We start from the raw sequence: 54,408 nt of genomic DNA, 5'->3' as shown, positions 1-54,408 counted from the left end.
CTGGATTTTCGTCCTTGGAGGGTTGGCCGACAAGGCGCTGCCGGTTCGGCTTCTGGCAACCATCGTTGCCGGTTATGCCGGCTTCTACCTGCCCAACATCTACATCAAGAACCGGATGCAGAAGCGGCAGCATTCGATCAAGCGTGCCTGGCCGGATGCGCTCGACCTGATGCTGATCTGTGTCGAATCTGGCATATCGATCGAGGCCGCGATGCGCCGCGTCGCCGATGAGATCGCCGCGCAATCGCCGGAACTGGCCGAGGAAATGGTCCTGACGACCGCCGAGCTTTCTTTCCTTCAGGATCGTCGCACCGCGCTCGAAAATCTCGGCAACCGCACCCAGCTCGATGGTGTCAAGAGCGTGACGCAGGCGCTGATCCAGGCCGAGCGCTACGGCACGCCCGTCGCGCAGGCGCTGCGCGTTCTCGCCCAGGAGGGGCGCGACGAGCGCATGAACGAGGCCGAAAAGAAGGCCGCCGCGCTGCCGCCCAAGCTGACGGTTCCGATGATCCTGTTCTTCCTCCCCGTGCTGATGGCCGTCATTCTCGGGCCGGCCGGCATCCAGGTCTCCGACAAGTTCTGAGTCTAAAAACGGAGATTGACCGGCCGCGATGGGGTCCGTTCTGGCGCGAACGGACGCGCTTTTTGCTATCCGGATATTGATTGCGCTGGCTTCTCGCCCACTACGCCGAACCAGTCCGAAATCAGTTCGTGCCGCTGTCGCTCGCCTTGTCGGCCGAGGCGAGCTTCTTCCAGGAATTCTGTTGCGAGAGCATCGCGCGCAGATAGGCGAGGTTTGCGTCCGCCTGTTCCTTGGTCAGCTCGGCGGACGCGATCGTCTCCGCCTCGTTGAAGCGTCCCTGCAATCCGACCACGAGGGCGAGGTTCTGCCGTACCCGGCTGTCCGCCGCCGGCTGCTGTGAAGCCTTGCGCAGATATGTCTCCGCCGTCTTCAGATCGCCGCTCAGCACGTAGGACATGCCGAGATTCGAAAGAATGGAGGGCTCGTTCGGCTGGATGTCGAGGGCCATCCGGTAGCGGTTGCGCGCCTCCTGTGCCCGTCCCAGCTGGTCGAGAACCGCGCCTTCGGCCGAATAGAGCTTCCAGTCGGGGCGATCCGGAGTCTGAGCCCGGGTGATGGTCGTCAGCGCCTGTTCGAGCTGGCCTGCGGCGGCCTGGGCCTTGCCGTAGGCGCCGAGCACCTCTCGGTCGGTGGGATGGGCTATCGCCACCTGTTGCATCACCGCCAGCGCCTGGTCGGAACGACCGGTCATCATCAGCACATTGGCATAGGCAAGACCGGTATTCCGGTCACGCGGGTTCTTTTCATAGGCACCGCCGATAGACCGCGCAGCCTGCGCCAGTTCGCCGGCATTCATCGAATCGACAGGCTTGCTGAGCTTCGGGATCGAGCCGGTCGTCATCTTGCTTGGTCCGCTCGCACAACCCGACATCGCCAGAAGCGCCAAGGCAACGCAGGCGCTCGCCGTCAGCCTGGTTCTGAGGGAAGAGTGCCGTTGGGCCATGGGATGATCCTTGCAGTCTGGGCGAGCCTTCGCGCATGGCGCGGCAACGCAATCTCCACTCAAGCAATAGTCTGTTAACCCTAATAGAGCGTTAATCCAGATCGGCCCCGATTCCCCAGCAGGCACACAATGGCACCCTTCCAGTACATCGACCGACCGACCCCGTTTTCATCCAAGGCCGGCAAGACCCTCCCCGTCTTCGTGGTCACCCCGGCGCATATCGAAACCGGCACCATCGATCCGCTGGCGCTCGATTGGGCGCGGAAGGCCGGTTTCAAGGCAGAGCCCGGCTCGCTGCTCCTGATTCCCACCGAAGACGGCCATGTCGGCGGCGCCCTCTTCGGCGTCGGCGCCAATCCCTCGGATACGCCCTTCCTCAGCGGACGTCTGGCGCGGTCGTTGCCGGCGGGTGACTGGCACATCGAGACGGCACCGCTGACGGCGAGCCGCCTGCTTCTCGGCTACGGTCTCGGCAGCTATTCCTTCCGCCGCTATCTCTCCGAAAAGCCGCAGGAGCCTAAGCTCCTGATCCCGCAGGATACCGACGCTGGCGACATCCGCCGCCAGGTTGCCGGTGTCTTCCTTGCCCGCGACCTCATCAACACCCCGACCAACCACATGGGCCCGGCTGACCTTGAAAAGGTCGTCCGCGATCTGGCCGCCCACTACAAGGCCGAGGTCTCGGTGATCGAGGGCGATACCCTGATCGAGAAGAATTTCCCGCTCGTCCATGCCGTCGGCCGCGCCAGCACCAGCGCGCCGCGTCTGATCGAGATGCGCTGGGGCAAGCCTGGTCATCGCCGCGTCACGCTGGTCGGCAAGGGAGTCTGTTTCGACACAGGTGGTCTCGACATCAAGCCCGCCTCGTCCATGCTGCTGATGAAGAAGGACATGGGTGGCGCCGCCAACGTCCTCGGTCTTGCGCTGATGATCATGGATGCGAAGCTGAAGATCGATCTGCGCGTGATCATTCCGGCGGTCGAAAATTCCATTGCCGGCAATGCCTTCCGCCCGGGCGACGTTTATCGCAGCCGCAAGGGTCTCACCGTCCAGATCGACAATACAGATGCGGAAGGACGCCTCATTCTCGCCGATGCGCTGGCCTATGCCGACGAGGAGGAGAGCGACCTGTTGATCGACATGGCGACCCTCACAGGCGCCGCCCGTGTCGCTCTCGGCCCCGACCTGCCGCCCTTCTTCACCGATGATGACGATCTCGCGGAATCGCTGGCTGATGCGAGCCTGGAGGTCGATGATCCGCTGTGGCGCATGCCGCTTTACAAGGGCTACGAAAAAGACCTGAAGTCCTCCATCGCCGATCTCACCAACGCCCCGTCCGGCGGCATGGCGGGCGCCATCACGGCAGCGCTTTTCTTGAAGCGCTTCGTCGGTACGTCGCGTCGCTGGGTCCATTTCGACATCTTCGGCTGGTCGCCCTCCGATCGCGGCCACGCCACCGTCGGCGGCGAGGCCCAGGGCATCCGTGCCCTGTTCCGACACCTCTCGTCGGGGGCGAAGTAAAGGCAAACCGTTTGGCGCTGCCCTTGCTTTGACCGTCCGATTGTCTGAAAACAGCGGGACCGGGCACCGTTGGAGTGAGAAATGAGTGTGGAACTGTCAGCTTCCGAGGCCCTCGGGCTTTGGCATCGAGTCAGTCTACTTCAGGTCAAGCAGGACCAGCGCGACCTGACGCAGCGGCAGATGGCAATCCTTCTCCACATCTACCTCGTTCCGCCGCCGCACACGGTCCGCGGCCTGGCAGCGACACTCGGCGTGACAAAAGCCGTCATCACCCGCGCCCTTGATACCATGGGCGAACTTGGCCTCGTCGACCGGGTGCGCGACGAGATCGACCGCCGGAACGTGGTGATCAAGCGCACTGTCGGCGGCGCGCTTTATCTGGAAAAGCTCGGCGATCTCATCATCGAACAGGGCCGCCGGCTCGGAAACTGAAAGCGGACGATATGACGCTGGACAGACGCTTTAACGCTTACCGCGAAGATCTCGCCGACATTGCCCTTGAGGGGCAGGTTGAGGCCGCCCGCTTCACCATGGGCGAGCCCGCCGGCGTTATTGTCCCCGTCACCGGACTGCGCCCGAAACCCGATATGGCGTCTGGTATCGACACCGAACTTCTACTCGGTGAGGAGGTCACGGTATTCGACCGCTCCGCCGGCTGGGCCTGGGTGAAGGCGGCGTCGGACGGCTATGTCGGTTACCTGCCGGAGCATTGTGTTGGCGATCGCCAGCCATCGCCCACCCATCACATCGTCGTTCCCCGGACCTTTCTTTATCCCCGCCCAGACCTGCGCGCGCCGCTTGCGACGCCGCTCTCCATGGGCAGCCGCGTGGCCATCATCGGCGAGGCGGAAACCCGCGGCACGCGCTACCATCTGCTGGCGGATGGCCGGGCAGTCATTGCAGCCCATTGTCTGCCTATCGGAACCTGGCCCCCGGACGACTATGTCTCGCTGGCGGCGCGCTTCATGGAAACGCCCTATCTCTGGGGTGGGCGGTCGGGTTTCGGCCTCGATTGCTCCGGCCTCGTCCAGCTCTGCCTGCAGATGACGGGAGGTTCCGCCCCGCGCGATTCAGATGTGCAGGGAAGGGAACTGGGCACTGCCATCGCGCGCGAGGACCTGCGTCGCGGTGATCTGGTGTTCTGGAAGGGACATGTCGGTATCATGGAAGATGCGGAAACGCTGCTACACGCCAACGGTCATACAATGACGGTTGCCCGGGAGGATTTCCGCAAGGCCGTCGAGCGGATTGCCTGGCTCTACGAGCAGCCGACCGGCTATCGTCGCCCGACGTGACCCTTCTTTTACAGCCATTGATCGCCTATATTGGTGGGAGAAGCCACCTTGGGCCGATGTCGGCAGTGGATTGGAAAAGGCGTTGGCGAGAAGCCCGTTTACTCATCTGGCGGTTATCGCGGCCATGGCGTTTGTCGGGCCGGTCGCGGCCGCACTTGCCGCCCCGCCGGTTCAAGGCGAGATATTCGAGGGCCTTCCCGGCGTGAAGCCGCTTGGGCCGGAGGAACCGAAATATCGTTGCCACACCGTGACAAGGTATTCCGGCAAACGGAACGGTATCCGCTTCTTCGACGACAACATGCCGTATCTGGCTTATCGGTGCGAGAGCAAGAGCAACGGCGCCGTCTATGAAGGCGGCCGCCCGCCGGTGTCACCGCATTGGTTTCCAGGCATCAATCCGCATCACCTTCCGGAGTGAGCCCCGTCACCGCTCGATCGCGAGATGGCGTCCAAGCAGGTCGTCGTCGGTGAGCAGCGCCTGGCTCGGACCGCTGTAGACGGCTGCACCACGGTCCAGAATCACGGCCTCGTCGCACAGTGGCAGGATCTTCCGCGCCTTCTGCTCGATGATGATCGCTGACAGCCCCTTGCCCTTCACGATCGCCTTCAGCGCCGACAGCAGTTCGTCGATGATGATCGGCGCCAGGCCCTCGAGAGGTTCGTCGAGCAGAAGCAGTTTCGGGTTGAGCATCAGAGCCCGCGCGACGGCCAACATTTGTTGCTCGCCGCCGGACAACTGGCTGCCCAGATTGCCGCGCCTTTCTTTCAGGCGTGGGAACATCGCATAGGTGCCCTCAAGCCCCCATGGGCCGGGTCTCGCGATCGCCGTCAGGTTCTCCTCCACGGTCAGCGAACGAAAGATGTTGCGCTCCTGCGGCACCCAGCCGATCCCGGCGCCGGCGCGGCGTTCCGGTCGCATCCCGGTAATGTCCTCGCCATCCAGCCGGATAGTGCCGCTGTGGTGGGTTGTCAGGCCCGCGATCGTGTCGACGAGTGTCGTCTTGCCGGTGCCGTTGCGGCCGAGCAGCGCCATGGTGCGCCCGCGCGCCAGTTTGAGGCTGATGCCGGAGAGCACGCTCGCCTCGCCATAGCCAGCGACCAGGTCCGTGGTTTCAAGCAGCCAGTCGGTCATTCGCCCTCTCCGAGATAGACAGCCTTGACCTTGGGATCGCGGGAAATCTCATCTACTGAGCCCTCGGCGAATACCGCGCCGGCGACCAGAACGGAGATGCGGTCTGCGAAGGAGAAGACGAGGTCCATGTCGTGCTCGATCAGCAGCACTGTGACCTGGGCCGGCAGGCTCGCGACGATGGAAAGCACTTCGTGGCGCTCGTCCTCGGGCACACCGGCCGCCGGCTCATCGAGCAACAGCACCTTCGGCCGGGCGGCCAGCGCCAGCGCGATCTCCAGAAGTCGCTGCTTGCCATAGGGCAGGGTGGATGTGCGGTCCGTCGCCACCGACGAGAGCCCCAGCTGCTCCAGCAGATCCGCCGCCTCGTCGATGGCGTCGTGGTACGATGATAGCGGCTTCCAGAGATTGCCGCCGCCATCGCGCTGGCAGATGGCAAGCGTCGTGGAGTCGAGCGGTGTGAAATCGTTGAACAGTCGGTTGATCTGGAATGTTCGCGAAAGCCCCATTTGAACGCGGCGGTGCGGCTCTGTGCGGGTGATGTTTTCGCCACCCAGCCATACCTCGCCCTCCGAGGGCGGCAGCACCCCGGTAAGCAGGTTGATCAGTGTCGTCTTGCCGGCACCGTTGGGACCGATCAGCGCATGCCGCGCCCCTTCTCGTACTTGAAGACTGACGTCATTGGTCGCCACGAAGGCGCCGAAGCGGCGTTTCAGGCCCTTGGTCTCGAGTGCCCAGCTCATCGCGGCACCTCCGGCGCTTTGGACGCCTTGAGCCTCTCGGCCAACCATGTGAACGGGCTGAATAACCTTTCCCTGCCGACCAGCACCAGGAGCACGAGGATCAGACCGATCCAGAACATCCAGTATTGCGGAGTTGCAATCGAAAGCGCGTCGCGCAACAGCGTGAACGCGATCGCGCCGAAAATGCCGCCATAGAGATAGCCTGTGCCGCCGATAACAAGCACCAGCATCACGTCGGCGGAGCGGTGGAAGGCAAGAACGTCGGGTGAGACGAAGCTCGTGGTTTGTGTCAGCAGAGCGCCAGCCATGCCGGCGATCGCTGCGGAGATCGTGTAGATCACCACGATCCGCTTGTTGGCGGGAATGCCGATCATCCCCGCCCGAACGGTATTGCCCTTGATCGCCTTCAGCGACAGTCCGAATGGCGAATAGGCGATACGGCGGGTCATCAGGATGCAGACGAAGAGCACGATCAGCGAGTACAGATAGCCGGTCTTGCCGAACAGGTCGAATTCGAACTGGCCGAGGATTGGTCCGGTGAAGAAGCCGGACAGGCCATCGGCGCCACCCGTGAGCCACGCCATCTGGTTGGCCGCCTCCGCCATCATCATGCCGATGCCAAGCGTCGTCATCAGCCGCGTAAGGTCGGAGCCCCGCAGCAGCAGGAAGCTCGACAGGAAGCCGGCCACCGCCGCGACGAGGGCCGCAAAGCACAGACCTGTCACGGGTTCCGCGGTGACCTTGAGCGAAAGAAGCCCGGCCGCATAGGCACCGATCCCGAAGAACACCGCATGGCCGAGCGAGACGATACCCGTGAAGCCAAGAATGAGGTCGAGCGACAGCGCGAAGAGACCGAGGATCGCGATCTCCGTCAAAAGCAGCATCTTCGTCGGCAGCAGGAAATAGGCCGCGAAGGCAGCGATCCAGAACATCGGTTCGTAAAGTCGCATTCTGCCGCGCCGGGCCACGGAAAGGCGCGCCGCTCCGGCGGGTTTGGATGGTTTGGTGATGCTCTGCTCCGCCATGGTCATCGACCACCATCCCGCGAGAACAGTCCGTGCGGCCTCAAGACCAACATCACGATCATCAGGGCATAGATCACGAAAGCACCAATCTCGGGCACATAGTATTTGCCGGCGACATCGGCGATTCCAAGCATCAGGGAGGCGAGGAAGGGACCGGTCACGGTCGAGGTGCCGCCGACGGCGACGACGATCAGGAAGTAGATCATGAATTTCAGCGGGAAGTTCGGATCGAGGCCCAAGAGTTCGGTCCCGAGCGCGCCGCCGAGGCCCGCAAGCCCGGAGCCAAAGGCAAACGTGAGTGCGAAGACGAGCGAGACATTGATGCCAAGCCCGAGTGCCGTGCGCCGGTCATCGACAGCTGCTCTTAGCCGGCTACCGAAGCGGGTTTTCGCCAGGATCAACTGCAGTCCGATCGCCAGCATCGCGCAGATGACGATGATGAACAGCCGGTAGCGGCCGATCCCGACGCCGAGGATTTCCATGCGCCCCGAGAGTTCCGGCGGTAGCTGGATCAGTTGCTGCTGACCACCCATGAAATAGTCGGCCGCGGCGACCGCCATGAACACCAGCCCGATCGAAAAAAGCACTTGGTCCAGATGGTCGGCGCCATAGAGGTGTCGGTAGAGCGCGCGTTCGAGTACCGCCCCGACCGCCGCCGCCCCGACAAAGGCCGCGGGCAGGCACCAGTAGAAGGAAATGCCGTAGCGGTTCATCATCACGACGGTGACGTAGCCCCCGGTCATCGCGAAGGCGCCATGCGCGAGATTGATGAAGTTCATCAATCCGAGTGTCACGGTGAGACCGCAGGCAAGGACGAACAGCAGCATGCCGTAAGCAACGCCATCGAACAGGATTGTCAGCATCGGGTCCTTCTCGAATTAGAACCGGTTTCCGGATCATTCTGCTCCGGGCACGGCGGCAGGGAAAGCCCGCCGCCGTCGGCCCCGTGCTGTTACGGCGCCTCGGCCTTTTCCGGATCCTTCAGTGCCTCGAATGTTGCGAATTCCACATTGTGCAGTTCGCCATCGACTTCCTTCACTTCGCGCACATAGATGTTCTGGATAATGTCGCGCGTCTCCGGATCGATCGAGACAGGTCCGCGCGGGCTCGTCCACGAAAGCCCCTTCACGGCCTCCATGAAGGCTGGGCCACTGGCATCGCCGCCGGTCTTCTCCAGCGCTGCGTAGATCAGCGCCATTCCGTCATAGCCACCGACGGACATGAAGTTCGGCCGCATGCCGTCGTTCTCCTTCTTGAACGCCTCGACATAGGCCTTGTTCTCCGGGCTGTCGTGAGACGTCGCGTAGAAGTGTCCCGTGATCGTGCCGATCGCCGATGGGCCCATGCTGTTGAGGATATCGTCGTCGGTCACGTCGCCGGTGGCGATCAGCTTGATACCGGCATCCGCAAGGCCGCGTTCGTTGAACTGCTTCATGAACAGCGAGCCGACACCCGACGGCAGGAACACGAAGACGGCGTCCGGCTTTGCATCGCGCACACGCTGCAGGAACGGCGCGAAATCGGGGTTCTGCAGCGGCACGCGGACGGCTTCCGTGACTGTGCCACCCTTCGAGGTGAACTCCTTGGTAAACCACTTTTCCGCGTCGAGCCCCGGTCCGTAGTCGCTGACCAGCGTCACGACGCTCTTGATGCCGTTCTCGCTCGCCCAGGTTCCGACCGGCAGCGAATATTGCGGCAGCGTGCCCGAAGTGCGGGTAATGAACTCGGACGCCTTGGTGATGGAGGCAGTGCCCGCCGCCATCACGATCGTCGGCACCTTGGCCTGCGTCGAGACCGGCGCCACCGACATCGCGAGCGGCGTCAGTCCGAAACCGGCGAGGATCGCCGCGCCTTCGTTGACGACGAGGTCCTGCGCCACGCGCCGCGTCTGGTCGGCCACACCTCCGTCGTCGCGGATCACCAGTTCGATCGTCTTGCCGCCCACTGTGGCGCCATGCGTTGCCATGAAGGTTTTGGCGCCGGCGGAGACCTGCCGCCCGGTGGAGGCGAAGGGGCCGGTCATCGGCAGGATCAGCCCTACCTTCACCACATCTTCCGCCACCGCCGTCTGCAGGCCGGCGACTGTCATCGTGAGCCCTGCCACGCCTGCCAGAATTGCTCTGATCGTCATAAGTTCCTCCCAAGAACCACCCGGACAAACAGGAAGGGTGCCGCCCTGTCATCCGGGTTGCATGGCACCCGGTCTCCCTTCCCGGGGCTTCATCCATAGTGGCTCGGCCCGGGCAAGGCTCATCAAAAGACCTGCCCCGGGTATAGGATATGGCTATAACACCCGGTCGGGTCACGACCGGGCGATACTGTCGACAGATTGCTTCGCCGTGGCCGGTTAAGGCGCGACGTTCGGATCCCTGACCTTCGGATAGGTGGCGAATTCGACGTTGTAGAGCTCGCCGTCAACCTCCTTCACCTCGCGCATGTAGATATCTTGGATGATGTCTCGCGTCGCCGGATCGATGCTGATGGGCCCGCGCGGGCTCGTCCACTCCATGCCCTTCATCGCTTCGACCAGCTTCGTTCCGTCGGTATCGCCGCCGGTCTTTTCCAGCGCGGCATAAGCCAGATGCATGGCGTCGTATCCGCCGACCGACATGAAGTTCGGCCGCATGCCGTCATTGGCCCTCTTCACCTCCGCCACGAACGCCTGGTTTTCGGGGCTGTCGTGGTTGGCGGAATAGAAGTGGCCGGTGATCACGCCCTTGGCGACCTCGCCGATCCCGTTGAGGAGATCGTCGTCGGTCACATCGCCCGTCGCGATCAGCTTGATGCCCGCCTCGGCAAGGCCCCGTTCGACGAACTGCTTCATGAACAGCGAACCGACGCCCGAGGGAACGAAGACGAACACCGCGTCCGGCTTGGCGTCACGCACCCGTTGCAGGAACGGCGCGAAATCAGGGTTCTGCAAGGGGACGCGCACCGCCTCGACAATCTCGCCACCCTGCTTCTTGAACTGGTCGGTGAAACCCTTCTCGATGTCGTGGCCCGGGCCGTAATCGGTCACCAGCGTAACAACGCGTGTGAGACCGTTCTCCACCGCCCAGGTCGCCACCGGCACCGGCGATTGCGGCCCTGCCATGCTGACCCGGACGAAATAGTCCGACTGCTTCATGATCGCGGACGTCGTCGCCGAGGTGATGATGGCGGGGATCTTCGCCTGGTTCAGTACCGGCGCGACCGACATCGCAAGCGGCGTCAGCCCGAAGCCGGCCAGTATAGAGACACCCTCGTTGACCACCAGCTCCTGCGCGATGCGCCGCGTCTGGTCCGCCACGCCGCCATCGTCGCGCAGCACGATCTCGATTTTCTTGCCCGCCGCCGTGTCGCCGTTAAGCGCGATATAGGCCTTGACGCCCGCCTCGACCTGCCGGCCGGTGGAGGCGAAAGGTCCGGTCATCGGCAGGATCAGCCCGATCTTCACGATATCCTCGGCATAAGCCGGCGTCATAGAAAGGCTCGCAAGCGCAACACCCGCCGCCAGCAGAACGCGTCTGGTAAGCATGTCTGTCTCCTCCGTTGTTTCAGCCGTGCCGCCCTGTCTCCTCCGGGGCGGGGCCGGCTTTATGGTCTTGCCTCTATCCTCATCGTCATACACCCGCGTCACGGACGTTTTCGTCGATCCGCAAAGGGTCGCTATGTATACAGCTTGTTGGTTGATCGGTTTGGGGACACTGCCGAGCGTGGCCTCGTACGGCGCACATTCCGCCCCGCAGCGAAAGTTTTAAATACAGCAGGTGCAGGGCCAGCGGATGTGTTCCGCAGCATGCGTTCTCCTCCATGTCTCCTCATGGTTGATAACATCATGTATACAAAACGCTGTCAATGTTGGGTGCCGCGGCGGCACCCGAGCCTGGCGTCAGTTGAACAGCAGTTGCGGCAGCGAGAGCACGATGGACGGCACGGCAATGATCAGCGCCACCACCAGAAGATCCGCCAGCATGAACGGCGTCACGCCCTTGAAGACATCGACGACGCTGACATAGCGTGAGGCGACGTTCTTGATGACGAACACGTTGAGCCCCACCGGCGGCGTGATCATGCCGATCTCCAAGAGCTTCACCACCAGCACCCCGAACCAGACAAGGCTGATGCCCTCCGCCTTCAGCACCGGCAAGAGCACCGGCAGCGTCACCAGCATGGCGCCGAAGGGTTCCATGAACATGCCAAGCACCAGATAGATGATCACGATGATCACCATCAGCTCGGTATAGCCGAGATCCGCTCCGGCGACGAAGGAGCCGAGGAAGCCTGAAAGCCCGGTAATGCCGAGAAAGCGGGTGAACATCGAGGCGCCGATGCCGATGATGAACAGCGAGGCGCAGGTCGAGAGCGTTTCGAGCAGCGAGACTCGCATCACCCGCATCGAGAGGTTCCCAGTGATTGCCGACAGCAGCACGGCGCCGCCGGCCCCGACCGCGCCTGCTTCGGTCGCCGTGAAGTAGCCGGAGAACAGCCCGCCGAACACCAGCAGCACCAGGAGGGTCAGCGGCCAGATGCGCAGGATCGCGCCGAAGCCGCCGGCTTCCTCGAAGCCGGAGGCGAGCGTGCGCGGCACGATGTCGGGCCTGAGCCACCAGAAGGCCAGCACCACAAGGCAGTAGCTCAGCGCCGTGATCAGCCCGACGCCGATGCCGCCGACGAAGATCTGCGTGATCGACGTCTCGGCGAAGACGCCGTAGACGATCATCAGGATCGAGGGCGGGATCAGCGCCCCGATCGTGCCACCGGCCGCCAGCGCGCCGCTGGCAAAGCTTGCCCGGTATCCAGCCTGCACCATCTCGGGAATTGCGATCCGCCCCATCGCGGCGGCACAGGCGATGGAGGAGCCGCTGACGGCGGCAAAGCCCGTGCAGGCAAAGATCGAGGAAATCGCAAGCCCGCCCGGCACCCGCCAGAGAATGGCCTTTGCGGCCTGGAACAGGCTTCCGGTCAGTCCGGCGTGAAAGGCCACGAAGCCCATCAGCAGGAACATCGGCACCGCGCTCATCGTCCAGCTGGCGACGAAGCTGTAAGGGGTGGACGTAATGATGCCGATCGCCGGCTTGAAGCCGAGCAGATAGGCGATGCCGCCGAACGACACCGTGATCAGCGCCAGCGCCACGGGAATTCGCAGGATCAGCAGCAGGCCGAGGATCGCGATCCCGTAAAGTCCGGTTTCGACGCTCATGCGGGGGTCTCCTGCGCCTCTTCGGCGTGATTGGTGGCGATCTTGATAAATCGGACGGCGGTAATGAAGGCGGCGAGCGCAAAGCCGGCCGTCGGCAGGAAGTAGCCGGGCCAGGTGATGATCTTCGCCTGCAGCGCGATCACGAAGGTCCCCGTGTTGAAATTCTTCACCGCGGTCGCCCAGGTGGCATAGGTCAGGACGCAGTAGAGCGCGCAGGCAATCAGCGCCACCGAGGCATCCGAAATGCGTCTCAGTCGCGGAGACAGAACGAATTCGATCAGCTCAACGGTTACCATTCCGCCTTTCCACTCCACCCAGGCAAGCGGCAGAAAGGCGACCAGGACCATGTAGTAATAGGAAACGATCTCGACGGTCGCCGGCAGCGAGGCGCCTGTGATGATCCGCGCGATGATGTCGGCGCAGACATGGAACATCATCATCACAACGCCGATCGAGGCGACGAAGACCAGCATCCTGGACAGCCTGTCGGCCAGTCCGAACAAGTGCGACATGAAAAGCTCCCGAACCCTAGCGAGGAAGGAAAGCCGGCGAGGCTCGGGCCCCGCCGGCGTTTCGCGTCACATGCCGTAGGTGGCGAAGTCGACCTTGCTCCAGACTTCCTCGTCGAGCCGCTTCGTGATGGCGGCCGGATCGAGGTTGGCTTCCTTGACGATACCGTTCCATTTGTCGACCAGGCTGACGAAACGCGCCACCTTGTCGGAGGCATCGGCGAACCCGAAGCGCTCCTGCGACACCTTCGCGGCGGTTGACTTGTCGGCTTCCGCAAAATCCTCGACCGCCTTGAGGAAAGCTGCATCAGGCTCGATGAACTCGATCCCCGCCTCCTGCGCCGCCTTCTTCGCCTCTTCCGCGATGCCATAGCCCCAGCGCTGGGTGAAATCGACATTGGCCCGGTTGGCGGCCGTTGCCAGCTGCTTGCGCTCTTCCGGCGACAGGCTTTCCCAGGCTGAATTGGCGACGGTGAAGTCGGACGAGGCGTGATAGGTGCCAAGCGGCACGAAGGTCACGCTCTTCACAAGTTCGACGAGGCGGAACGACAGGAGGTCACCGATCGAGGCCATCGAGCCGTCGATCACGCCCTGCGACATGGATTCGAACGTGTCGCCGACGCCGATCGCTGCCGGCACCGCGCCGAAGTTTTCCGCCCAGCGCGAGAACGGCGCGCCGCCGCTGCGGAGCCTGAGGCCCTTGAGGTCGTCTGCCGTACGGACCGGCTTGGTTGTCAGCAGCGCATAGACGTCGGACGAGCCTGAGCCGAGATAGACGACGCCGAATTTCTTCAGCTCCTGCTGGCAGACCTCGCAGGTGACCATGTATTCGGTCATCGCCGCCGCCATCGCATGCGGCTCGCGGCCGGTCAGCGCCAGTTCACCGGCCAGCGACATGCTTGGCAGGTCGGCCGGGAAATAGAGCGGCAGCAGATTGCCAACCTCGACGAGCTGGCTTTGCAGCGCGTCCTTCATCTGGCCGAGGCTGACGACCTCTGGCCCCAGCATCTGGGCGGTGAGATTGCCGCCGGAGACCTCAGGCAGGTATTCGACAAGCTTCTGGTAAAGATGGCTGTTGGACGGGTGGGCCGGCGGGGCGCCGGGGGCGACACGCAGTTCGCGCGCGTCGGCTGTGGTGGCGGCCAGCGCCGCCAGGCCTGCTATGACAGAAAGTATGCGTTTCATGTTCAAATCCTCCCAGTTTGGAACACGTTGGCAGTATGGTCTCTAGAGCTTCAGCAGTCTCCGCGCGTTCTCCTTTAGAATGAGCGGGCGGACATCGTCGCGGATGTCGATATTGGCGAAATCCGCGAGCCATCGGTCCGGCGTGATCGCCGGCCAATCGGACCCGAACAGCATCTTGTGCTTCAGCAGTGTGTTTGCGTACCGCACCAGGATCGTCGGGAAATATTTCGGCGACCAGCCTGAGAGGTCGATGTAGACGTTCGGCTTGTGGGTCGCGACGGACAGCGCCTCCTCCTGCCAGGGGAAGGAGGGATGGGCGATAATGATCGGCATGTCGGGAAAGTCGACGGCCACGTCGTCGAGATGGATGGGGTTGGAATATTTGAGCCGCATGCCCATTCCGCCGCGCATGCCGGCGCCCACGCCGGTCTGGCCGGAATGGAAGAGCGAGATCGCCCCTTCCTCCGCAATTGCCTCGTAGAGCGGATAGGCCATCCGGTCGTTCGGGAAAAAGCCCTGCATCGTCGGATGGAACTTGAAGCCGCGCACGCCGAAATCACGGACCAGCCGCCGCGCCTCCCGCGCACCGGCCTTGCCCTTGGCAGGGTCGATCGAGGCGAAGGGGATCAGCACGTCCGAATTGTCGGCCGCGATCCGTGCGACTTCCTCGTTCTCGTAGCGGCGAAACCCAGTCTCCCGTTCCGCATCGACGGGAAAGATCACGCAGCCGATCTTGCGTTCGCGGTAGTAGGTGGCCGTCTCCTGCACCGTCGGAAGCATTCCCTGGGCACCTGCCGGGTTCTTGAAGTATCGGGCCATGCCGGCCTGAAACTCGTCATAGCCGTCGTCGCGCGTCCCGCCGCACGGTTCTTCCGCATGGGTGTGGATGTCGATCGCGATCAGCTCGTCGATGTTCATGGTCTCTCCTCCTCCTCGATGCCGACGAATTTCCGCAGCAGCGAAACCAGCTGACTGCGTTCCTTCGACGTCAGGGGCGCACCCGACTTCTCCTCGTAGGCAAAGAAACCCGGTGCCGTCCGCGCGATCTCACCTTCGCCCTTTGGCGTCAGCGTCAGCTCGACGGCGCGGCGGTCCTCGTCGGGAATACGGCGCGAAACGAGGCCATTGTCCTCGAAGGCCCGGATCAGCTTGGTCATATGGGCGCGCTTGATCATCAGGCGCTGGCCGAGCACGCTCTGGCGGATGCCGGGGTTCTGGCCGATCACCCAGAGCACCGAAAACTCGCCGGGCTTCACCCCGCGCGGACCGTTGCCCGAAAAGAAGTCGTCGAAGGACTGCAGCTGCGCCAGCCTGAGCAGAAAGCCGAGCGCATTGGTGAGCTCGCCCACCTTCACGTCGCCGGTACTGCGGATTGGCATGTCCATCGTCGGGACCTCAAGTATTGCCGGGGGTCTTCAGCCGCGCCGCACGCTTTTCGAGGAAGGCGCGCAAGCGTTCCTCCGCTTCAGGGCTGGTTGCGGTGAAGGAGGAGATGAAGGATTCGACGAACAGGCCATCCTCCTTGGCCATGTCCTGGATGCGGGGCAGCGCGTTGATCACGGCGTAGTTGGAGAGCGATGCGTTCGCCGCAGCCGCCTTGGCGAGCTCGTGCGCCTTGGCGCGTGCTTCCCCTTTCGGCACGACATACTGCACCATGTTCCAGCGTTCGGCTTCCTCCGCCGAGGCAACGCGTCCCGTCAACATCATGTCCGTCATCCGGGCGACGCCGGTCAGCCGGGCGACACGAACCGAGCCGCCGCCGCCGACGAAAATGCCGCGCTGTCCCTCGGGCAGCGCGAAGAACGCCGACTGGTCGGCGACGCGGATATGCGTCGATGCCGCAAGCTCCAGCCCACCGCCGACGACGGCGCCATGCAGGGCGGAAATCCATGGGATTGTGCCGTGCTCGATGGTGGAGAACACCGCGTGCCAGCGACGCGAGCCGCGAACGCCCTCGATCGGAGTCTTCTTGACGTGTTCGGCGAGATCGAGGCCGGCGCAGAAATGATCGCCATGGCCGAAGACGACGACGGCCTTGGCCTCGTCTTCCGCGCGTTGCACGGCGGTCGCAATCGCTTCGACGAAACGGTCGCTGATGGCGTTGCGCTTTTCCGGACGGTTGAGCCCGATATGGGCGATCTCGTCCTTCAATTCATAGGTGACGAATTCGCTCGTCGTCGCGCCACTCATCGTCTGTCCCTCCCAGCCCTCTCCGGAGCTTGCGATATTGTGTTCTCGTTGATTGTTTACACGGCGATTGTTTCCTTGTAAACAAAAATTAAGGACGACGGAGGTTGGTCCTCTGTCAGTTTTCGTGACGGATCTGGGAGGAGAGTCATGAACCAAAGCCGAGCCGGCGCGATCAAGGTGTGGTCCCCGCAATTGCAGTGGGAAAAGCGCGACGACGGGTGTTACGTCATCTGGCGCGTCGACCCTTTGGGGCCGCATCCGGACAAGATCACCGAACGCATGGTCCATTGGGCGACCGTCGATCCCAACCGCATCTGGATGGCCGAGCGTGATGACGCCGGCGGCTGGCGCAAACTCTCTTACGGCGAAGCGCTCCGGCAGATCCGTGCCCTCGGCCAGCTTTTTCTCGACAACGATCTTTCCGCCGAGCGACCGGTTCTCATCCTGTCCGACAATTCGATCGCCCACGCGCTCGTGGCGCTCGCCGCGCAATATGTCGGCGTGCCCTCGGCCGCCATCGCCCCGGCCTATGCCACCCATGTCGGCGATTTCGGTAAGCTCGCCGACATCGCCGGCCAAGTGACGCCGGGGCTCGTGTTCGCTGACGACGTGACCCCCTTCGCCGCGGCCATCGAGGCGGTATTCGCCCCCTCCGTCCCGCTGCTTTTCTGCCGCAACGCCCCTTCCGCCTCCCGCCCGATGATCGGCTGGGACGAGGCGCTTGCCACCGCGCCGGGCTCCTCCGTCGATGAGGCCTATGCCGCGGTCGGCCCTGATACCGTCGCCAAGTTCCTGTTCACGTCTGGCACCACCGGCTCGCCGAAAGCGGTCATCCAGACCCAGCGAATGCTCTGCTCCAACCAGGAGATGGTTGCCGACTGCTACGCTTTCCTGCGTGACGATCCGCCGATCGTTGTCGACTGGGCGCCGTGGAACCACACCGCGAGCGGCAACAAGGTCTTCAACATGGTGATCTACAATGGTGGCACCTTCTACATCGACAAGGGCCGTCCGACGCCCGCCGCCATCGGCGAGACCATCGCCAATCTGAAAGAGGTTTCGCCGACCTGGTTCTTCAACGTGCCGGCCGGCTACGAGATGCTGATCGCCGCCATGCGCAAGGACGACCAGCTGCGCGAGAGCTTCTTTCGCAATCTGAAATTCATGCTCTATGCCGGCGCCGGCATGGCCCAGCACACCTGGGATGACCTGATGGCGCTGTCGGAGCAGACGCTCGGCTACCGCGTCTTCCTTGGCACGGGCCTCGGCGCCACCGAAACCTCGCCCTTCGCGCTCTTCTGCACCGAGCCCCAGGATGCGCCGGGCAATATCGGCATTCCCTCCCAGGGAATCACACTGAAGCTCGTGCCCTTCGAGGAGAAATTCGAGCTGCGCCTCAAGGGGCCGAACGTCACCCCCGGCTACTGGCGCAACCCGACGCTCACGGCCGCCGCCTTCGACGAAGAGGGCTTCTACCGGATCGGCGACGCCGTCCGTTTCGCCGTCCCCGATGATCCCACCGCCGGCTTTTTCTTCGATGGCCGCACGGCCGAGAACTTCAAGCTGCAGACCGGCACCTGGGTCGCCGTCGGCAAGCTCAGGGCCCAGCTCGTCGACCAGTTCGGCGGCCTGATCCGCGACGCCGTGATCACCGCTCCCGACCGTGAGGACCTCGGCGCGCTCGTCATCCCCTTCCTGCCGGCCCTGAGGCCGCTTGTGCCAGGCGGCGACCAGATGTCCGACGCCGAGCTTCTCGCCCGACCGGAAGTGCGCGCAGCACTTGCCGACAAGCTCAAGGCCCACGCCAAGGCTGCGACCGGTTCGGCGAGCCGCGTGGTGCGCATCATGATCATGACCGAGCCGCCGCGCTTCGACCGTGGCGAGGTGACCGACAAGGGCTCGATCAACCAGCGGGCGGTCCTGTCCCACCGCAAGGACCTGGTGGAGGCCCTCTACGAGGGCGGACCCGACGTAATTGGCGTCAAGTAGGGAGACGACCTGATGAAGATCGAAGGAGTGAGCGCGCTGGTCACCGGCGGTGGTTCCGGCCTTGGCGAGGCGACGGCGCGGCGACTGGCGGAGAAGGGCGCGCTGGTCCATGTGATGGATCTGAACGCCGAGGCCGCCGCCCGCGTCGCCGGGGAGATTGGCGGGGTGGCGATTTCCGGCAATGTCGCGAGCGAAGCGGAGGCGGAACATGCCGTCGGCCGCGCCAATGGGGCCAGGGGTGGCTTGCGCATCCTCGTCAATTGCGCCGGCATCGGTACGGCCGGCCGCGTCATCGGCCGCAATGGCGTGATGCCGCTTGCCGATTTCGAGCGCGTCATCCGCGTCAACCTGATTGGCACGTTCAACATGATGCGGCTTGCCGCCGCCGCGATGGCGGAACTGCCGGAACTCGACGACAAGGCGCGCGGCGCGATCGTCAACACCGCCTCCGTTGCTGCTTTCGACGGCCAGATCGGCCAGGCCGCCTATGCCGCTTCCAAGGGCGGCATCGTCTCGCTGGCCCTGCCGATGGCCCGCGAATTCGCCCGCTTCGGGGTGCGCGTCAACACCATCGCACCCGGGATCTTCCTGACGCCGCTGCTGCACTCCCTGCCGGAGGAGGCGCAGCAGAGCCTTGCCGCTGCCATCCCCTATCCGGCTCGCCTCGGCGATCCCGGCGAGTTCGCATCGACCGTCTGCTTCTGCATCGAGAACCAGTATCTCAATGCCGAGGTCATCCGCCTCGACGGTGCGATCCGAATGCAGCCGAAATAGGGAGGGTTGCCCGTGAGCTATCAGGACCAGGCGGCGCGCACGCTCGCCCTTCTGTCCGCCACGCCCGATTGGCGCCGGGTTCGCGACCTGCGTCCTGACTTGGACGACGCGACGGTGACGGCCATCGTCGAGGAGGCCGCCGCTTTCGCCGAAGGTGTGCTTGCCCCGCTCAACACCGTCGCCGACCGGATCGGCTGCACCGTCTCGAACGGCCGTGTCGTCACGCCGGACGGCTATGGCGAGGCTTTCCGGCAATTCGCCGAAGCCGGCTGGCTCGGCATGGATGTTGCCGAAGAGCACGGCGGAATGGGCCTGCCGCTGGCTGTCCAGTCCGCCTGCGAACCGCTGTTCGACCGGGCCTGCGTCGCGCTGATGATGGCCGCCGGTGCCTCCCGCGCCGCCTGCCACCTTCTCGCCAGCACCGCTGATGCCGCAACGAAAGCCACCTGGATCCCGAAGCTGGTGGCCGGCGACTGGGCCGCGACCATCTGCATTTCCGAGCCGGAGGCGGGCTCGGACGTCGGCCGCATCCGCACGGTCGCTCGCGAGGACGGCGGCATCTGGCGGATCAGCGGCCAGAAGATCTGGATCTCCTTCGGCGACCACGACATGACGGCAAGGATCGGCCACTGCCTGCTTGCCCGCACCAATGCCGCGCCCGGCACCCGTGGCCTCAGCCTCTTCCTCGCTCCCGACCGTCTCGACGACGGCAGCCGCAACGGCGTGGTGCTGGAGCGGATCGAGGAGAAGATGGGCCTCCACGGCTCGCCCACCTGCGCGCTGCGATTCGAGGATGCTGAAGGCATCCTGCTTGGCGCGGAGGGCAGGGGCCTGTCGCAGCTCTTCGCGATGATCGAGCACATGCGCCTGCAGAGCGGCGGCCAGGGCCTGGCGCTTGCGTCCGCCGCCTGCGATATCGCCGAGGCCTATGCGGCCGAGCGGAGGCAGGGCGGCGCGCCCGACAGGCCGGCTCCCCCGATCGCCTCGCATCCGGACGTGATCCGCCAGCTCGCCCTCATGCGGGCCCGCACCGAAGTCGTTCGTGCCGGCGTCACCGAGATCGCCGCCGCCATGGACCGGGCGGCGATCGAGCCCGACGCGGCGGACCGCGAACGCCTTGGCCATTTCACCGGCTTCATGCTGCCGCTCATCAAGAATTTCGGCGCCGAGGCCGGCTTCAATGTGGCGAGCGCCGGCATCCAGGTTCTGGGTGGCGTCGGCTTCACGAAGGACTGGCCGCTCGAGCAGTATCTTCGCGATTCGCGGATCATCTCGATTTACGAGGGCACGACCGGCATCCAGGCCATCGACCTCCTGACCCGCCGCATCTGGCGCGACGGCGGCATCGGCTTCGACATCTGCCTGGAGCGGGCCCGCGCCGAGATCGAGGCGGCGACAGTTCCCGAGGCGGCAAGGGCGAGGGAGGCGCTGGCGACCATCGATGCGCTCCGTGGCGCGATGATGGAGCTCGCCGCGACGCCGGAGAAGGGGCTGGAGCGCGCCGACAGTTTCATGCGCGCCGTCTGGTCCTTCGTCTCCATCTGGCTATCGATCCGGCTTATCGAAGCGGGCTGCGACGAGGATGCGACCCGCCGGGCCTTCCCGGTCTTCCTGGCCGAACTCGAGATGCACGACCGGCTCTGCCGCTGAGCGATTACGCGCAACAAAAAAGCCCGGCGAACCGGGCTTTTTGCAGTGTTTCCGGACTGCGTTGAGCAGTCTGAAACGGGAATTTGGTGCCCAGAAGAGGACTCGAACCTCCACACCCTTTCGAGTACCAGCACCTGAAGCTGGCGCGTCTACCAATTCCGCCATCTGGGCGACGAGGAGCCATGTAAGGGGGGCGCCGGTTGCTGTCAACAGCGTTTTTGAAGTTTTCGTGTCGGGCGTCGGTTTTGCAGGAGAATGCGGTTTTCCGGTTTGCCCGCGCAGCAACCGGACGCCCGTCTCGCGTCTTCGAAAAGACATGATCCCGTTCGACTTCTGAAGATGTTATGATGAGCGGCGCGCGTCGAGCGGGGGACCTCGGTCCGGCAAGGACGAGCCCGCGGGCGCCCGGCGGACATCCGTCCGTTCCGGTTTCGAAGAGAGGGCTTCGATGAGTGGCATTCGCAATTATCTGCTGGGCGCGCTTGTGAGCCTGGCGACCGTCCTGCCGGCGCCGGTTTCGGCCGCGCCGCCGGTTCCGCAAAGGCCGCAGGTTTCCGGCGACGTGGAAAACGCCCGTGTCGTCTGCGACGACTATGGCTGCTACGATACCCGCCGCCCCTATCCGCCGGACCGGCGTCCGGGCTGGCATCCGCCACCCCCGCGCCCCGGTTGGGATCCGCCGCGTCCGGGCTGGCGTCCACCGCCGCCGCCCCCGCCGCCCTATTATCCGCCGCCGGTCTACCGGCCCCTGCCTCCGCCGCCTCCGCCGGTCTACCGCCCGCCACCGGTCTATGCGCCACCAGTCTACGGCGTGCCGCCGGCCGTCTGGAGACGGCACGTCAACTGGTGCCTAAACCGCTACCGCTCGTACAATCCCGAGACCAACCGGTTCCTGAGCACCAGCGGTTATTACAAGGTCTGCCGCTCGCCTTATCTCTGAGGCGCCACGGGAAGACGGCTCGGGCGGCGTCGAAAGATGCCGCCCTTTCCTTATCAGCTGTCGAGGCCGGAACCGCCATGCGCGGTCCGGTCGACATGGCCGAGATCGCGGGCCGGATCGATCGCGTCGCGCACCCGCTGCTTCAGCTCCTTCGGTCCCGGAAAACCGCCGTCGCGCTTGCGCTCCCAGATGAGTTCGCCGTCGATTCGAATCTCGAACCTGCCGCCGGTGGACGGCACCAACGCGATCTCGCCGAGATCCGGCCCGAAGGTCTGCAACAGTTCCTGCGCCATCCAGGCGGAGCGCAGCAGCCAGTTGCACTGGGTGCAGTAGAGAATGCTCACTCTCGGGGGTGATGCCATGTCGTTTTCCCGCCGAAGCGGTCCTCACAGAAAAGTTAAGCGAAACCAGACTCATATAGCGCCTTGTGCTGTACGAATGGACGGTCTCCGGTATTCACCTCGTTTAGCCGCGTCTGCAGGCGGCGATAAGCAATGCCGAAGGCAACCGTAGTCGGCTGGACACAAAATTATATGGGTTCCGCCGGGGGGTCTATGAGATATGGTTGGATAAGTAACGTCTGGGAATTTTTCTGAAGCAAAAGGTTTCAAGGGTGAATGAGAAATAAAAACAATATTCTTGTTTCAATTCTGAAGCCGATATTTGGTGTTCCGACATTTCATCGTCGGGGTACTATTATTTGGGCAATTTTGTCTGCAATAATATATGCTAACTTTCAGATTGTTTCTGTTTATTTCTATATATTTTTCTTTATTTTTTGGGCGCTGCTCTCCGTTTTCATTCGTACGATGCTCTTCCGCAATGTAGACTGAAAATGTTGGGTGTAGCTGTAGCTTGTGGTTCCGCCGAAGCGGTCCTCACAGAAAAGTTAACTGTTGTTATCATGTTTTTAGCCCGCCTGTCTTGAGGCGACGGCGGGTCTGAGTAGAAGGGGGCTTCCTCCCAATTCAGCAAGGACTGCATAGCATGACTCTCCCCCTCGACCGCAACCGCCTGGTCATTCCCCGTCTCGCTCCCCTCTATGCCGGCGGCCACGATGCCGTCGAAACCGTACTGCGCGTCGTCGCGGGCGTGCTGCTCGTAGTGCATGGCTACGGCAAGATCCTCGATCCGTTCGGCGCCGTTGGCATGGTCGAAGGGTTGGGTTTCTATCCCGGCGTCCTGTGGTCGCCGCTGCTGGCCGGCACCGAGTTCTTCGGCGGCATCCTGCTCGCGATCGGCCTCCTGACGCGGCCCGCAGCCGTCGCCGCGACCATCGTGCTGCTGGTCACGGTCTATTTCCACTGGGTCGCGATGGACCAGGGGCTGTCCGGGGCCGAGAAGTCGATCCTCTGGGCTGCGATCACGCTCTACTTCGCCTTCCGGGGCGGCAACCGCCATTCGGTCGATGCAAGGCTTGCCCGCACGTTCTGACCTGATCGCCGGCGGCGGCTCTTGAATGGCGGCCGCCGCCGTGCTGATCTCCCGGAAAACCGAATCCGTCCGGGAGTTTAGATGCGCGTCCTGATCGTCGAGAATACCCGCAACACCGATCACGGCCAGGTGGGCCGCGCACTCGCCGAGGCCGATGCCACCGTCGAGGTGGTCAAGGCCTTCGCCGGCGAAGCCCTGCCGGCGGATCATCGCGACCACGACGCGATCGTCGTGTTCGGCGGTGAGCAGAATGCCCGCGACGACGTCAAACACCCCTACCTGCCCCGTCTCGCCGACCTGATGCGCGGCTTCGGCGAGGCCGACAAGGCCGTACTCGGCATCTGCCTCGGCAGCCAGGTCCTGGCGCGCGCCTATGGCGGTGAGAACATCATCGGCGCCGCGCCCGAATTCGGCTGGCAGGCGATCGCCGCGACCGAGGAGGGACGCCGTGATCCGTTGATCCTTGCCGCGGGCGCAGCCGAGGGCGGCTTCCACTCCTTTCAGTGGCACGACGACACGTTTTCCCTGCCGCCGGGTGCGGCGCACCTTGCCGAAAACGGCACGGCCCGCCACCAGGCCTTCCGCCTCGGCCGCGCCGTCTATGGCACGCAGTTTCATTTCGAGGCCCATCGCGGCGTCGTCGAGCAGTGGAATTCCCTGTTTCCCGAGATCGCCGAGGCCAAGCGCCCCGGCTGGATCGGCGAGCACCATCCGCGCGAGGCGCCGACGCTCGGTGAACGCGCCGATGCCGCCGGGCTTGCGATCGCGCGGGCCTGGGTGGCGCTGGTCTGAGGTTGCACGTCGCATCGGCATCTCAACCCTTGACCGGGTGCCGTTGGCCGCGCCCCTTTGGCCGCAAGGGCGCTTTCACATATCTGCGGCGAAGCCGCTTCCAGCGGGCGGGCGGATCGTCGTCCGTCGTGTGGAGGCCGGACATGATCCGGAGCGCGTCGTCCTGCGCGCGGCGGCGCTGGCCACGCGGCTCCAGGTGGTAGTCGCGCCCCTGCTGCAAGGTAGAGGTCAGGGCGATGCATTCCCGGACGATCTCCGCGATCCGCCGGCGGTCGCGCACCGAGGCAAGGCTCATGCAGAAGGGTTCGTCCTTCACGAAATCCTTCATGCCGCACCGTCGGTCGCGCCTGCAGCCGGCAATCGTGCAGAGCAGCGGGATCCCGGTGAGTTCCGCCGCCTGCATGGTGAAAAGATGGGTCAGTCCTTCGGTCTTCGTCGTCTCGTGATTGTCCATTTGTTCGCTCCTGAAAAAAAATCGCACCCCAAAACACCGGCCAGGTCTTCACCCTCCGGTTCGGCATCACCTGTAATGTCTTCCCCTCAACTCCAGACAAAAGGGGAAGCGGACGGGGTACCGGGGGCACCTCGTTAGTTTAGTATGTGGTACCTTCCGGTACCCCGTTCGGCGGTTTTTATCCGCGACTTCGGCCTCTCTGCGAGAGCGTCGGGTTTCCGGTGGAGGCAAACCTCCACCCCGCATGCGCCGCCGGGACTTGTCAGGTCCGTTGGCCCGCGCCGCATGCATACCCCGCGCTCCCCTCCGTGCCCCACAGACACACCCGGCGCCCGGTTAGGGCTGGATGACGGGCCTGGCTGCAAACCCGTCCTCCCCCATGTCGCCGGAGGGAGACCATTTTCCGCGGACCCCGGTGGCAGGCTCTTGCGTCCTTCCCCTGCCACCAGCGCCGGCCCCGCCTCGCCACAACGCCTTGTGGTGTATCCGCGACGGAACGGGAACAAGGATACGGGCGCCGGGAAAAAGGGGGACGCGGCGGGTGGAGGATTTTTTTGAGGGTGGGAGGATTTTTCTTTTAAGAGGCTGATTTTGTTGGGAGATAATTTTCGAGAAAATGTCGGCCGGCCTTTCGCTAAGGCTCAAGGCGTTCGGCGCTGCAATCGATTCACTGGATCGATTGCTCCGCTGCGCGGACCGCGCTTCACCCCCCTCATCAACAAAATCTACGACTTAGCTTTGCTAAGATCGTGATTTTGTAACCTCTCCCACGAAGGGAGAGGTAGGGCCGCACCGGCGTGGAGAACGCCACCTCTACCCTTGTGGGAGAGGAAGCAATTTCAGCTCTTAGCTGAAAGCTAAGTGCTAGAAATTGCCGGTGAGGGGGTCCGCTATGGGGCACGCCGCCTGCCCATCTCCCCCCTTGCGGGGGAGAAAGCGAAATCGAGGAATTGGCCCGATCAGGGCCAAACCTCAGATTTCGCAAGAGAGGGGCTCGGTAACGATCGTGCCCACGGAACTGTGCCCCTCTCCAGGAAAATCTGAAGTTTAGGCGGCTTGCGCTCGCCTAACCCTTCGATTTTCCGTCCTCCCCCGCAAGGGGGAGGTAGGCGGCGGCCTCTATCGTTGCAGCCCGAACCGGTTGCGCCACCCGCCCGTCCCCGACCGGCCCTTGCTCCAGCGCCTCTCACCAATCCAGACGGTTACAGGCGGCGTAGAGAAGGCGCGGCATGAACCGAAAGGAACTGTCATGACCCTTCTCAACCGCCTGTTCCCCACCCTCACCGTAGCGTCACTGCTGGCGATTTTGTTCATGGTTCCGGCCCAGGCCGCCGATCTGAGGCTGGAGGACTTCTTTCGTGGCAAGACCTATGCCTACGGCACCTTCGGCGCCATCAACGGGCTCCAGCGCTCCTTCAAGGTCGATCTCACCGGCAGCGTGCGCGGCAATGTACTGACGCTGCGGGAGGACTTCCGCTACGACGACGGCGAACGCGACACCAAGACCTGGATCTTTACCCGCACCGGACCGAACACCTATACCGGCACCCGGGAGGACGTTCTCGGCGAGACCACGGTGCATGTCTCCGGCAACACCGCCCGCTTCAGCTACCGGGTGGATCTCAACGCCGGTGCCGGCAAACCCAATATCGTCCGCTTCTTCGACAAGGTGGTGCTTCAGAAAGACGGCACGCTTCGCAACACTGCGCTGGTGACCAAGTTTGCCTTTCCGGTGGCCCGGGTGAAGGTCAATTTCGCCCGCAGCCGCGCCACGGCCGAGGCAATCCGGCCATGACCGGGCGGCGCGGCGTCGGGTTCGGCAAATAACGGACGTTGACCTCGCGCCCCGGGGCCGTTCGCAACAGCACGACGCCACGATACGGTGGACCGGGTTCGCCGGCCTCGTCCGTCGCGTCGATCGAGACGATGCCGCAGCCTTGCCCAACCCACCCTTGCAGCCCGCGCGATGACATGCATTATCCGCAGGCGAACAAATCCCCCGGACGGGGGCACCTCGGGAGGGGGGAGCATGCAGCATTTTCGACGCCGTGTGACGGCAGTGTTTTTTGCCATTGCGGCGATCCTTGTCGTGACGCAGCCGGCATTGGCGGAGCGTCCGGCGACGGAGAGCGTCATTCGCGACTGGTACCGGCTGGTGCTGGAGCTTGTCCGCCATACGCCGACCTATTCCCCGCCGGTCGCCAGCCGCGCCTTCGCCTATCTCGGCGTCACGGGATACGAGGCGCTTGCTTCTGGTAATGACGCTATGGTCTCGCTTGCCGGCCAGCTGAACGCGCTTCAGCCCGTGCCGTCGCGCGAGACAGGCGCCGATTATGACGAGGCGGTGGTGCTGAATGCCGCGCTGCAAGCTTCGGCCACCGAACTCTTCAGCAATACCGGCCCGACCGGGCAGCGCGCACTGAAGCGGCTCGGGGAGAAGATGACCGCCGCCGTGTCGGACGGCCTGGCTCCGGACCTCGTTGCCCGCAGCCAGGAGTATGGTCGTGCGGTCGCCGCCCACATCCTTGCCTGGTCGGCCGACGATGGCGGCGCCACGGTCGAGAACATGGGCTTTCCGCTGGAATTCGCGCTGAAGGAAGGCCCGGCCCACTGGGTGCCGACCAACCTGATCAACCAGCAGCAGAAGCCGCTTCTGCCGCGATGGGGTGAGAACCGCACCTTCGCCATGCCGGATGGCAAGACCTGCAACCTGCCGCCGCCGCCTGACTACAGCGAGGCGGAGGGATCGCAGTTCCGCCAGGAGGCAAAGGAGGTCTATGACGCCGTCAACGGCCTGACCGACGAGCATCGGGCCATCGCCCGCTTCTGGTCCGACGACCCGATGCTGTCGCCGACCCCGCCAGGGCACTGGATCGTCATCGCGCTGAAGGTGCTGGGCGAGGAAAACACCGATGCCGCCGGCCATGCGGAGCTGCTGGCGCGTCTTGGCATCGGGCTTGCCGATGCCTTCATCGGCTGCTGGCATTCGAAGTTCGAATACGATCTCGTTCGCCCCGTCACCTACATCCGCCGCGTCATCGACCCGAAATGGGAGCCGCTGCTGATCACGCCGCCCTTCCCGGAATATCCGAGCGGACACTCCACTCAGTCCGGGGCGGCGGCCGAGGTGCTGACCGCCTTCTTCGGCGACAATCACGCTTTCACCGACAATACCCACGAAAAGGACAACCTGCCGAACCGCTCGTTCGGCAGCTTCTGGGAGGCGGCGGAGGAGGCGGGTATTTCGAGGCTTTACGGCGGCATCCACTTCCGCGCCGCGATCGATCTCGGCCTCGACCAGGGCCGCTGCATCGGCGAATACGCCACGGCCCTGAAGACACGCCGATGAGGATCGACATGTCCTTGTTGCGTGCGCCGCTTCTCGCCCTGCTTCTGGTCTCCCCGGCGGCCGCGGACGAGCCGCTGGTGCCGCGTTTTCTCGAGGAAACGGCTGCCGCCGGCATCGACAGCACCTATGCCGGCGACTGGGAGTTCATGGTCGGCGGCGGCGCGGCGAGCTTCGACTGCAATGCCGACGGCTTTGCCGACCTGCTGCTGGCCGGTGGCGAGAACCCGGCGGGTTTCTATCGCAATGCCAGTACGGCCGGCGGGGCAGTGAAATTCGAGAAGCGAGACTCTGGCCTCGAACTCGACAAGGTGGTCGGCGCCTATCCGCTCGATATCGACGGCGACGGTCTCCAGGATGTGGTGCTGCTGCGCTCCGGCGAGAATGTCGCGATGCGCGGCCTTGGCGAATGCCGGTTCGAGCGCGCCAACGAGGCCTGGGGTTTCGATGGCGGCGATGCCTGGTCGACGGCGTTTTCCGCCACCTGGGAAAAGGGGAGCGACTGGCCGACGCTTGCGATCGGCAACTACATCGACCGGTTCGAGGATTTCGAGCCCTGGGGCTCCTGCACCGACAACTGGCTGCATCGACCGGCGGCGGAGGGAAAAGGTTTCGCGCCGCCGCTGGCGCTTACACCCTCGTTCTGCCCGCTGTCGATCCTGTTCACGGACTGGGACCGCTCCGGCACGCCGTCGCTGCGCGTCTCCAACGACCGCGAGTATTACAAGGGCGGCCAGGAGCAGATGTGGCACGTCGAACCCGGTCAGCCGCCGAAACTCTTCACGCAGGAAGAAGGCTGGAAATACCTGCGCATCTGGGGGATGGGCATTGCCGGCTACGACCTCGATTTCGACGGCTATCCGGAATATTTTCTGACCAGCATGGCCGACAACAAGCTGCAGAAGCTGGCGGAGGTCCCGAAGGAGGGGCGTCCGAAGCCGTCCTACGGCGACGTGGCGCTGGCGAAGGGCGTGACCGCGCACCGGCCCTATACCGGCGGTGAGGTGCGTCCCTCGACCGCCTGGCACACGGAATTCGAGGATGTCAACAATGACGGCCTCGTCGATCTTCTGGTGGTCAAGGGCAATGTCGCCAAGATGCCTGATTTCGCCGACCGCGACCCGAACAATCTGCTGGTCCAGAAGGTCGACGGCCGTTTCGTCGAGATGGGCGACAAGGCCGGCGTTGCCAGCATGGCGACGGGTCGCGGCGGCGTGCTCTCCGACTTCAATCTCGACGGCCGGCTCGATCTCGTCGTCGTCAACCAGGGCTCGCCGGTCGAACTTTGGCGTAATGCCACGGAGGGCGCTGGGCACTTCCTTGAGGTCGCGCTCCGGCAGGACGGGCCGAACCGGGATGCGATCGGTGCCTGGATCGAGGTGAAGCGTGGCGATATCACCATGCGGCGCGAGGTGACGGTGGGCGGCGGCCATGCCGGCGGCAAGACCGGCTGGCATCATGTCGGTCTCGGCGATCTCGGCGCGACCGAGATCCGCGTGCTCTGGCCGGATGGCACCGAGGGCGACTGGCAAAGGGTGGAGGCGGACGGCTTCTACATTGTCGAACGCGACCGGCCGCTCCGCCGCTGGCAGCCCGGCGAGCCGCTTTAGCACCGGTCTCCACAGCCTCTTTCGGCCTGCCGCTTTCCGAGGTCGTGGTCTACGCCTATTCTGGCGCCGACCCGCCGCATCGAAGGAGAGCCCATGGACCGCGCACATGACCCGAGCCAGCTGGAAATGGTGGTGCTGATGACGCCCGACATGGCGAACTTTTCCGGCAAGGTGCATGGCGGCGCGCTTTTGAACCTTCTCGACCGGGTCGCCTATTCCTGTGCCTCGCGCTTCTCGCAACAGTATGCGGTGACGCTGTCGGTCGACCAGGTGGTGTTCCGCCAGCCGATCCATGTCGGCGAGCTCGTCACCTTCCGCGCCTCGGTGAATTTCGCCGGGCGGACTTCGATGGAAATCGGCATCCGCGTCGAGGCGGAAAACATCCGCACCGGCGAGCGCCGGCACACCAACAGCTGCTACTTCACCATGGTCGCTGTAGACGAAGCCGGACGGCCGACGGCGGTGCCCGAACTCGTCCTCGATGGCGACGAGAAACGCCGCCGCGCCCGAGAGGCGGAACTGCGGCGCGAGCTGCGGCGCGAGGTCGAGGCCCGCTTCCGCGAGGTCAAGGAAGCGGCCGACTGAAACCGGTGACGTCAGACAGGGCGGCGGAACCAAAATCCGCGATCCGCATTTTCCCGTCAGTCCAACGGAGGAATGCGAAAATGACCTATGACCCGAACATGACCAACCGTCCCGATCTCCAGCCGACGCCGCAGCCGCCGCGTGGCCCGTCGTGGACCCCCTGGATCGCCGTCGCCGCCGTGCTGCTTCTGGGCGTCGTCGTCTGGTCGCTGATGAGCGCTCCGGGCACCGATCCGGCCACCACGTCCTCGACCACCCCGCCGGCCGTGACCGAAACCGCGCCGAGCGCCGAGCCGGTCGATCCGGTGGCTCCGGCGACCCCGCCGGCAACGGAAACCGCTCCGTCGACCACGACGCCGAGCACGACCACGCCGTAAGGTTCCCTGACGGGAACAAGGCCGTCCGCCCCGTGGCGGGCGGCCTTTTTTTATCGCCGCGGCCCGGCCTTGCCACAATCGGGCGCGACGATGATGGTTGGAGCGAAACAGTCAGGCAGGAGAAGTCCAGGTGACGATCAGAACGGTTGTGTGGGGCGAAAACATTCACGAGCACACGAATGACATCGTCCGGGGTCTCTATCCCGATGGTATGCACGAGACGATCGCCAAGTCGCTGGCCGGTGACGGCGAGATCGAGGTATCGACCGCGACGCTGCAGGAGCCGGAGCACGGACTTTCCGAAGAGCGTCTGGAGCGAACCGACGTGCTGCTCTGGTGGGGCCACAAGGACCACGGTGCCGTCTCGGACGACGTCGTGGAGCGTGTCGCGCGACGTGTTCACGAGGGCATGGGGCTGATCGTCCTGCATTCCGGCCACTTCGCCAAGCCGTTCAAGCGGCTGATGGGCACGCCCTGCGCGCTGAAATGGCGCGAAGCCGGTGAGCGCGAGCGCATCTGGACCGTCAATCCCGGCCATCCGATCGCGGCGGGCATTCCGGAAAACTTCGTTCTCGAGAACGAGGAGATGTACGGCGAGTTCTTCTCTGTGCCGGAGCCGCTGGAGACGGTGTTCATCTCCTGGTTCGCCGGCGGAGAGGTGTTCCGCTCCGGCATGACCTGGAGACGCGGCGCCGGCAACATCTTCTATTTCCGCCCCGGCCACGAGACCTATCCGACCTATCACGACGAGACCGTGCAGAAGGTGCTGCGAAACGCCGTCCGCTGGGCCTACAATCCGGCGCCGGCGCTGAAGAGCGTCCATGATGCGCCGAATGTGCCCGTCGACAAGGCGCTTGAACCGATCACCGAGCGTGGACCCAGACTGCACGCCGACGGCGAGGAAGGATACCGCTGACATGCCCCCCATTCGCCTGCTCGTCGTCGGTACGGGCGGCATGGCCAATACCCATGCCATGAACTTTGGAACCGTTCCCGGCGTCGAAATCGTCGCCGCCGTCGATGTCGACATGGCAAAGGTCCGTGCCTACGCCGCCCGTCACAACATTGCCGACACCTTTACTTCGCTTGACGAGGCGCTTGCCTGGGGCGAGTTCGACGCCGCGACCAATGTGACGCCGGACCGTATCCACCACGCGACCACCATGCCGCTGATTGCCGCCGGCAAGCACGTGATGTGCGAGAAGCCGCTGGCCGAGACCTATGCCAAGGCGGCTGAAATGGCGGATGCGGCCGAAGCCGCCGGCATCGTCAACATGGTCAACCTGAGTTACCGCAATGTCGCCCATGTGCAGAAGGCGCGGGCCATGGTGATGGCGGGGGAGATCGGCAAGGTGCGCCATATCGAGGCCTCTTACCTGCAGAGCTGGCTGGTCTCCAAGGCCTGGGGCGACTGGTCGACGGAATCGCAATGGCTGTGGCGGCTCTCGACCAGCCACGGGTCGAACGGCGTGCTGGGCGATGTCGGCATCCACATCCTCGACTTCGCCTGCTATGGCGCGGCGACGTCGATCGACAGTGTCTTTGCGAGGCTGAAGACCTTCGAAAAGGCGCCGGGCAACCGCATCGGCGAATACGAGCTCGACGCCAATGACAGCTTCAGCATGACGGCGGAGTTCGAGAACGGCGCGATCGGCGTGATCCATGCGAGCCGCTGGGCGACGGGGCACCTGAACGAACTGCGCCTGCGCATCCACGGCGACAAGGGCGGGCTCGAGGTGATCCACCGCGTCGATGGATCAAGCCTGAGGGCCTGCCTGAAGGAGGACGTCGAACTCGCGGTCTGGCGCGAGATCGAGGTCGAGCCTGTCGGCACCAACTACGAGAAGTTCATCAAGGCGATCGGTCGCGGCTCGGTGCAGGAGCCGACCTTCCGCTACGCCGCCAACCTGCAGAAGATCCTCGATCTCGCCATGGTAACGGAGCGGGAACGGCGGGAGATGGAGGTCTGAACCCGCGATGGCGGACTGCTGAAGTCAGTCCACCTCTTCGACCGGCGCCTCGGCCGCCCGCTTCTGGATCGAAGCGATGCAGTTCTTGGCCGTCGATTTCGATTTGTAGGTTTCCGAGCGCACCATGATTTCGCCGTTTCCGGCCCGGAAGCGCACGAAGGTCTCGCCGTTCTTCGCCTTGTCGATCTCGAACCGGTAGCCGCTGCCGGTCTCTTCCTTGGTGAGATCGACGACGGGTGCCCCCGGCGCGTTCTTCTTCAGCGAGTCCACGCAATTCTTCGCGCTGGCTTTCGACGCGTAGTTTTCCGACCACACCATGATCTCGGCATTGTAGACGAACTGGACGCGGTACTCGCCCTTCTCGGTCTTGACGATCTTGAACTTGTGCATGCCCTCTCCCTCTCTTTCTTGTCACCCCATTAGGGAAGGCTACTGAAATTCATTCAAATGTAAATATGCGAGCCGTCGACCTGCCGCCCGGCATTTTCCGCGAATGCGGCGGACAGGCTTAACTCTCTGAAAAGCCTGCCGTTACTCGCAGCGCCGCCGTTAACAACTCGCTTAAGGTTGGCATTCCAATCTCTCCCGCGACATGCAGGCAGGAGAAAATGATCCATGACGACAGGCGCCCCCAGACGGACCCCGATGACGATGCGGACACTGGCCACGGCGGGCCTTGTCGTGGCCATGCTGGCGCCCCTGCCGGCACTTGCCCTGACACAGGCCGAGATCGACGCCGCACTCGCCACCCTCGACACGCCGGAAATGCGCGCCTGCCCGGAAGCGACTGGCTCGAAGCTGGAACTGCCCTACGAGGTCAGGGATATCAACGGCGACGCGATCGATGAGATCATCGTCCATATGCAGGCAAGCGGTGCGGCAAGCTGTTTCGGTCACGCGGGCTCCGAGATCAGCCTGCTGATCTCCGACGGCAAGGGCGGCTGGACCGATGCCTTCGGTTTTCCCGGATCCGAACTCGCCTTCCATCCGCGCGCAGACAGCGACTGGCCCGACGTCGAAATCCTTGGTCCCGGCTTCTGCTTTCCTGTATGGCGGTATCATGAGGGCGAATACGGCATCTGGCGGACCTGCGAAGAGGGCAAGCTCGTCTATGCCGAGGGCCTGCGCGACAACGCGGTGCCGAGCGGCGTCATGAAGGTTGCCGCCCCGGTCGCTTCCGAAGCCCCGGCTCGAGTCCCGGCCGAGGTTCCGTCCGGAAACGGCATTGGCCGCCTGTCGGAGGTGGAGGTGATCGACATCGACACGCTCAATGGCATTCCCTACGACCACAACGGCTCGATCGTCATCGTCGACGGTGCCAAGGGGATCATTGCCTATGAACGGCCGAAGAAGTCGATCGCCGGCACGGTGAAGCGCGGCACGGTGCTGTTCCACGGCAAGCCGTGGATCATGGATAATCCCGATGGCGTGCTGATCGAAGGCTTCGCCCATACCTTCAAGAAGGGCTGCCCGGCGACCGACTACGAGGTGCGCGGCCACTACCACATTACCTACGCCATGGCGCAGTTCACCCTGGAGGGTGCGGCCCCCGTGCGCTCCAAGACCAGTTGCGACATCACCGGCCATTCGCTGACGAGTGGAAACGCGACGCTTAAATTCGACATCGCCTGGGACTGAGCTCAGAAGCCCTGGAACAGGAAATCCGTGGCGGCGGTGATTTCGTCGGCGCGGGGCGAGAGGTCGGCGACGGAGGGGCCGACAGCCGAAACGGGGACGGTGGTCACGAACTGGGTCAGCAGTGCGAACGTCTCGCCGTCGATTGCAAGGCGCGGGTTGAGCCGAGGGATCAACGTCGCGACATCCCCGACAGGGGCGAGCGGTACGATCACGCGGGTGGTCAGGTCACTGAGCAGGTTGGATTGCACGTCGAGAGCAAGGCTTCCATCGTTCCCGATCCGGTGAACGTGGAACCGCGCCATTGTCAGAACAGCCGGTACTTGGCGAGCGGCAGACCGTGTTTGGCGACATAATCGTTGGACGCCTGGATCGCCTCGGCGTTCTCGATCTTCCAGCGCCGCTCCTTCTCCGCCTTGATGGCAAGCGCGATGCCCTTTTCGGCGGCGCCGGTTACATCAAGGCCGAGCTCCACCGCCTCGGCGACGAGCGCTTCGCTGACGGTCACGTCATGGGGCTTTCGGGCATGGATCGACATGGGGCAACTCCGAAGATGTGCCATCATAGCGCGAAACGAGGCTGAAGAGTAGCGTCTTCAGCGCTGCCACGACACGTCAGTCGCCTCATAGTGCCGCATTTCCGCGACCTCGCCGATGAATGGCCGGATGGCGGCGAGGAAGGGCGGGAAATGCGGACCTTTCCGAAAGCCTTGCAGATGGTCGTCCGTCGATGTCCAGAGGATGCGCAGCGTCAGGCTAGCGGGTTCCTCGACGCAGCGCGTCAGCTCGTAGCCGAGGCATTGCGGCGCGGCTTGAAGATGCGGCGCCGCCGTCCGGTAGGCGGCGATGAGGTCGTCAGGCTGATGTTGTTTCAGGTCGTAGCGGATATACTCGATGATCATGCCATGTCCTTTCGAGGGTTTGCCGCATGGTGACCAAATCGAGCGGGCGGGCAAGAGCTTACCCGGAGGTAAGCGGGAGGCGGCGGTGGAGATGGGCAAGATGGAAATCGACAAGATCCGCGACTGTCCGGTGTTCGCGACCATCAAGGTGATCGGCGGCAAATGGAAGCCGCGCATCCTCTGGCACCTGCGCGAAGGCGCCGCCACCTTCGGAGAACTCCGACGCGTCGTCGGCGTCTCGGAAAAGGTGCTGCACGAAAACCTGCTGGCGCTGACCCGCGACGGCATCGTCTCGCGCAATCCGGTGAAGGAGGGCGAGATGGTTTATGTCGAATACAGATATACGGAACTCGGCCTGTCGCTGGTGCCGGTGCTGAATGCCATGGGCGATTGGGGGTTGAGGTATGCTGGGAGGGAAGAGAAGTGCAAAGGCTCTTCAGTGACTTAAATGACGTTATTCGTTGATGAGTTCGAGTAGATGAGGTGGCATTAAGTTACGCTTCGCCATTTGAAGGAGAGGGATCCACACCACGTTGTAACTTATCAAGGAATAGTGGTGCGCTAGCACCCAGGTAAAAGGCAGACAGCTCGTTCGCCGCGTGCAGCATCACAGGTACTGCCCCTGCAACGAGGGCAAAACTGCCGCGGAAAAATAGAAAAGGTATCCTCTTATATCTGGGCGGGAGCGCCCCTCCGAGCTCGGAGCATTCCCTTAGCGCTGCTAACAGCTCAACGCCGATACTTCCGCCAACGCCGATCCAGTAAACCGTGGGGAGATTTACTAGAAAGGAATATATGCTCAAGCGTGATCGCCCATTCTGCGTCGCCCTCTGCCATCGCCTAGCCTAAGGAACGAGACCCTATGTCCCACACTACGGATTACAGCAGCCAATTTGCTATTATGGTGGTTAGACAGACGCAACAATATCAGGGCGACGTTGGCGGCCAATAGAGCGGCTGCAACACCCATGTACGTTGCAAACATCAAAGCAAGAATCGGGTTCTCATCCACCTTAGATATCCCTCTGCTGCCGTCACGCATCATAAGTCGTCCAAGATTAACGTACTATGAAGCGATTTGTTCGAGATAGTGCCAGCAAGATTGGGCCGGCTCCGTATGCCCCACTAGGTATGGCGTACTACCACGAAAATCAACTCAAAGGGAAGTGGAAAGATTTAAAAATCAACCGTCGATAGGCGTATGGGCGACGAACCGAAAAAATTCACTTAGGAGTCGATATCACAATGCTTTCCTACTGTGATCTCCATTACTACTGCTCGGCCTCTCCAATCGCAATGCCCTTTTCGGCGGCTACGTACCGGCTGAGGTTTAGTCTTTAGCTTCCACCATAAGGCATGCGCGGCGCAACAATTCCGTTGTTTTAAAGCATGGGTCACATGTCGTTTCTCTGGCGCTGCACGAAACCACTATGTACAAATTCCGGACGCGTCCCTCACTCGTCGCTCATCTTCAGCGCCGCGATGAACGCTTCCTGCGGAATTTCCACCTTGCCGAACTGACGCATGCGCTTCTTGCCGGCCTTCTGCTTGTCCAAGAGCTTGCGCTTGCGGCTCGCGTCGCCGCCGTAGCACTTGGCGGTCACGTCCTTGCGGAGCGCCGAGATGGTTTCGCGGGCGATCACGTTGCCGCCGATCGCGGCCTGGATCGGGATCTTGAACATGTGCTTCGGGATCAGGTCCTTGAGCTTTTCGCACATATCGCGGCCACGCTTTTCCGCCGCCATGCGGTGAACCATCATCGACAGCGCATCCACCGGCTCGCCATTGACGAGGATCGACATCTTCACGAGGTTGCCCTCGCGATGGCCGTCGAGATGATAGTCGAAGGAGGCGTAGCCCTTGGAGATCGACTTCAGGCGGTCGTAGAAATCGAAGACCACCTCGTTGAGCGGCAGCTCATAGGTGATCATCGCGCGCTTGCCCACGTAAGTGAGTTCGGTCTGGATGCCGCGGCGGTCCTGGCAGAGCTTCAGGATGCCGCCGAGATAGTCGTCGGGGGTCAGGATCGTCGCCTTGATCCACGGCTCGTGAATCTCTTCGATCTTGACCACGTCGGGCATGTCGGCCGGATTGTGCAGCTCGCGCTCGGTGCCATCGGTCATGTAGAGCTTGTAGACCACCGATGGGGCGGTCGCGATCAGGTCGAGATCGAATTCGCGCTCGAGGCGCTCCTGGATGATTTCGAGGTGGAGCAGGCCGAGGAAGCCGCAGCGGAAGCCGAAACCAAGGGCAGCCGACGATTCCATTTCGAAGGAGAAGGAGGCGTCGTTGAGGCGCAGCTTGCCCATGGCGGCGCGCAGGTCTTCGAAGTCCGCGGCGTCGACCGGGAAGAGGCCACAGAACACCACCGGCTGGGCCGGCTTGAAGCCCGGCAGCATCTTTTCGGTGGGGCGCTTGTCCTCGGTGATGGTGTCGCCGACGCGGGTATCGGCCACTTCCTTGATCGAGGCGGTGAAGAAGCCGATTTCGCCGGGGCCGAGGGAATCGACGGCAACCATCTTCGGCGTCAGCACGCCGACGCGCTCGATCGTGTATTTCGCGTCCGTGCCCATCATGCGGATCGTCTGGCCCTTGGTCAGCACGCCGTCGAGCACGCGCACCAGAACCATGACGCCGAGATAGGTGTCGTACCAGCTGTCGACCAGCAGCGCCTTGAGCGGGGCCTTTTCGCCGCCTTCGCTCTTCGGCGCCGGCAGCTTGTGCACGATGGCTTCGAGAACATCGGGAATGCCGAGGCCGGTCTTCGCCGAAATGAGGACGGCTTCGGAGGCATCGATACCGATGACTTCCTCGATCTGTTCCTTGATGCGCTCGGGCTCGGCGGCCGGCAGGTCGACCTTGTTGAGGACCGTCACCAGCTCATGATTGTTGTCGATCGCCTGGTACACGTTTGCGAGCGTCTGAGCCTCGACGCCCTGGGACGCATCGACGACCAGCAGCGAGCCTTCGCAGGCCGAGAGCGAGCGCGAGACTTCGTAGGCGAAGTCCACGTGGCCGGGCGTGTCGATCAGGTTGAGCACGTAGGTCTCGCCATTGTTGGCCTTGTAGTGCAGGCGCACCGTCTGGGCCTTGATGGTGATGCCGCGTTCCCGCTCGATCTCCATGTTGTCGAGAACCTGCTCCGACATCTCGCGATCGGCAAGGCCGCCGGTCGACTGGATCAGGCGGTCGGCCAGCGTCGATTTGCCATGGTCGATATGGGCGACGATGGAAAAGTTGCGGATATGGTCGAGAGGGGTGCGATCGGTGCTCATGGCTCGCGCATATAGCAGTGCGAATCCCTGTCGCAAAGCGGAAAAGAAAGGGCGAAGCCCCGGCGGACGCGGGTTTTCGGCAAGTACCGCCGGTCAGCGCTCACCCTCGCCCGGCTTCTCGACCGAGGGATCGGTGATCACGGTCGCGTTCGGCACCTGCGCGCTGAGAATCTCGAAGCCCTCGCGCGCCTCCGCCGGGACCGGTTTCTGCCGGCCGAGGCGAAGCGTGACGAAGCCGGCATAGGCAAGCGCGACGATCAGCGCGGCGTAGATGAAGGTCGTTTCGCCGAAGACGGGGGTGAGCATGGTGACGAGAAGCGGCACGATGGTTGCCGCCGCCGACCAGGCGACGAGCAGGGTGGAGGAGAGCGAGACGTAATCCTCCGGCTCGGTCCGGTCGTTGGCATGCGCGTTGGCGATCGAGTAAACGGTCTCGACCGCGCCGGCGAAGACCGCGAAGACAACCATCAGGATGAGAATCTGCGAGAACGAAACTGTCAGCGACACGGCGGCCGTGACCGCGATCAGCAGGCAGGTGGCGATCAGCACGATCCGGCGGTCGATCCGGTCGGAGAGCACGCCCATCGGATACTGGATGAAGATCAGACCGAACTGCATGACGAACATCAAAAGCGCCACTTCCTGCTGGCCGACATTGTTGGCGGCGGCATAGATCGGCGTGAAGCCCTGGACGACCATCGAGAGCCCGCCGGCGGCAAGAACGCCGATGAGGCCGACGGGAGAGCTCGACCAGGCAAGCTTGAGGTCGATCGAGACGCGGGCCGGCGCCGGTGGTGTGGGCAGGCGGGTGAGCCCGATCGGCAGGATGGCGAGCGCGGTAAACGCGATGGTGGCGAGTGGCGCGAGGTTGCCCGATGCGGGGATCTGACCGAACAGCCAGGCGCCGAAGCCGATGCCGAACACATAGGCCATGTAGAAGCCGGACATCGCCTTGCCCCGCCAGGAATTGTCGGCGGCATGGTTGAGCCAGCTCTGCGAGATGATGAAATTGGTGTTGCCGGCGACGCCGTAGAGCCCGCGCGCCAGCACCCAGACCAGCGGATTGGTGCCCGCCGCGATCATCACGGCGGCGAAGATGACGAGCGCCATCGAGCAGGCGAAAAGCCGGGCGTGTCCGACGCGGCGGATCAGCGGGCCGGCGATCACGCAGCCGACGAGGCCGCCGAAGGCGACGGCCGTGACCGCCGCACCCGCCATCCAGGTCGGCGCCTCGGTGGTGGCCAGCACGAAGGGCACGTAGGCGAACATCATGCCATTGCCGATGGCGACCGATGTCATCGACAGGACGATGGCGGCGATCGAGAGCGGGGAACTGGCGCGGATTGCGGGCGCTGTCGTCATTCAGAGTGTCCGGATCCAGAAGGAGAGCGGCTTGGGGCTTTCCCCGATGTCGTCCAGATCGCGCCAGACGAAGTGGGTGCGAAGCTCCGGATGGTGGGTATAGCCGCGCTTCTCCCAGAAGGCATTCAGCGGCACGTAGTCCGCCGGCCGGCGGGGGTGATCGGTTGGACGCTCGACGGCACAGAAGGTGGTGTGCGGCAGGCCGAGCCGCCTTGCCTGCGCCTCGCGCTTCTCGAAGAAGGCGACGCCGATGCCGCGACCGCGATAGACGGGCAGGAGCACGCTTTCGCCGAAATAGAAGTAGTCCGAGGGATCGCGACCGTCGGCGAGGAAGGGCGCCTTCACCTCTTCCGTTTCCGCCGCCATCGGCATGCCGGTCGAGGCCCCCACGACCTTGCCGTCGTCGATGGCGAGCACGAACACCGAGCCCTGCGACTTCGCGTAGGTCGAGAGGTAGGTGCGCTCGTAGTCGGCATCGCCCTCGTAGAGGTACGGGAAATCGCGGAAGACGGTGATCCTGAGCCGCGCGAGGTCGTCGAAGAACGGCGAAGCGTCGCTACCCGAAAAGGATTTGATGGTGAGGGCCATAGAGTGTTTTCAGTCCGTTGCGGAGCGGTTATACCCTCCGCGACCCTAAGGGTGAAGCTTGAGAAACGTCAGGAGTTTTGACATGACCGCCGCCGAGACGATCCGCGCCTATTACGACGCCTTCAACGCCAAGGACATGGAGACCTTCCTGTCGCTTTTGACAGACGATGTCGCCCACGACATCAACCAGGGCGGCCGCCAGACCGGCAAGGCCGAATTCGCGAAGTTCATGGACCACATGAACCGCTGCTACAACGAGGTGCTGACCGACATCGTGATCATGGCGAGCGCCGACGGCAAGCGCGGCGCGGCCGAGTTCATCGTCAACGGCGAGTATCTGGCGACCGACGAGGGCCTGCCGGAAGCCAAGGGCCAGAAATACCGCCTGCCCGCCGGCGCCTTCTTCGACATCAGGGACGGCAAGGTCGCCCGCATTTCCAACTACTACAACCTGCCCGACTGGATCGCCCAGGTCGGCGGCTGAACCGCCTCGCGGTCGGAAGAATTTAGAATACCCGCGCCTCGACCCGTGCCGCATTCGGCGCGGGTCTTTTTTTGTGTGGACGGGATAGCCATGCGACAGGGGTATGCCACCTTAACGCGTGGTTTACCGTCCGGCTATCTCTGTCGCAAATCTGTCATATTGCATATCATCTTTCGCGAATATTTTAGCAAACCGTAAACACCACGCTCCTAAAACCTGCAGAGCGGGGGCATGCTGGCGCAGGGGAACGCGCTGGCAGAGACATCCCTTATCTCCTGTTTGAACGGCGCCTGCGGTCTTGTGACCGGAGGCCTCATCTGCTTGATCGAGAGCACACAATGACAATTCGGATGAAACTTGTCGGTTGCATCGCGCTGATGATCGCCACGATCGTCGGCATTTCGGCTTTCTCATTTCACGCCCTGCGCCAGGAATCGGCGCTGGCCGGCACCATCGTGGCGGATCGCGTCATCCCGCTTGAACAGTTGAAGACCATCTCCGACCGCTACGCCGTCAACATCGTCGACACCGCCCACAAGGTGCGTGCCGGCACGCTGACGCCGGCCGAGGGTCTGGCAAGCGTCGATCAGGCGCTGGGCGACATCGAGGCCGAATGGACAGCCTACATGGCGACCTACCTGACGCCCGAGGAAGCGGCGCTCGCAGAGAATTTCGGCAAGCAGCGCACGCGCGCCGACGCGGGGGTCGCGGAGCTCCGTCGGATTCTCGAGGCCGGCGATCTCGAGGCGATCGCCCGCTTCGCCGAGACCGATCTCTATCCGACCATCGATCCGCTGGGCGAGGATATCGCCAAGCTGATCGACCTGCAGATCCGTGTCGCCAAGGAAAACCTGGAGGCCGGCAATGCGCTGAAGGACCAGATGTTCGTGATCATGGCAACGCTTTGCGCGGTCGCGGTGACGGTGGCGGCCTTCTCGGTCTGGACGGTGACGCGCGGTGTCGTACGGCCTCTCGACGCCCTGTCGGATGCCATGGGGACACTGGCCGGTGGCAACAACGAGGTCGATATCTTCGGCGAGGGCCGTCGCGACGAGATCGGGCGGATGGCGGCAAGCGTTGCCGTCTTCCGCGACAATGCCCGGGAACGGGTGAAACTGGAACGCGAGGCTGCGGAAAACCGCGACGAACAGGAACGGCAACGACAGGAACGCGAGCGCGTGCAGGCGGCGGACGCCGAGGAAATCCGCTTTGCGGTGGAAAGCCTCGGCAATGCGCTCGGCGAACTCGCGGCCGGCCGGCTGACCGTGCGGATCAATGACGTCTTTACCGCGCGTCTCGACAAGGTCCGCCAGGACTTCAACGCTGCCGTGACCAAGCTTGACGACGCCATGCGGGCGGTGGGCGAGAACGCCCAGGTCATTGCCGCGGGCTCGGGCCAGATCCGCGCCGCGGCCGACAATCTCGCCAACCGCACCGCCCAGCAGGCGGCCTCGGTCGAGGAGACCGCCGCCGCGCTCGAGCAGATCACCAGCACCGGTGCCGATTCCAGCCGCCGCGCCGACGAGGCGGGCAAGCTGGTGAATGTTGCCCGCGACACCGCCACCCGGTCCGGCGCGATCGTCGGGCGGACGGTGGAGGCGATGCAGGCGATCGAGGCCTCGTCGCGCGCGATCTCAAATATCATCGGGGTCATCGACGACATCGCCTTCCAGACCAATCTTCTGGCACTCAATGCCGGGGTTGAAGCGGCGCGCGCCGGAGAGTCGGGCAAGGGCTTCGCCGTCGTCGCGCAGGAGGTCCGCGAACTCGCGCAACGCTCCGCCAAGGCGGCCAAGGAGATCAAGGCGTTGATTGGAAAATCCGGCGAACAGGTGCGCGACGGTGTCTCGCTTGTATCGGAAACCGGCAAGGTGCTGGACGCGATCGTCGAGCAGGTGATGGACGTCCGCTCCAATGTGGTCGCCATCGTCGAAGCCGCGCGCGAACAGTCGATGGGTCTCAAGGAGATCAATACGGCCGTGAACTCCATGGACCAGAACGTCCAGCAAAACGCCGCGATGGTGGAGGAATCGACCGCCGCAAGCCATTCCCTGGCACGCGAAGCCGAGGCGTTGTTCACGCTGATCGGCAGGTTCGAGGTTGGGGGCAAGGCGCCAGCGCCTGCGGTAAATGCACCGTCAAATACCCGTTCAGCACGCTCGCTCAAAGCCGCGAATGCGCCCACGCGAACAACGGTCGCCGCTACCCATGGCAACGCCGCCGTGGCCGAACCCGCCTGGGAAAACTTTTGAGCGGCGAACCAGACCCGGTGCGAGTCTGAACTTCAACGCACGAAGCCGCGGCATTCCGGCCGCGGCTTTGTCATGTAGGCATCTCGATCAGTTGATCGAGGTCCACTGGTTGCGCACCTCGTCGAGGTTCTTGCTGAGATGCACGTGCTCGTCGATGTGATCGATCCAGTCGAGCGGGATCAGGTGGTGCTGGCCGTCGGGGGAATCGTTGCGGGTCAGCTTGATCCGGTTCGAGCCTTCGAGGTGGTCGACGGTGCCGACATGGGCGCCGTCGAGCGCGCGGACTTCCATATGTTCGCGAATCTGGTCAGCGGAAATCATGGGTATTCCTCCTGTTTGTTTGACAACAACAGGAAAACACGAGTCCCGATCGAAGGTTCCCGCGGGGGGTAGGGAACCGGAAGGCCTTTCGTCCATTGAAGAAGCCTGTGCGCACTGGCGCTCTTTCACAATGGGGGCTCACCACAATGCAGTCGCGAATCGCGATCATCGGCTCGGGTCCGACCGGGCTCTACACGCTGAAGGGGCTCGTCGAGGCCGATGTGCCGCTCAACATCACTGTCTTCGAGGCGGAAGCCGAGGCCGGCAAGGGCATGCCCTACCATCCGGGCCTCAACGATCCGGCCATGCTGTCGAACATTCCGAGCATCGAGATTCCGGCACTCACCGAAACGCTGGTCGAATGGCTGTCACGGCAGGGCGACGAAGACCTCGAGCGGCTCGGCATCCGTCGCGAGGCGATCGACGGGCGGGAGTTCTACCCCCGTGTGGTGCTCGGCGAATACATGCGCGACCAGTTCCTGCGCATCGTCGAGCGCGGTCTCGCAAACGGCCATGTGATCGACGTGCGCGAGCGGCAGAAGGTCGTGGACATCACGCTGCAGCTGCATGACGTGATGCTGACCGTAAAGGCAGGCGAGGACGAGCCCGTCGAGGCGGTCTTCGATCACGTGGTCATGGCGACAGGCCACAACTGGCCGGACAAGACGGAGGTCAAGCCCGGCTACTTCATCTCGCCCTGGCCGGCGGGTGAACTGGCCGAGGTGCGCAACTGCCGGGTCGGCATCCTCGGGACGTCGCTGAGCGGCATCGACGCGCTGATGACGGTGGCGACCGGCAACGGCACCTTCCACTACGACGCGACCGGCGACCTGCAGTTTGCGCCGGCGGCGGAGAGCCCGGCGTTTCATGCGACGATGATGTCGCGCAAGGGCCTGTTGCCGGAAGCCGATTTCTATTGCCCGCTGCCCTATCGCGATCCAGAGGTCTGCACGAAGGAGGCGGTCGACGCGCTGATCGCCACCGGCCGGGGCGACCTGCTGGACGAACTGTTCGAACTCTTCCGCGCCGAACTGATGGCGGCCGATCCGGATTACGCGGCGAAGATCGGTCTGTGGCGGTTGACGGTGGAGACCTTTGCCGATGCCTATTATGCCGACCGCATGGAAGCCGATCCCTTCGTCTGGGCGGCGAAGAACCTGGCCGAAACCGAGCAGAACCGCGAACGGCGCTATACCGTGCCATGGCGCTACGCGATCCTGATCACCCACGAGATCATCGCCCGCGCCATTCCCCATCTCAACGAGACAGACCTCAAGCGCTTCCACAAGCATTTCAAAAATGTCTTCGTCGATGACTACGCAACGGTCCCGCTGATGTCGATCGGTCGGATGCTGGCGCTGCACCGCGCCGGCGTTCTCGATATCCTGCGGCTCGGACAAGACTATGAGATCGTGACGGAGGGCCGGGAGCGGGGGGCGGAAATTGTCGTCGGTGACGAAACGCATGCGTTCGATGCCCTCATCGATGCGACAGGGCAGAGCGCGCTTTCGGCGACCGACATGCCGTTTCCGACGCTTGTTTCACAAGGCGGCGTAAAGGAGGCGACGACCGTCAAGGAGCGGGTTGTCGAACCAGACGACACGGCGCGACAGGTGCGCACGGGCGGGATCGATGTCGACGATGCCTATCGTCCGAAGCTTGCGACCGGTCTCTGCAATCGTCTCTATTGCGCGGCAATCCCCTTCCTGCTGCACAAGCAGCCCTTCGTACAGGGGATTACCAGCGCGGCGGAAATTGGTGAGACCGTTTCCGAGGCCATCATCGACGATATCCATGCGGATCGCGGCGGCTTGCTTCAGAAGTCGGCGTAAACAGCGTCGCCGGCCGCGATGATACCGGAGGCGTGAGGCTCGCCGTAGACCCCGAGATTGCGATTGTTGTGCCGGATGACCGTGCGCAGCATCTCCGGTCTCTTCTCGATGCCAGGCTGGGCCGAGAGCGTCAGCCCGCAGCGCCTCGTCGCCTCGGTGATTGCAACGCCGATATCGCCGATGACGATTGGTCGACCGATCCAGCCGTTCTCGACGAAACCGTCGCCCTCGTCCGTCTCGATCAGGATGGAGGGCCGGAAGCGCCGGCGGTCCGCTTCACCTGTTCCTGCAAGCTCGGCCAGCCGGGCGAGCGAGGCGGTGGTGACGATATGAACCGGCGAGACCTCGTAGCGATTGTAGACGGAGGGCAGAGTGCCGCTCGAGCCATAGGCGCCGGCCTCGGCCGCGAAGCCGAAATGATCGGAGAGGCGTGTCTTGAGCGATGCGTCGGAGAGGCCCATCGCGGACCCATCGGGGAAGCGCAGTCGCGGCAGGTCGTCCTCGCCCGTTTCGGCGGAGAGGAACAGGGCGGGTCGCCAGCGGGGCTCTTCCTCGGGCGCGGCCGGATTGCCGGTTTCCGAATCGAACAGAGCAAAGCGGCGATCCCCGACGACAGCGGTGGGCGTCACGGAAATCCGCTCCAGCTGCTCGCCGCCGACGGAACTGACGGGATAGCGCCAAACTTCCACGACACGTCCGATCTTTCGCATGGGCGGGTTCTCCGTTTCTCTATGTGGTCACGATGCATAACGGATGAGAGACGCAATGGGCAGACGACCGGACGATTTCTTTCTATGGTCCGTGCACCGGATTCGTCCGGAGGCATTATTCCGGAAGGCACCCATGACCGAAATGAGCACGCGCTTTGAAAGCGGCATCCATCATGTCACGCTGATCACCCGCCAGGTGCAGCCGAATGTGGACTTCTACGTCGGTTTCCTGGGGCTGCGGATCGTCAAGCGCACCGGCGGTTTCGAGGACGCCGAACAATTGCACCTCATCTACGGCGACCGCACCGGTTCGCCCGGCACGCTGATCACCTTCCTCGTCTGGCAGGATGGCGCGCCGGGACGCGTCGGCAACGGCCAGGTCTCGGAGGTCTCTTTCGCGGTGCCGCAGGACATGATCGGCGAATGGCTGACGCGGGCGCTCGACCATCGCGTGACGGTTGAAGGGCCGATGCGGGAATTTGGCGAAACCGTGCTGCGGCTGAAGGACCCCGACGGGATCATCATCAAGTTGGTCGGCGTCGAGGGTGCGGCTCGCGCTGGGGATGGACCGCTCGTTCCGATCCGCCTGCGTGGCGTGACGATCCTGAGCGACGCGGCCGAGGAAACGACCGCATTTATCGCCCGTTTCGGCTACCGGCCGGGACCAGTGAATGGCGCGCTGCAGCGGATGGTGTCGGAGACCGATATCGTCGATGTGCGCGATGCGACCGGTTATGTGCCCGGCATTCCCGGCACCGGCACCGCCGATCACGTGGCCTTCCGTGTCGCGGATGTCGATGCAGTCCGGCAGGCGGAGGCGGAGCTGAAGAAACGAAATTCGTCGGTCATCAACGTTCACGACCGCAAATACTTCTACTCGCTCTATGTGCGCGAGCCGGGCGGGACGCTGATCGAGCTTGCTACCGACGGTCCGGGTTTCCTGGTTGACGAGGACGAGGCGACACTGGGCGAAACGTTGTTCGTACCGCCGGATGATATCGAGCGGGCCGAGGACATCAGGGTGCTGCTGCCGCAGTTCGCCATGCCGGGCGAGCCGCGGATGCCGGTTCGTGACCTGCCGTTCGTTCATCGCTTCTTCGTGCCGGAACAGCCGGGCGAGGAGACGATCGTGCTGCTGCACGGCAGCGGCGGCAGCGAGGCGGATCTGATGCCGCTTGGCCACCGCATCGCCCCCGACGCGACGCTGCTCGGCGTGCGCGGCCGCGCGACGGAAGAGGGCATCGCCCGCTGGTTCCGGCGGTTTTCGACTGTTAGTTTCGACCAGGCCGATATCGTGAAGGAGGCCGAGGCCTTTGCCGCCTTCGTCGAGGGGGCGATCGCCGGCTACCGGCTCGATCCCGGGAGCCTGACCTTCCTCGGTCTCTCCAATGGTGCCAATTTCATCGCCGCCGTGATGGCGCTGCATCCGCGGCTGATCCGTCGCGCGGTGCTCATCCGCGGCGCCACGGTGCTGGACGATATGCCCGAGGGCGACCTGAAGGGCGTCGAGGTGCTGATGGTCACCGGCCGGGACGATCCATTCGCCGACCGCGCCGAGCCGCTGGCGGCGTGGTTTCTCCGCTGTGGAGCGAGCCTGACCCATCGGCAGATTGCTGCGGGGCACGGCCTTTCGCCGGAGGATATTCCGACCGTACGGGCCTGGCTTGACGGGGCACGGTGATAGAGTTGCGTCTGTCCCGCTGAATTTCCCTTGACTCCATTATAAGAGAATTTAAATCTCCGATAATGGAAAATCACGATGAACAGTTCGAGGCGGTCGTCGGCGAGCGGGTCAAGGCCCTGCGCGCCGAGAGGGGTTTGACTCTCGACCAGCTGGCGGAACTCTCAGGCGTCAGCCGGGCGATGATCTCCCGCGTCGAGCGCGCCGAGGCAAGCCCGACGGCAGCCCTTCTGGCGCGCATCTGCTCGGCGCTCGGCGTTTCGCTCTCGGTCTTCTTCGCCACCGATAACGCCCCGGCGATGCCGCTCGTCCGCCGAGACGACCAGCCGGTGTGGCGCGATCCGGAGACGGGCTATCTGAGGCGCGTCGTGGCGCCGCAGGGTACCGGCGCGCGCGTCGACGTGGTCGAGGTGGAATTTCCGGCCGGTGCCGAAGTGGCCTTCGAGGGCCAGCAGGCAAGCCGTACGCAGTGGCAACATGTCTGGCAGTTCGAGGGCGAGATGGAACTGCTCGTGGGCGAGGACGTCCACACGCTGCGCCCCGGCGACTGCCTCTACATGAATGTCGGCGACGTGCACGCCTTCCGCAACAGAACCGACAAACCCGCCCGCTACGCCGTGATCATTGATCTCGGCCCCCGCTGACTATTTCCCGGAGCCACCCATGACCGTCATCCGCCAGCTCGACGAAACCGAAGCTTTGAAGGCACTGCCCGATCTCTGCGATATCCTTGCCGATTGCGTCGAGGACGGCGCCTCGGTCGGCTTCATGGCACCGCTGGCGCCGGGCGAGGCAGAGGCCTTCTGGCGCGGTGTGATCGCCGGCGTAAAGCGTGGCGAGGTCCTGCTCTTCGTCGCGGAGGTGGATGGCCGGGTTTCGGGAACGGTGCAGGTCGGTTTCGCGCAGAAGCCGAACCAGCCGCATCGGGGCGACCTGATGAAACTGCTCGTCCATCGTCGCGCCCGCGGCTTGGGGCTTTCGAGGCGCCTTATGCAGGCGGCGGAGGAGGCCGCGGCGAAGGCCGGGCGGGGGCTTCTCGTGCTGGACACCGCCACCGGCGAACTGGCCGAAGGCATCTACGAAAAGCTCGGCTGGCAGCGCTCCGGCGTGATCCCCGACTATGCGCTCTATCCCGATGGCCGCTATTGCGACACGACGGTGTTCTACAAGCGCGTGGCGCCCCTACCCGGACGATAAGACAACCATTTTTGGTCGGGCGGACCGATTTTTCCTCTGCTACGAGAGAGACACCCGAAAGGGTCATCAGAGGGGATCATCGCCATGTTCATTCGTCTTTCGGCAACGCGTCGTGTCGCGGGTGCCGTCCTTGTCTTGTCTACCGCTCTCGCAGCCGGCGCCGCGATGGCTTCGGACGTCACCTTCATCATGCGCAACGACCATCCGAACGCGGTCGAGGTGGAGCTCTACAGCCAGGATCGCGACTATGTCTGGCCGGGCAATAATCAGGTTTTCATGCTGGACGACGGTGAGACGAAGCAGATCCCGCTGTCGTGCGAAGAGGGTGAGAGCATCTGCTACGGCGCCTGGATTTCCGGCGATCAGGGCAGCTACTGGGGAACCGGGCCTGACAATGCCGAAGCCTGCGAGGACTGCTGCTATGTCTGCACCGGCGGCGAGACCGAGGAAATCCACCTGACCGAGTAAGGGCACGACCCGCGCGGCGCCGGGTGGCGTCCGCGCGGGTCCCGTGTTCAACGGCTGCGTCTTTCCGTCAGGAAGACGATGAACGCCGTGAGCGGCAGCGCGCCGCCGATCATGGAGGCGAGCGCCCAGCCGCCTTCGGCATAGGCCCAGGCGCCGACCGCCGAGCCGATGGCGCCGCCGGTGAAGAAGATCGCCATGAAGAGGCCGTTCAGCCGGCTGCGCAGATCGGCGCCGAGGCCGTAGATCGCCCGCTGCCCGGTGACGAGCGTCATCGTCACGCCGAAATCGATCAGGATGGCGGCGAGCGTCAGCAGTGCCAGTGCGATCGCGCTGCCGTCAGGCGCGATATGCGTGATCAGATATCCGGCGACGCCGCTCAGCAATCCGAAGGCGGTGGCGGGTTTGGCAAGCCCGCGGTCCGCCAGCCGCCCGGCGATCGGCGAAGCGATGGCGCCGGCGACCCCGGCAAGGGCAAACAGCGCGATCCCGGTCTGGGAAAGCCCGAAGGCGGGACCGGCGAGATAGAGCGGCGTCACCGTCCAGAACAGGCTGAAGCTCGAGAACTGGAAGGCCTGGTAGGCGGCGCGGCGCTGCAGCACCGGCTGGGAGACGAGAAGCCGTCCCATCGAGCCGATCAGCCCGAAATAGCCGAGTCGGGTCGAGGGCGCCCGGCGCGGCAACTGCGTTGCGAGCACGGTCGCAAGCCCGACCATGACAGCGGCGGAGAGAAAGAAGACCGCGTGCCAGGAGGCAAACTGGGCGATGAAGCTGGAGACCGGCCGCGCCAGCATGATGCCGACCATCAGCCCGCTCATGACATTGCCGACCACCTTGCCGCGCGCACGGTCCGGCGCGAGACCGGCCGCGAACGGCACGATCATCTGCACCGCGACGGCGCCGAGGCCGATGGCGAGAGAGGCGGCGAGGAAAGGCCCCGGCGTGGTGGAGAGGCCCGCCGCGATGAGCGCCAGCGTGACGACGCCGATCATCGTCAGAATAAGACGCCGGTTCTCGACGAGGTCACCGAGCGGCACCAGGAACAGCAGGCCGAGCCCGTAGCCGATCTGGGTCAGCGTCACGATCAGGCCGGTGGCATGAACAGGCAGGCCGATCGATTCCGCGATCGGTCCGGCGAGCGGCTGGGCATAATAGAGGTTGGCCGCGATCAGGCCGCAGGCGGCGGCCATGACGAAGGTGAGGCCGGCGGAAAGACCGGCCGGTTGCGCCGGAATGGCGGCAGTGTGCGATGGGGTCATGGAAGGTGTCCTTGGGAGGAGATGGATGAGGGAGGATCAGTCGAGTATTTTGAGGGCGGCGACGGCGCTGGCGCGGGCAACACCGGGGTCCTGACCCGACTTGCCGGCGATGCGGATGCCCTGGAGGACGGAAAACAGCGCGAGCGCCGCCGATGGCGGGTCGACGTGGAGAGGCACCGACCCGTCCGCCTGCCCGTCGCGGATGAAGTCCTCGATCTGCGAGAGGGTAAGCTTGTGGGAGCGCGTGACGCGCTGGTCGACATCGGCGTCGAACAGCGCCAGCTCGACCGCCGCGCCGATGGCGAGGCAGCCGCGCCGCCCGGTTTCCCCGCAGGCGGCATTCGCGTAGAAGGATAGCATGCGATGCACTTTGTCGCGGCCGGTAACGGCATCCGCCAGCGCATCCTCTAGCAGTCCGGCGCGGACCTGCTTGTAGCGGTCGAAGGCGGCGAGGAAGATCGTCTTCTTGTCCTTGAACGCCTTGTAGATGCTGCCGGCGGTGAGCCCCATCGCCTCCTTGAGGTCGGCAATCGAGGTGCCGTGATAGCCGCGCTCGGTGAACACGACGATCGCCGCATCGAGCGCATCGTCGATCTCGAATTCGCGGGGACGGCCGGCGGCGCGGCTGGCGGTGGACATTGCTGATCTTTCGGTCGGCTAATTTGGAAATGATCGTTTCCAAATAGTCCTCGACATGCGAAACGTCAAGGACTATCCGCGGCAGCGTGTTTTTTGGTCGTGCGACCGAATTTTCTGCGACGCATATTGCAAGCCCGCCAAGGCAGGCGTTAGGCTCGACGCAAGCGACAATGGCACTGTCGATGACAAGACGACCGGCCGGAGAAAAAGGGAACGAGATGCGGGTCTTCTATTCGGAAAAGCACAAGCTGCGGGACGCCAAGACTGAGCTGCATGGCGGCATTCTGGTAAAGCCGTTTGAGGGACCGTTTCGGGCCGAATGGATTCTCACGTCGGTGAAGGAAGCCGGCTTCACCGACGTGCACGCGCCGCAGGAGCACGGGCTGGAGACGGCGAAGAAGGTTCATACCGAGGACTTCCTCGACTTCCTGAGCACCTGCTGGGACCGCTGGAGTGCCGCCGGTTATCCGGGCGAGGCGATCCCGACGGCCTATGCCTATCGCCGCAGCCGCGAAAAGGCGCCGCGCAATATCGACGGCGCCGTCGGTTACTACGCCAACTCGGTCGAAACCTCGATTTCCGCCGGCACCTACGAGGCGGCGATCTCGTCGATGGACGTGGCGCTGTCGGGCGCCGACTGGCTGAATGCCGGCAATCGCTTCGCCTTCTCGCTCTGCCGTCCGCCGGGTCACCATGCCGGCATCGATCTCTTCGGCGGCTACTGCTTCATCAACAATGCCGCCGTCGCGGCGCAGCGGCTTCTGGATCACGGGGCCAAGAAGGTCGCGATCCTCGACGTCGACTTCCACCACGGCAACGGCACGCAGGACATCACCTACCGCCGCGGCGACATCTTCTTCGCCTCGCTGCATGGCGACCCCGCCGATGCCTTCCCCTATTTCCTCGGCTATGCCGACGAGACCGGCGAAGGCGAGGGCGAGGGCCTGAACGCCAACTACCCGATGCCGGCGGGCACGCCTTGGGAAACCTGGGCGAAGGCGCTCGACGATTCGCTCGCCCGCATCAAGGCCTTCGGCGCCGAGGCGATCGTGCTGTCGCTCGGCGTCGATACCTTCGAGCAGGACCCGATCAGCTTCTTCAAGCTGAAGAGCCCGGACTATATCCGCATGGGCGAAATTGTCGCAAAATCGGGCGTGCCGGTGCTGACCGTTATGGAAGGCGGTTACGGCGTGCCGGAAATCGGGCTCAACGTCGCGAACGTGCTGAAGGGGCTTGAGGGCTGAAGGCCCGTGGTTAGGCTAACCGTTAACGACAGAAGGCCCGGGTCATGCCCGGGCCTCCCTCGATTTCCAGCGAATGAAACTCAGAGCGTGCCCTGGCGCTGCTGGATCATCTGGTAGGTGTCGAAGCTGTATTCGGCGATCTGCGCCCAGAGATAGGCGTTCTCCTTGAAGGCCTGCTGGCTGTCGTAGAGCTTCTTGAACCACTCGTTCTTTGCCGAGATCTCCGCGTAGGTTTCCTTGGCGGCCTTGTGGCAGGTGTCGAGGATGTCGGAGGAGAAGGCGCGAAGCTGTGCGCCGCCGGCGACGAGTTCGCGCAGCGCCTGAGCGTTCGAGGCGTCGTAGCGGGCGAGCATGCGGGCGTTTGCGGCAGCACACGCGTCTGTCAGGATGCGCTTGTAGGTGTCCGGCAGGCCGTTGAACTTGTCGAGGTTGAAGAAGGCATGCACGGTCGGGCCACCTTCCCACCAGGCCGGGTAGTAGTAGAACGGCGCGACCTTGTAGAAGCCGAGCTTCAGGTCGTCATAGGGACCGACGAATTCGGTGGCGTCGATCGTGCCCTTTTCGAGCGCCGGATAGACGTCCGAACCGGCGATCTGCTGCGGCGTGACGCCGACCTTGGCCATGATCTCGCCGGCAAGACCGGCAATGCGCATCTTCAGACCCTTCAGGTCGTCGATCGTCTTGATTTCCTTGCGGTACCAGCCGCCCATCTGCGCACCGGTATTGCCGGCCGGCAGGGCGTAGAGCTTATAGCTTGAGAGGAACTCGTTGATCATCTCGTTGCCGCCGCCGGCCGTGAGCCAGGAATTGGTCATGCGGGCATTGAGGCCGAAGGGGATGGCGGTGCCGAGCGCGAAGGCCTGATCCTTGCCGATATAATAGTAGCAGCAGGTGTGGCCCATCTCGATCGTGTCGGCCGAAACGGCGTCGGCCACCTGCAGCGGCGGGACGATTTCGCCGGCGGCGTAGACCTGAATCTCGAACTGTCCGTCGGTCGCCTTCGAGACGCTCTCGGCGATATCGGTCGCGGCGTCGAAGATGATGTCGAGGCTCTTGGGGAAGGAGGAGGCGAGGCGCCAGGTGATCTTGGGATTTTCCTGGGCGATGGCGGGGGCGGCGAGCGCCGCGGCGCCCATGCCGGCGACGCCGGCCTGCTTGAAGAATTGACGGCGTTTCATCTTAGTCTGCCTTGCTGTGTCTCATCGTTTTCTCCCCCGGCGCGGGGCATAGCCTCGCTGCGTGGGCGATTCAACCCGCGCGGTCAGGAAATGTCGTAAACGTCGCATTTTTGTTGTCTGAAATTGCGCCGGATGCGCGGCAGATGTGAGAAATGCTGTCGGACCGTCAGGAGTTGGGGTGACGTGCGGGATCGTCGAGGGCCGGATTGTAGAACAGCGCCATCACCAGGCTGCGGGCGATGCGCTCGGCCGTCGCCATGAACCAGGCATGCGCCTGCGGATTGTCAGTCAGGTCCTCCAGCGTCTGCCTGAAGAGCGCCAGCCATTGCTGGAACAGCTCGGGATACATGCCCTCGACGCCCAGATGCGCCTGGACCGGCTTGCCGCCATAGGCGCCGGTCTTGAAGGCCACAGAACTCCAGAAGGCCTTCATCTTCGTCATGTGTTCGGGCCAGCGTCCGGAAAGCCTCGCCTCGAAGACGGGGCCGAGCATTTCGTGTGCCCGGATGCGGCCATAGAAGGTCTCCACCAGACGGTCGATGAAGGCGGCATCGACGCCGAGACGCGCCATGTCGGCCGCTGCTCGTTCCGTGATCTCCGCCCGATGCGCGGCACGCCCAACCAGTTCGTCCGTCATGTGATCCTCTCTATTCCTGGGCTCTATGTCGGCCTTCCGTTGCCGTTCGTCAAATTCTCAGAGCGAGGCCCTTCGTCGCAGCACTCTTCGCTCGGCCCTGACAATGACACCTTGATTCACGGAGCGTTGCGGCATAGATTTAGAATTATTCTAAAAAGGAATTCTCTCATGCTGCGTCGTTTGTTCAGCGGATCCAAGCGCCCCTTCGACAGCCTGTCCGAGCAGGAAATACTTGGACTGGCGATCTCCTCCGAGGAGGACGATGCCCGCATTTATCTTGCCTATGCCGATCAGTTGCGGGACGCCTATCCCGGTTCCGCCAAGGTGTTTGAGGATATGGCCGAGGTCGAACACACCCATCGCAACATGCTGATCGACATGCACCGCCGTCGCTTTGGCGATCGTATTCCGCTGATCCGCCGGGAGCATGTACGGGGATTCTACGACCGCAAGCCGGACTGGCTGCGGCGGAACCAGTCGCTGGACCAGATCCGGTCGGAGGCCGAACTCATGGAGGAGGGC

The 54,408-nt window shown here is 63.8% G+C and carries 56 protein-coding genes, 1 tRNA gene and 2 pseudogenes (2 of these 59 only partly in view); 29 read left to right on the top strand and 30 right to left on the bottom strand.

What is annotated here, in order from left to right; genetic code table 11:
• A protein-coding gene (locus J5J10_RS17270) for a type II secretion system F family protein (RefSeq protein ID WP_211930806.1) crosses the window boundary here: on the top strand, nt 1-583 show its 3' portion. It extends 404 nt beyond the left edge of the window; 583 of the gene's 987 nt are visible here — the last part of the coding sequence; its start codon lies beyond the left edge, outside the window; the stop codon is at nt 581-583.
• A gap of 121 nt (nt 584-704) precedes the next feature.
• On the opposite strand, the gene J5J10_RS17265 is transcribed toward J5J10_RS17270, so the two are convergent.
• Nucleotides 705-1,526, bottom strand: a complete 822-nt coding sequence (locus J5J10_RS17265) for a tetratricopeptide repeat protein (protein ID WP_208548126.1) — start codon at nt 1,524-1,526, stop codon at nt 705-707.
• 129 nt (nt 1,527-1,655) lie between these two features.
• Here J5J10_RS17265 and J5J10_RS17260 point away from each other — a divergent pair, with 129 nt between their 5' ends.
• From J5J10_RS17260 to J5J10_RS17245, 4 genes are all read left to right on the top strand, one after another.
• Entirely contained in the window at nt 1,656-3,047 is a 1,392-nt protein-coding gene (locus J5J10_RS17260; protein ID WP_208548127.1) for a leucyl aminopeptidase family protein, read from the top strand.
• Nucleotides 3,048-3,128: 81 nt separating this feature from the next.
• The gene (locus J5J10_RS17255) at nt 3,129-3,479 is read left to right on the top strand and encodes a MarR family winged helix-turn-helix transcriptional regulator (RefSeq protein ID WP_211930805.1); all 351 of its coding nucleotides are present in this window, start codon (nt 3,129-3,131) and stop codon (nt 3,477-3,479) included.
• Nucleotides 3,480-3,490: 11 nt separating this feature from the next.
• Nucleotides 3,491-4,342: an NlpC/P60 family protein gene (locus J5J10_RS17250; protein WP_211930804.1), complete on the top strand. Its 852-nt coding sequence runs from the start codon at nt 3,491-3,493 to the stop codon at nt 4,340-4,342.
• Between the two features lie 82 nt (nt 4,343-4,424).
• Complete coding sequence (locus J5J10_RS17245; protein ID WP_211930803.1) at nt 4,425-4,760, top strand: hypothetical protein; 336 nt, start codon at nt 4,425-4,427, stop codon at nt 4,758-4,760.
• Between the two features lie 6 nt (nt 4,761-4,766).
• Here J5J10_RS17245 and J5J10_RS17240 read toward each other — a convergent pair whose 3' ends face one another.
• The 12 genes from J5J10_RS17240 to J5J10_RS17185 all read right to left on the bottom strand — a co-directional run bounded on the left by J5J10_RS17240 (nt 4,767) and on the right by J5J10_RS17185 (nt 16,305).
• A complete protein-coding gene (locus J5J10_RS17240; RefSeq protein WP_211930802.1) occupies nt 4,767-5,474 on the bottom strand; it encodes an ABC transporter ATP-binding protein in 708 nt (235 codons plus the stop codon).
• On the bottom strand, nt 5,471-6,214 hold the full coding sequence (locus J5J10_RS17235; protein ID WP_211930801.1) for an ABC transporter ATP-binding protein: 744 nt from the start codon (nt 6,212-6,214) through the stop codon (nt 5,471-5,473). The genes J5J10_RS17240 and J5J10_RS17235 overlap by 4 nt, the downstream gene beginning before the upstream one ends.
• Complete coding sequence (locus tag J5J10_RS17230) at nt 6,211-7,164, bottom strand: branched-chain amino acid ABC transporter permease (RefSeq protein WP_249116941.1); 954 nt, start codon at nt 7,162-7,164, stop codon at nt 6,211-6,213. Before J5J10_RS17230 ends, J5J10_RS17235 begins: the two co-directional genes overlap by 4 nt.
• Nucleotides 7,165-7,241: 77 nt before the next feature.
• Nucleotides 7,242-8,102 carry a branched-chain amino acid ABC transporter permease gene (locus tag J5J10_RS17225; protein ID WP_211930800.1) on the bottom strand — a complete coding sequence of 287 codons (861 nt, stop codon included), beginning with the start codon at nt 8,100-8,102 and terminating at the stop codon, nt 7,242-7,244.
• Between the two features lie 89 nt (nt 8,103-8,191).
• Complete coding sequence (locus J5J10_RS17220; protein ID WP_211930799.1) at nt 8,192-9,370, bottom strand: ABC transporter substrate-binding protein; 1,179 nt, start codon at nt 9,368-9,370, stop codon at nt 8,192-8,194.
• A gap of 216 nt (nt 9,371-9,586) precedes the next feature.
• Nucleotides 9,587-10,756 carry an ABC transporter substrate-binding protein gene (locus tag J5J10_RS17215; RefSeq protein WP_211930798.1) on the bottom strand — a complete coding sequence of 390 codons (1,170 nt, stop codon included), beginning with the start codon at nt 10,754-10,756 and terminating at the stop codon, nt 9,587-9,589.
• A 354-nt stretch (nt 10,757-11,110) separates the two neighbouring features.
• Nucleotides 11,111-12,421 (bottom strand): TRAP transporter large permease, encoded by a 1,311-nt coding sequence (locus J5J10_RS17210; RefSeq protein WP_211930797.1) that lies wholly within the window; start codon nt 12,419-12,421, stop codon nt 11,111-11,113.
• Nucleotides 12,418-12,933, bottom strand: a complete 516-nt coding sequence (locus J5J10_RS17205) for a TRAP transporter small permease (RefSeq protein WP_211930796.1) — start codon at nt 12,931-12,933, stop codon at nt 12,418-12,420. The genes J5J10_RS17210 and J5J10_RS17205 overlap by 4 nt, the downstream gene beginning before the upstream one ends.
• 66 nt (nt 12,934-12,999) lie before the next feature.
• Nucleotides 13,000-14,115, bottom strand: coding sequence for a C4-dicarboxylate TRAP transporter substrate-binding protein (locus J5J10_RS17200; RefSeq protein WP_211930795.1), 1,116 nt, complete (start codon nt 14,113-14,115; stop codon nt 13,000-13,002).
• A gap of 42 nt (nt 14,116-14,157) precedes the next feature.
• Nucleotides 14,158-15,033 carry an amidohydrolase family protein gene (locus tag J5J10_RS17195; RefSeq protein WP_211930794.1) on the bottom strand — a complete coding sequence of 292 codons (876 nt, stop codon included), beginning with the start codon at nt 15,031-15,033 and terminating at the stop codon, nt 14,158-14,160.
• The gene (locus J5J10_RS17190; protein ID WP_211930793.1) at nt 15,030-15,500 is read right to left on the bottom strand and encodes a MarR family transcriptional regulator; all 471 of its coding nucleotides are present in this window, start codon (nt 15,498-15,500) and stop codon (nt 15,030-15,032) included. The genes J5J10_RS17195 and J5J10_RS17190 overlap by 4 nt, the downstream gene beginning before the upstream one ends.
• A gap of 10 nt (nt 15,501-15,510) precedes the next feature.
• Nucleotides 15,511-16,305 carry a crotonase/enoyl-CoA hydratase family protein gene (locus J5J10_RS17185; protein WP_211930792.1) on the bottom strand — a complete coding sequence of 265 codons (795 nt, stop codon included), beginning with the start codon at nt 16,303-16,305 and terminating at the stop codon, nt 15,511-15,513.
• 147 nt (nt 16,306-16,452) lie between these two features.
• On the opposite strand from J5J10_RS17185, the gene J5J10_RS17180 reads away from it, so the two are divergent.
• From J5J10_RS17180 to J5J10_RS17170, 3 genes are read left to right on the top strand one after another with little or no spacing between them, the layout of a single operon-like run.
• Nucleotides 16,453-18,294, top strand: coding sequence for a feruloyl-CoA synthase (locus J5J10_RS17180; protein ID WP_211930791.1), 1,842 nt, complete (start codon nt 16,453-16,455; stop codon nt 18,292-18,294).
• Nucleotides 18,295-18,306: 12 nt separating this feature from the next.
• Entirely contained in the window at nt 18,307-19,068 is a 762-nt protein-coding gene (locus tag J5J10_RS17175) for an SDR family NAD(P)-dependent oxidoreductase (protein ID WP_211930790.1), read from the top strand.
• Between the two features lie 12 nt (nt 19,069-19,080).
• The gene (locus tag J5J10_RS17170) at nt 19,081-20,718 is read left to right on the top strand and encodes an acyl-CoA dehydrogenase family protein (RefSeq protein WP_211930789.1); all 1,638 of its coding nucleotides are present in this window, start codon (nt 19,081-19,083) and stop codon (nt 20,716-20,718) included.
• 84 nt (nt 20,719-20,802) lie between these two features.
• Here the strand turns inward: J5J10_RS17170 and J5J10_RS17165 are convergent.
• Nucleotides 20,803-20,889, bottom strand: a tRNA-Leu gene (locus tag J5J10_RS17165).
• 277 nt (nt 20,890-21,166) lie between these two features.
• Here J5J10_RS17165 and J5J10_RS17160 point away from each other — a divergent pair.
• Nucleotides 21,167-21,658 (top strand): BA14K family protein, encoded by a 492-nt coding sequence (locus J5J10_RS17160; protein WP_211930788.1) that lies wholly within the window; start codon nt 21,167-21,169, stop codon nt 21,656-21,658.
• Nucleotides 21,659-21,711: 53 nt separating this feature from the next.
• On the opposite strand, the gene J5J10_RS17155 is transcribed toward J5J10_RS17160, so the two are convergent.
• Nucleotides 21,712-22,020, bottom strand: coding sequence for a SelT/SelW/SelH family protein (locus J5J10_RS17155; RefSeq protein WP_211930787.1), 309 nt, complete (start codon nt 22,018-22,020; stop codon nt 21,712-21,714).
• A gap of 625 nt (nt 22,021-22,645) precedes the next feature.
• On the opposite strand from J5J10_RS17155, the gene J5J10_RS17150 reads away from it, so the two are divergent.
• Nucleotides 22,646-23,092 (top strand): DoxX family protein, encoded by a 447-nt coding sequence (locus tag J5J10_RS17150; protein WP_208548147.1) that lies wholly within the window; start codon nt 22,646-22,648, stop codon nt 23,090-23,092.
• 81 nt (nt 23,093-23,173) lie between these two features.
• Nucleotides 23,174-23,884 carry a type 1 glutamine amidotransferase gene (locus J5J10_RS17145; RefSeq protein WP_211930786.1) on the top strand — a complete coding sequence of 237 codons (711 nt, stop codon included), beginning with the start codon at nt 23,174-23,176 and terminating at the stop codon, nt 23,882-23,884.
• A 22-nt stretch (nt 23,885-23,906) separates the two neighbouring features.
• On the opposite strand, the gene J5J10_RS17140 is transcribed toward J5J10_RS17145, so the two are convergent.
• Nucleotides 23,907-24,338 (bottom strand): hypothetical protein, encoded by a 432-nt coding sequence (locus J5J10_RS17140; protein WP_211930785.1) that lies wholly within the window; start codon nt 24,336-24,338, stop codon nt 23,907-23,909.
• Between the two features lie 1,249 nt (nt 24,339-25,587).
• Between J5J10_RS17140 and J5J10_RS17135 the strand changes: the two genes are divergently transcribed.
• From J5J10_RS17135 to J5J10_RS17105, 7 genes are all read left to right on the top strand, one after another.
• Nucleotides 25,588-26,133, top strand: a complete 546-nt coding sequence (locus J5J10_RS17135; protein WP_211930784.1) for a DUF3833 family protein — start codon at nt 25,588-25,590, stop codon at nt 26,131-26,133.
• 234 nt (nt 26,134-26,367) lie between these two features.
• On the top strand, nt 26,368-27,687 hold the full coding sequence (locus tag J5J10_RS17130; protein WP_211930783.1) for a vanadium-dependent haloperoxidase: 1,320 nt from the start codon (nt 26,368-26,370) through the stop codon (nt 27,685-27,687).
• 8 nt (nt 27,688-27,695) lie between these two features.
• Nucleotides 27,696-29,294 (top strand): CRTAC1 family protein, encoded by a 1,599-nt coding sequence (locus tag J5J10_RS17125; protein WP_211930782.1) that lies wholly within the window; start codon nt 27,696-27,698, stop codon nt 29,292-29,294.
• A gap of 93 nt (nt 29,295-29,387) precedes the next feature.
• Nucleotides 29,388-29,879: an acyl-CoA thioesterase gene (locus J5J10_RS17120; protein WP_208548153.1), complete on the top strand. Its 492-nt coding sequence runs from the start codon at nt 29,388-29,390 to the stop codon at nt 29,877-29,879.
• An 80-nt stretch (nt 29,880-29,959) separates the two neighbouring features.
• The gene (locus tag J5J10_RS17115) at nt 29,960-30,256 is read left to right on the top strand and encodes a hypothetical protein (protein ID WP_208548154.1); all 297 of its coding nucleotides are present in this window, start codon (nt 29,960-29,962) and stop codon (nt 30,254-30,256) included.
• 130 nt (nt 30,257-30,386) lie between these two features.
• Nucleotides 30,387-31,172: a ThuA domain-containing protein gene (locus tag J5J10_RS17110; protein ID WP_211930781.1), complete on the top strand. Its 786-nt coding sequence runs from the start codon at nt 30,387-30,389 to the stop codon at nt 31,170-31,172.
• A 10-nt stretch (nt 31,173-31,182) separates the two neighbouring features.
• Nucleotides 31,183-32,226, top strand: coding sequence for a Gfo/Idh/MocA family oxidoreductase (locus J5J10_RS17105; protein ID WP_211931280.1), 1,044 nt, complete (start codon nt 31,183-31,185; stop codon nt 32,224-32,226).
• 24 nt (nt 32,227-32,250) lie between these two features.
• Here J5J10_RS17105 and J5J10_RS22535 read toward each other — a convergent pair.
• Nucleotides 32,251-32,391: pseudogene (locus J5J10_RS22535) on the bottom strand (YegP family protein); the annotation flags it as partial.
• A 54-nt stretch (nt 32,392-32,445) separates the two neighbouring features.
• Nucleotides 32,446-32,616: pseudogene (locus J5J10_RS22530) on the bottom strand (DUF1508 domain-containing protein); the annotation flags it as partial.
• 225 nt (nt 32,617-32,841) lie between these two features.
• Here J5J10_RS22530 and J5J10_RS17095 point away from each other — a divergent pair.
• Nucleotides 32,842-33,864, top strand: coding sequence for a hypothetical protein (locus J5J10_RS17095; RefSeq protein WP_211930779.1), 1,023 nt, complete (start codon nt 32,842-32,844; stop codon nt 33,862-33,864).
• A gap of 2 nt (nt 33,865-33,866) precedes the next feature.
• On the opposite strand, the gene J5J10_RS17090 is transcribed toward J5J10_RS17095, so the two are convergent.
• The 3 genes from J5J10_RS17090 to J5J10_RS17080 are packed head-to-tail and all read right to left on the bottom strand — an operon-like array spanning nt 33,867 to nt 34,762.
• Nucleotides 33,867-34,166 (bottom strand): CcdB family protein, encoded by a 300-nt coding sequence (locus J5J10_RS17090; RefSeq protein WP_211930778.1) that lies wholly within the window; start codon nt 34,164-34,166, stop codon nt 33,867-33,869.
• Between the two features lie 2 nt (nt 34,167-34,168).
• A complete protein-coding gene (locus J5J10_RS17085) occupies nt 34,169-34,399 on the bottom strand; it encodes a type II toxin-antitoxin system CcdA family antitoxin (protein WP_211930777.1) in 231 nt (76 codons plus the stop codon).
• Between the two features lie 57 nt (nt 34,400-34,456).
• Entirely contained in the window at nt 34,457-34,762 is a 306-nt protein-coding gene (locus J5J10_RS17080) for an antibiotic biosynthesis monooxygenase family protein (RefSeq protein WP_211930776.1), read from the bottom strand.
• On the opposite strand from J5J10_RS17080, the gene J5J10_RS17075 reads away from it, so the two are divergent.
• Nucleotides 34,755-35,210, top strand: a complete 456-nt coding sequence (locus J5J10_RS17075) for a helix-turn-helix domain-containing protein (RefSeq protein ID WP_249116763.1) — start codon at nt 34,755-34,757, stop codon at nt 35,208-35,210. The genes J5J10_RS17080 and J5J10_RS17075 overlap by 8 nt on opposite strands.
• Nucleotides 35,211-36,216: 1,006 nt before the next feature.
• Here J5J10_RS17075 and lepA read toward each other — a convergent pair.
• From lepA to J5J10_RS17060, 3 genes are all read right to left on the bottom strand, one after another.
• Nucleotides 36,217-38,037, bottom strand: coding sequence for a translation elongation factor 4 (gene lepA / locus J5J10_RS17070; protein WP_211930775.1), 1,821 nt, complete (start codon nt 38,035-38,037; stop codon nt 36,217-36,219).
• 93 nt (nt 38,038-38,130) lie between these two features.
• Complete coding sequence (locus J5J10_RS17065) at nt 38,131-39,399, bottom strand: MFS transporter (RefSeq protein WP_211930774.1); 1,269 nt, start codon at nt 39,397-39,399, stop codon at nt 38,131-38,133.
• Nucleotides 39,400-39,987 carry a GNAT family N-acetyltransferase gene (locus tag J5J10_RS17060; RefSeq protein WP_211930773.1) on the bottom strand — a complete coding sequence of 196 codons (588 nt, stop codon included), beginning with the start codon at nt 39,985-39,987 and terminating at the stop codon, nt 39,400-39,402.
• An 82-nt stretch (nt 39,988-40,069) separates the two neighbouring features.
• On the opposite strand from J5J10_RS17060, the gene J5J10_RS17055 reads away from it, so the two are divergent.
• Both J5J10_RS17055 and J5J10_RS17050 read left to right on the top strand, forming a co-directional pair.
• Nucleotides 40,070-40,471, top strand: a complete 402-nt coding sequence (locus J5J10_RS17055) for a ketosteroid isomerase-related protein (protein WP_211930772.1) — start codon at nt 40,070-40,072, stop codon at nt 40,469-40,471.
• Between the two features lie 338 nt (nt 40,472-40,809).
• Nucleotides 40,810-42,723, top strand: coding sequence for a HAMP domain-containing methyl-accepting chemotaxis protein (locus J5J10_RS17050; protein WP_282959991.1), 1,914 nt, complete (start codon nt 40,810-40,812; stop codon nt 42,721-42,723).
• An 87-nt stretch (nt 42,724-42,810) separates the two neighbouring features.
• On the opposite strand, the gene J5J10_RS17045 is transcribed toward J5J10_RS17050, so the two are convergent.
• Nucleotides 42,811-43,044 (bottom strand): DUF2171 domain-containing protein, encoded by a 234-nt coding sequence (locus tag J5J10_RS17045; RefSeq protein WP_211930770.1) that lies wholly within the window; start codon nt 43,042-43,044, stop codon nt 42,811-42,813.
• 146 nt (nt 43,045-43,190) lie between these two features.
• Here J5J10_RS17045 and J5J10_RS17040 point away from each other — a divergent pair, with 146 nt between their 5' ends.
• Nucleotides 43,191-44,876 carry an FAD/NAD(P)-binding protein gene (locus tag J5J10_RS17040; protein ID WP_211930769.1) on the top strand — a complete coding sequence of 562 codons (1,686 nt, stop codon included), beginning with the start codon at nt 43,191-43,193 and terminating at the stop codon, nt 44,874-44,876.
• On the opposite strand, the gene J5J10_RS17035 is transcribed toward J5J10_RS17040, so the two are convergent.
• Entirely contained in the window at nt 44,861-45,586 is a 726-nt protein-coding gene (locus tag J5J10_RS17035) for an MOSC N-terminal beta barrel domain-containing protein (protein WP_211930768.1), read from the bottom strand. The two genes, J5J10_RS17040 and J5J10_RS17035, sit on opposite strands and share 16 nt — an antisense overlap.
• Before the next feature lie 133 nt (nt 45,587-45,719).
• Here J5J10_RS17035 and J5J10_RS17030 point away from each other — a divergent pair, with 133 nt between their 5' ends.
• From J5J10_RS17030 to J5J10_RS17015, 4 genes are all read left to right on the top strand, one after another.
• Complete coding sequence (locus J5J10_RS17030) at nt 45,720-47,267, top strand: VOC family protein (protein ID WP_249116762.1); 1,548 nt, start codon at nt 45,720-45,722, stop codon at nt 47,265-47,267.
• Between the two features lie 65 nt (nt 47,268-47,332).
• Nucleotides 47,333-47,911, top strand: a complete 579-nt coding sequence (locus J5J10_RS17025; RefSeq protein ID WP_211930767.1) for an XRE family transcriptional regulator — start codon at nt 47,333-47,335, stop codon at nt 47,909-47,911.
• A 19-nt stretch (nt 47,912-47,930) separates the two neighbouring features.
• Nucleotides 47,931-48,464 carry a GNAT family N-acetyltransferase gene (locus J5J10_RS17020; protein ID WP_211930766.1) on the top strand — a complete coding sequence of 178 codons (534 nt, stop codon included), beginning with the start codon at nt 47,931-47,933 and terminating at the stop codon, nt 48,462-48,464.
• An 84-nt stretch (nt 48,465-48,548) separates the two neighbouring features.
• Nucleotides 48,549-48,932 carry a hypothetical protein gene (locus J5J10_RS17015; protein WP_208548173.1) on the top strand — a complete coding sequence of 128 codons (384 nt, stop codon included), beginning with the start codon at nt 48,549-48,551 and terminating at the stop codon, nt 48,930-48,932.
• A 47-nt stretch (nt 48,933-48,979) separates the two neighbouring features.
• Here J5J10_RS17015 and J5J10_RS17010 read toward each other — a convergent pair whose 3' ends face one another.
• Complete coding sequence (locus tag J5J10_RS17010; protein WP_211930765.1) at nt 48,980-50,188, bottom strand: MFS transporter; 1,209 nt, start codon at nt 50,186-50,188, stop codon at nt 48,980-48,982.
• A gap of 36 nt (nt 50,189-50,224) precedes the next feature.
• A complete protein-coding gene (locus tag J5J10_RS17005; RefSeq protein WP_211930764.1) occupies nt 50,225-50,827 on the bottom strand; it encodes a TetR/AcrR family transcriptional regulator in 603 nt (200 codons plus the stop codon).
• A 218-nt stretch (nt 50,828-51,045) separates the two neighbouring features.
• Between J5J10_RS17005 and J5J10_RS17000 the strand changes: the two genes are divergently transcribed.
• Nucleotides 51,046-52,071: a histone deacetylase family protein gene (locus tag J5J10_RS17000; protein ID WP_211930763.1), complete on the top strand. Its 1,026-nt coding sequence runs from the start codon at nt 51,046-51,048 to the stop codon at nt 52,069-52,071.
• 80 nt (nt 52,072-52,151) lie between these two features.
• Here J5J10_RS17000 and J5J10_RS16995 read toward each other — a convergent pair whose 3' ends face one another.
• The gene (locus J5J10_RS16995) at nt 52,152-53,249 is read right to left on the bottom strand and encodes a TRAP transporter substrate-binding protein (RefSeq protein ID WP_211930762.1); all 1,098 of its coding nucleotides are present in this window, start codon (nt 53,247-53,249) and stop codon (nt 52,152-52,154) included.
• Between the two features lie 166 nt (nt 53,250-53,415).
• Entirely contained in the window at nt 53,416-53,886 is a 471-nt protein-coding gene (locus J5J10_RS16990; protein ID WP_211930761.1) for a truncated hemoglobin, read from the bottom strand.
• A 168-nt stretch (nt 53,887-54,054) separates the two neighbouring features.
• On the opposite strand from J5J10_RS16990, the gene mbfA reads away from it, so the two are divergent.
• Nucleotides 54,055-54,408: the 5' end (the start) of an iron exporter MbfA gene (mbfA, locus tag J5J10_RS16985; protein ID WP_211930760.1), read on the top strand. 630 nt of this gene lie beyond the right edge of the window; the window shows 354 of its 984 coding nt (coding positions 1-354); its start codon is at nt 54,055-54,057; its stop codon lies beyond the right edge, outside the window.

Origin of the sequence: Ciceribacter sp. L1K23 (assembly GCF_018122705.1) — a bacterium.
Classification (GTDB): Bacteria; Pseudomonadota; Alphaproteobacteria; order Rhizobiales; family Rhizobiaceae; genus Allorhizobium.
Note: the sequence above shows the minus strand (reverse complement) of the source record. Positions and strands in the feature narration are given on the sequence as shown.

What these genes read in the sequence shown, in the direction of transcription:
- J5J10_RS17160 (WP_211930788.1), top strand. Translation starts at nt 21,167, where the DNA reads ATGAGTGGCATTCGCAATTATCTGCTGGGCGCGCTTGTGAGCCTGGCG.
- J5J10_RS17065 (WP_211930774.1), bottom strand. Translation starts at nt 39,399, where the DNA reads ATGACGACAGCGCCCGCAATCCGCGCCAGTTCCCCGCTCTCGATCGCC.
- J5J10_RS17240 (WP_211930802.1), bottom strand. Translation starts at nt 5,474, where the DNA reads ATGACCGACTGGCTGCTTGAAACCACGGACCTGGTCGCTGGCTATGGC.
- J5J10_RS17060 (WP_211930773.1), bottom strand. Translation starts at nt 39,987, where the DNA reads ATGGCCCTCACCATCAAATCCTTTTCGGGTAGCGACGCTTCGCCGTTC.
- J5J10_RS17010 (WP_211930765.1), bottom strand. Translation starts at nt 50,188, where the DNA reads ATGACCCCATCGCACACTGCCGCCATTCCGGCGCAACCGGCCGGTCTT.
- J5J10_RS17035 (WP_211930768.1), bottom strand. Translation starts at nt 45,586, where the DNA reads ATGCGAAAGATCGGACGTGTCGTGGAAGTTTGGCGCTATCCCGTCAGT.
- J5J10_RS17030 (WP_249116762.1), top strand. Translation starts at nt 45,720, where the DNA reads ATGACCGAAATGAGCACGCGCTTTGAAAGCGGCATCCATCATGTCACG.
- J5J10_RS17205 (WP_211930796.1), bottom strand. Translation starts at nt 12,933, where the DNA reads ATGTCGCACTTGTTCGGACTGGCCGACAGGCTGTCCAGGATGCTGGTC.
- J5J10_RS17175 (WP_211930790.1), top strand. Translation starts at nt 18,307, where the DNA reads ATGAAGATCGAAGGAGTGAGCGCGCTGGTCACCGGCGGTGGTTCCGGC.
- J5J10_RS17200 (WP_211930795.1), bottom strand. Translation starts at nt 14,115, where the DNA reads ATGAAACGCATACTTTCTGTCATAGCAGGCCTGGCGGCGCTGGCCGCC.
- J5J10_RS17210 (WP_211930797.1), bottom strand. Translation starts at nt 12,421, where the DNA reads ATGAGCGTCGAAACCGGACTTTACGGGATCGCGATCCTCGGCCTGCTG.
- J5J10_RS17250 (WP_211930804.1), top strand. Translation starts at nt 3,491, where the DNA reads ATGACGCTGGACAGACGCTTTAACGCTTACCGCGAAGATCTCGCCGAC.
- J5J10_RS17220 (WP_211930799.1), bottom strand. Translation starts at nt 9,370, where the DNA reads ATGACGATCAGAGCAATTCTGGCAGGCGTGGCAGGGCTCACGATGACA.
- J5J10_RS17045 (WP_211930770.1), bottom strand. Translation starts at nt 43,044, where the DNA reads ATGATTTCCGCTGACCAGATTCGCGAACATATGGAAGTCCGCGCGCTC.
- J5J10_RS17180 (WP_211930791.1), top strand. Translation starts at nt 16,453, where the DNA reads ATGAACCAAAGCCGAGCCGGCGCGATCAAGGTGTGGTCCCCGCAATTG.
- J5J10_RS17140 (WP_211930785.1), bottom strand. Translation starts at nt 24,338, where the DNA reads ATGGACAATCACGAGACGACGAAGACCGAAGGACTGACCCATCTTTTC.
- J5J10_RS17075 (WP_249116763.1), top strand. Translation starts at nt 34,755, where the DNA reads ATGATCATGCCATGTCCTTTCGAGGGTTTGCCGCATGGTGACCAAATC.
- J5J10_RS17255 (WP_211930805.1), top strand. Translation starts at nt 3,129, where the DNA reads ATGAGTGTGGAACTGTCAGCTTCCGAGGCCCTCGGGCTTTGGCATCGA.
- J5J10_RS17130 (WP_211930783.1), top strand. Translation starts at nt 26,368, where the DNA reads ATGCAGCATTTTCGACGCCGTGTGACGGCAGTGTTTTTTGCCATTGCG.
- J5J10_RS17230 (WP_249116941.1), bottom strand. Translation starts at nt 7,164, where the DNA reads ATGCGACTTTACGAACCGATGTTCTGGATCGCTGCCTTCGCGGCCTAT.
- J5J10_RS17125 (WP_211930782.1), top strand. Translation starts at nt 27,696, where the DNA reads ATGTCCTTGTTGCGTGCGCCGCTTCTCGCCCTGCTTCTGGTCTCCCCG.
- J5J10_RS17150 (WP_208548147.1), top strand. Translation starts at nt 22,646, where the DNA reads ATGACTCTCCCCCTCGACCGCAACCGCCTGGTCATTCCCCGTCTCGCT.
- J5J10_RS17185 (WP_211930792.1), bottom strand. Translation starts at nt 16,305, where the DNA reads ATGAGTGGCGCGACGACGAGCGAATTCGTCACCTATGAATTGAAGGAC.
- J5J10_RS16995 (WP_211930762.1), bottom strand. Translation starts at nt 53,249, where the DNA reads ATGAAACGCCGTCAATTCTTCAAGCAGGCCGGCGTCGCCGGCATGGGC.
- J5J10_RS17085 (WP_211930777.1), bottom strand. Translation starts at nt 34,399, where the DNA reads ATGTCGATCCATGCCCGAAAGCCCCATGACGTGACCGTCAGCGAAGCG.
- J5J10_RS17195 (WP_211930794.1), bottom strand. Translation starts at nt 15,033, where the DNA reads ATGAACATCGACGAGCTGATCGCGATCGACATCCACACCCATGCGGAA.
- J5J10_RS17265 (WP_208548126.1), bottom strand. Translation starts at nt 1,526, where the DNA reads ATGGCCCAACGGCACTCTTCCCTCAGAACCAGGCTGACGGCGAGCGCC.
- J5J10_RS17090 (WP_211930778.1), bottom strand. Translation starts at nt 34,166, where the DNA reads ATGGCGCGGTTCCACGTTCACCGGATCGGGAACGATGGAAGCCTTGCT.
- lepA (WP_211930775.1), bottom strand. Translation starts at nt 38,037, where the DNA reads ATGAGCACCGATCGCACCCCTCTCGACCATATCCGCAACTTTTCCATC.
- J5J10_RS17005 (WP_211930764.1), bottom strand. Translation starts at nt 50,827, where the DNA reads ATGTCCACCGCCAGCCGCGCCGCCGGCCGTCCCCGCGAATTCGAGATC.
- J5J10_RS17095 (WP_211930779.1), top strand. Translation starts at nt 32,842, where the DNA reads ATGACGACAGGCGCCCCCAGACGGACCCCGATGACGATGCGGACACTG.
- J5J10_RS17055 (WP_211930772.1), top strand. Translation starts at nt 40,070, where the DNA reads ATGACCGCCGCCGAGACGATCCGCGCCTATTACGACGCCTTCAACGCC.
- J5J10_RS17135 (WP_211930784.1), top strand. Translation starts at nt 25,588, where the DNA reads ATGACCCTTCTCAACCGCCTGTTCCCCACCCTCACCGTAGCGTCACTG.
- J5J10_RS17050 (WP_282959991.1), top strand. Translation starts at nt 40,810, where the DNA reads ATGACAATTCGGATGAAACTTGTCGGTTGCATCGCGCTGATGATCGCC.
- J5J10_RS17025 (WP_211930767.1), top strand. Translation starts at nt 47,333, where the DNA reads ATGGAAAATCACGATGAACAGTTCGAGGCGGTCGTCGGCGAGCGGGTC.
- J5J10_RS17155 (WP_211930787.1), bottom strand. Translation starts at nt 22,020, where the DNA reads ATGGCATCACCCCCGAGAGTGAGCATTCTCTACTGCACCCAGTGCAAC.
- J5J10_RS16990 (WP_211930761.1), bottom strand. Translation starts at nt 53,886, where the DNA reads ATGACGGACGAACTGGTTGGGCGTGCCGCGCATCGGGCGGAGATCACG.
- J5J10_RS17235 (WP_211930801.1), bottom strand. Translation starts at nt 6,214, where the DNA reads ATGAGCTGGGCACTCGAGACCAAGGGCCTGAAACGCCGCTTCGGCGCC.
- J5J10_RS17190 (WP_211930793.1), bottom strand. Translation starts at nt 15,500, where the DNA reads ATGGACATGCCAATCCGCAGTACCGGCGACGTGAAGGTGGGCGAGCTC.
- J5J10_RS17115 (WP_208548154.1), top strand. Translation starts at nt 29,960, where the DNA reads ATGACCTATGACCCGAACATGACCAACCGTCCCGATCTCCAGCCGACG.
- J5J10_RS17040 (WP_211930769.1), top strand. Translation starts at nt 43,191, where the DNA reads ATGCAGTCGCGAATCGCGATCATCGGCTCGGGTCCGACCGGGCTCTAC.
- J5J10_RS17020 (WP_211930766.1), top strand. Translation starts at nt 47,931, where the DNA reads ATGACCGTCATCCGCCAGCTCGACGAAACCGAAGCTTTGAAGGCACTG.
- J5J10_RS17260 (WP_208548127.1), top strand. Translation starts at nt 1,656, where the DNA reads ATGGCACCCTTCCAGTACATCGACCGACCGACCCCGTTTTCATCCAAG.
- J5J10_RS17120 (WP_208548153.1), top strand. Translation starts at nt 29,388, where the DNA reads ATGGACCGCGCACATGACCCGAGCCAGCTGGAAATGGTGGTGCTGATG.
- J5J10_RS17000 (WP_211930763.1), top strand. Translation starts at nt 51,046, where the DNA reads ATGCGGGTCTTCTATTCGGAAAAGCACAAGCTGCGGGACGCCAAGACT.
- J5J10_RS17145 (WP_211930786.1), top strand. Translation starts at nt 23,174, where the DNA reads ATGCGCGTCCTGATCGTCGAGAATACCCGCAACACCGATCACGGCCAG.
- J5J10_RS17015 (WP_208548173.1), top strand. Translation starts at nt 48,549, where the DNA reads ATGTTCATTCGTCTTTCGGCAACGCGTCGTGTCGCGGGTGCCGTCCTT.
- J5J10_RS17225 (WP_211930800.1), bottom strand. Translation starts at nt 8,102, where the DNA reads ATGCTGACAATCCTGTTCGATGGCGTTGCTTACGGCATGCTGCTGTTC.
- J5J10_RS17080 (WP_211930776.1), bottom strand. Translation starts at nt 34,762, where the DNA reads ATGATCATCGAGTATATCCGCTACGACCTGAAACAACATCAGCCTGAC.
- J5J10_RS17215 (WP_211930798.1), bottom strand. Translation starts at nt 10,756, where the DNA reads ATGCTTACCAGACGCGTTCTGCTGGCGGCGGGTGTTGCGCTTGCGAGC.